We start from the raw sequence: 57,671 nt of genomic DNA, 5'->3' as shown, positions 1-57,671 counted from the left end.
AGTTCCTTGCGCTGGGCTTCCAGCCGGCCGCGGTAATGGGCGACCATGAAGGTGATCAGCAGGATCACTGCCAGGATCAGCTGCGGCACCAGGGTCTCCAGGTACGGATAGATACCGAAGATCTGGATCACGTCGTTTTCCGGAATGCCGGGCACGCGGAGCGTCAGGTCAAACAGGTTGCCTTCCGCCAGTTCCTTGATGCCGCTTCCCAGGAAGCTGACGCACATCACAGCCATGAGGATGCTGGTGGCGGTGAAGAACACCTTGATCGGCAGTTTGATGGAAAGCTTTGTAATGGCCAGGTAGACAAACACCAGGATTACCACGCCCGCGCCGAAGCCGGCCCAGACCATGCCCGCGTTTCCTTCTTGCAGCATCGGCTGGTAGAACAGCACCACCTCGGCGCCTTCACGGAACACGGACAGGAACGCGGTAAACGCCAGGGTAAAGGCGGAGCGCTTTTCCACGCCCGAGCGCACCTTGCTGTCGATATAACCTGTCCAGGCTGCCGCTTCCGCCTTGGAGATCATCCAGTTGGAAACGTAGAACAGGACGCATACCGCAATCAGGGCTGTGATACCCTCGATCAGTTCCTGCGCCATACCGGCGCCGGCCACCGCCTGTTTCACAAAGTAGAGCACCGCCGCCGCGGCAAAGCTTGCCAGGATACCGGCAAGTGCGCCGATGTAGACGTTCTTCAGGCTCCTGCCGTTACCGCTCTTCACCAGGTAGGCGATGATCGCGGCGATAACCAGGATCGCTTCCAGGCCTTCCCGCACGATGATGCCGAAAGCCCCCAGGAAGGTCAGCCACTGCGGACTGCTCTGATCCGCTTCAACCGTCTCCGCGGCGATTTCCTCAGCTGCGGGTTCCGCGGCTCCTTTTTCGGCGGCTGCCAGTTCGTCCAGCGTCTTCGCCTTCTTCAGCAGCACCTGTTTGGTTTTGTCGCTGGTCGTGCGGTATTTGTTCTTCTGGTATTTTTCTTCTCCGGAGCTCACCAGGTTCCGCAGTTCCGTGAACTGCTTTTCCGTCTCCCGGCGGTCCTTCACGCCCAGCTCTGTATAAATTTTGTGGGACAGGCCGGATTCTTCATATACGCTGTAGTAAGCGGTGTTCAGGTTGTCATCCGCCGCTTCAAAATCCTTGTCCAGGTAAGCCAGGTAAGCCGTATCCAGCAGTTCCTTTGTCAGGCTTGCGGCTTCATACCAGCTGGCGTATTTCGCGGCGGCGTTCGGGTCGGGGGAATACTCCGGATAGGGATCCGCGGAAACCAGCTCTCCGTTCTTGTAGAACTTGTTTTCGCTCTGGACGCCGCCCTGCTGCGCGGCCAGCTTGTTGCCGTCTTCCCGGATCATGGCCTTCAGCTTAAACAGGGCGGTGCGGACGGAAACGATGGTTTCCTGGTCCGAGTTTTCCTTCTTGACTGCCGCCTTGCAGGCGGAGAACTGCATCTCCACGGCGTTTTTACGCACGCCGGAAATGTAGCTCATGGTCTGGCGTTCAAAGCCGGTGGTTTCATATACGCGGAAGTAGGCGTCGTTCACGTTGTTGTACGCCGTTCCCGTATCCCCGGCCAGGTAATCCTCAAAAGCCGTATCCAGGTATTTATCGATTTCATCTGATGCGTCAGCCCAGCGCGTGCTGGCTCCCTCGCCTACGGCGGGAATCACCTGCGCCGCCAGGAACAGCATCAGCACCAGCCATAGCACCGGCCGAAGAACCCTCTTCATGCTGCCGTCCTCTTTCTTTTTCAATATTGCTGTTAGTTTCTCCTAATCAGCGACAGTATATTAGCATAATCTAATAATCTTTGCTTGCCTGATATTGACCTTTTAGAGATAAATTATTCGATAATGACTTCTGCCAAAAAGTCATTGATTTGTTTGTTAGTCTATGCTAATATATGAAAGCATTAATTTCCAGGGGAGGCATCAACAATGGCCGAAACATCCAGAACAACCGCCGGAAAGCGTCTGGCGCAGCAGGCGGGATACTTTATCCGGGAGCACAGTGAGCAGAAGTTCTCCCTCTCCGGGATTGCTTCGGCGCTCTTTGTAAACGGAAACTATCTGGCCCGGGTCTTCAAGCGCGAAACCGGACACACCCTGCTTTGGTATCACAACGCGATCCGCTGTGAAAAAGCAAAGCAGCTTTTATATGAAACAAACCTTTCCGTGTCCGAGGTGGGCGCGGCCGTCGGCTACGTCTCCTCCGCCCATTTCTCCCATCTGTTCAAGAAAATGACCGGCATTGCCCCCAGCGACTGGCGTGCACCGGATTTGTTCTCAATCAAAGACCCGATTGATTTTACGGGGCTGATGTGATAAAGTTTGGGAAGATAGATTTGTCTAAAATTATCCACCGGAAAGAGGGATTGCAGTGAATATTTACGAATCTGCCGAGGATTATCTGGAGCAAATTCTGGTTCTGCTGGAAGAAAAGGGTTATGCCCGTTCCACTGATATTGCCGAGTCCCTCGGCGTGACCAAGCCTTCCGTCAGCGTCGCTATGAAAAAGCTGCGGGAGAACGGCTACATCTCCATGGAGAAGGGCGGCCTGATTTCCCTGACCGATAAGGGCTATCCCATTGCCCGCCGCACCTATGACCGCCACCTCACCCTGACGAAGTTCTTTGTCTCCCTGGGCGTGGATGAAGTCATCGCCCGGAAGGACGCCTGCAAGATCGAGCACGATATTTCCGAGGAATCCTTTGCCGCTATCCGTGACAGCCTGCAGAAAGCCTGATTTCACAGGAGTCCGTTATGAAACTGCTGGAAAAGATCCGCGGCTTTCTCCGGGATAACGAGCCTGAGGCCCCGCCCGTACCGGAGGCCCCGGTTCCGCTGAAGAAGACCTGCAAGCAATGCGGGAAGACCTTCACCGTCGATCCCGCCTGGGGCTTCGTGCCTACCTTCTGCAAGGACTGCAAGCAGCAGATGGCGAAGGATAAGGAGCTTGCCCAGCGGGAGGGTCCCCGTCACGACATTAAGAGGAAATGCAAAGCCTGCGGAAAGTTCTTCACCTTCCCCAGCGACGTCCTTCATTATCCCACCTATTGTCCCAACTGCCGTAAGCGCCGCCAGACGGCCATGAAAGAAAAATACAGCCGAAAAAAGTAATCCGGAATCGTCAGATTCCGGTTTTTCTTATGCCAAGCACACTTGTTAATTCATTGTCGAAACCTTCAACCATCCGGAACACCGCAGCGTTAAATACAGCATGTCATTCCGAGCGAAGTCGAGGAATCCCTTACTACGTCCGAAGGACGAAATCATTCTGCATTCTGCATTCTGAATTCTGCATTTGGGCTTCGCCCACTGTCTCCCCGCCCGCCCACGTTCGGGAACGCAACCGGGACACCAACATTCTCACATTGTCATTCCGACCAAGGCAGCTTGCTGCCGCGTGGGGAGCGAGCCGAATGTCAGTCCAGTGGACTGTCAGCGAAGCTGAAATGAAGCGGAGTCCTGTCGTGCGCGGTGCGCGAGGCGGGAATTCCGCCCGCGGTGCGCGCGCGAATCCTTGCCGAAACGAGCAATGCGAAGCGCTCCAAGCGAGCAGTGCGACAATTGAGGATGCGGATATCCCTTACTACGTCCGAAGGACGCTCTGCCTTGCCGAGGATACTCATGTGACAGAGGGACAGCCCTACTGTCACGTTCTCATAAAACGATGACAGGTAGGGCTGTCCCTGCTGTCACATCCCCGCACCTCTCCGCAATGCCCCACATTGTCATCCCAGCAAACACCTCCTACCTCCTACTTCCTACCTCCTACCTTTTTTCGCCATGGCGAAAAATCCCCTTGACATTTCTTCGGTACCGAATTATAATACAGTTGATTCGGTACCGAACCTTACCCCTATGAAAGGAGCGATGAATATGTCTAATCGTGACGGCGATGTTATTCTTGCCTGCCTGAAACTGGCCCGCGCTATGCGCCGCATCCCGCCGGAGCGCAGGGAATATCCCTTCCCGCCCGCTGTCGGCCGCCTGCTGGACTGTGCCGCGAAGAACCCCGGTGTTTCTTCCCGGGAGCTGTGTGAATTCCTGGACGTGCGTCCTTCCTCCCTCAGCGAGATGCTGTCCCGTGCGGAAGCGGAAGGGTTCATCACCCGCACCGTAGATGAGGCGGATCGCCGCATCCAGCGGATTGCCCTGTCCGAAAAAGGACAGAAGGCCGTATCCGATATGGAAAACGCCCGCAATCTGGAGGCTCAGAAGATGACCTCCGCCCTGACGGAAGAGGAAAAGGAGCAGTTCTGCGCCCTGTGCGACAAGCTGAGCACCCATATGGAGCGCCTGGCCCTGGATCTGCCGGAAGACCGGCGGATGCCTCCGCCCCCGCCCCCAGGGCACCCGGACTTCAGGCCGGACCGGGATGGACCCCGTCCGCCCTTTCCTCCGGGAGTCAGGATCAAATGCTGACGCTTTGATCCTGAATGATATATTTCCTTTCAGGAAATATGATATATTGAGGGACAAGCCTTCCGCTTGCCCCTCAATGTGATATATCGCCTTCGCGATATGATATATTCGCCTCCGGCGAATGTTATATATACTTTAATCCCATTCCTGCAATACATGGTAAAGCGCCTTGGAATCATCCAAGGCGCTGTTCCTATATCAGAGTAACTTTCACATCCGGCGGATGCCGGATATTTCATATTGATCGAAGATCAATATTTCACAAAGCCGTTTACGGCTTTATTTCACATTTGCCGCAGGCAAATATTTCATTCCTTCTCTTCTTCCTCTTCTTCGACTTCTTCAGCTTCTTCATCTTCCGCTGCCTCCGTCTCTTCCGGCACCTCTGTCACCTGCATCCTGGTCACCCGGAATCCGTCCATCTCGGTCACGGTAAACTGGTGATGATCCAGCACAAAGCTGTCGCCCACCTCAGGCACCTTCTCCAGCATTTCGCTGGCCCAGCCGCCCACGGTGTCTGCGTCGTACTCGTCGTCTTCCACGCCGAACTTCGCCAGCAGCTCTTCCAGCTGCATATTGCCGTCCACGATCAGGGTGCCGTCTTCCTGCTCCACGACTTCCTCGCTGACCTCGTCATGCTCGTCGTAGATCTCGCCGACCAGTTCTTCCAGCACGTCTTCCATGGTCACAATGCCGTCGGTGCCGCCGAATTCATCCAGCAGCACGATCAGGTGCGTCTGGGTCGTCCGGAACAGCTTCAGCAGGTTGCTGATCGACAGGCTGGCCGGGGCGAACACCGGCTCCTTCATGATCTTGGTGATATCCGTGACGCCCTCATGGGTCATCTTGTAGAAGTCCTTCTCATGCAGGATACCGATGATATGGTCCAGGTCCTCATGATAAACCGGAATCCGGGAGAACCAGGTGTCGCGGAACGCGTCTGCGGCTTCGTCGATCGTCGCGTTGTCTTCCAGGGCGGTCACGTCCACCCGGGGCGTCATGATATCCGCGGCGTTCTGGTCGTTAAACTCGATGGCGGAACGGATCAGTTCGCCTTCTTCTTCCTCAATGTCGCCTTCAGTCTGCGCCTCGTCGATCATGGTCATCAGTTCATCTTCGATCTGGCTTTCTTCCTGCTCCGGCTTTACCAGCTTCGCCAGCAGCTTCCGCCACAGGGCAAACAGCCAGTCCAGGGGCTTCAGTACCGTCACCAGGAAGCGGATCACATGGCTGACGGACATGGCGTATTTCTCCGGCTGCTGCTTGGCCAGCGTCTTGGGGCCGACCTCGCCCAGGAACAGCACCAGCACCGTCATCATAATGGAAGCGATGGTCGTAGCCAGGTCTTCCTGACCCGGAAGAATGCGCGTGGTGAACAGCAGGGTGGCGATTGCCGTACCCACGATGTTCACCAGGTTATTGCCTATGAGAACTGTTGTAATCAGAGAGTCATATTTTTCAAGCAGACTGAGCGCTGTCTGTGCTTTTTCTTTCCGGGGGCCGTCTACGGTCTTCAGTTTAACACGGTTACAGGCGGAATAAGCCGTTTCCGTGGCGGAAAAGAACGCTGAAAGCGCGATACACAGGATCAGGGCAAGCCATAGACCCATGATAATGATTCAATCCTTTCAGAAACTCACACTTGTCAAAAATGGCCGTTCCGCTCATGCGAAACAAAGGAATTATACCATGGAAACCCTTTATTTGCAACAAGAGCGGCGGTTGTGCAATCTCCGCGTATATGATATCATTGGGGTTGTATTGGACATCGATCAATAACCGGGAGAGGAAGCGCCTCTCATCCCCTCTGAATCACGCGTCAAAAGGCCGTTCTTCCGCCTGCCCGCTCCTGCGCGGCGCAGCGTGTTAAGATTGTGTAAGGAATGAAAAATAAGCACGTCTATTTTTCTCTTTTTGCGCTATAATCCCGTTTCCTTACCGTATACAATAGGATCAAAGAAATAAACGGAAAGGAGGATTCCGTATGGATCAATTCTCGCTGAATCTCATCATGATCATCGGCTTCGTGCTGGGCTCCGGCCTCATCGTGCTGGAAGCGTTCATTCCCGGCTTCGGAGTGGCGGGCATCTGCGGTGTTGTCCTGGAAGTTGCCGCGCTTTACTGCTGCTGGCAGCTGTTCGGTGTCGGCACAGCATTACTGGCCTTTGTGGCCGTGCTCGTGCTGATCGCCCTGGCCCTCCTCATTTCCTACCGGAGCGCCATGAACGGTCGGCTCAGCAAGAGTCCCCTGGTGCTGAAGGATACGGAAGCACCCACCGGAGAAGCCAAGCCGGATCACTGGATCGGCAGGGAAGGCGTCGCGGTCACTTCACTGCGTCCCGCCGGTCAGATTGAGATTGACGGCACCCGCCTGAACGCGGCCAGCGACGGCGAGTTCATCAAGCGTGGAACCCCGGTTCTGGTCACCGGTGCCGAAGGCGATCACTATACCATCCGCGTGAAAGACTGAAACTGGATTGAATGTAAACATTATTAAGGAGGAATAACACTATGCCCGGTTCAGCAGCTCTTATTATAGCCATCGTTGTTATCGTAATCATTGCCCTGGCTATCTTCCTTCACTTCGTGCCCATGGGCCTGTGGATCTCTGCCCTGGCCAGCGGCGTGCACATCCCGATCAGCGCCCTCGTTGGTATGCGGATCCGCCGGATCGTGCCCCAGCGCCTGGTGTACCCCCTGATCAAGGCCAACAAAGCCGGTCTGGACCTGACCATCAGCCAGCTGGAAACCCACTACCTGGCCGGCGGTAATGTAGACCGCGTCATCAACGCCCTGATCGCCGCCCAGCGCGCCAACATCGAAATGGCTTTTGAAAAGGCCTGCGCCATCGACCTGGCCGGCCGTGACGTTTTCCAGGCTGTGCAGATGAGCGTTACCCCGAAGGTCATTGAGACCCCCGTGGTTGCCGCTATCGCAAAGGACGGTATCGAACTGCGGGCCAAGGCTCGTGTGACCGTGCGCACCAACATTGAACGCCTGGTCGGCGGTGCCGGTGAAGAAACCGTTATCGCCCGTGTCGGCGAAGGTATTGTTACCACCGTCGGCAGCGCCGAAACCCATAAGCAGGTTCTGGAGAATCCTGACCTGATCAGCCGCACCGTGCTGGACAAGGGTCTGGATGCCGGTACCGCCTACGAAATCCTCTCCATCGATATCGCGGACGTGGACGTCGGCCGTAACGTCGGTGCCCAGCTGCAGATGGACCAGGCCGAAGCCGACCGCCGCATCGCCCAGGCGAAGGCGGAAGAGCGCCGCGCAATGGCTGTTGCCCACGAGCAGGAAATGAAGGCTTCCGTGCAGGAGATGCGCGCGAAGGTGGTCGAGGCCGAGGCCGAAGTGCCGCGCGCCATGGCAGCCGCACTGCGTGACGGCAAACTGGGTGTCCTGGATTACTACCAGATGAAGAACACCATTGCCGATACCGAAATGCGTGAATCCATCGCCAAGGCCAGCACTCCCCAGCAGACCGCCGGCGAACAGCCCAAAGGAAAAAAATAATGAACAATTAACCGCTGCGACGGAGAAGATTCTTCAACTCCGCCGCAAGCGGCTCCGTTCAGAATGACATTAAGCACGCAACGAGTTATTCTGAACGTCCAGCATATAGCCATTAATTCTGAATTCTGAATTCTGAATTCTGAATTAAAATGAAAGGAGTATCCTTTCGATGCCATCTTCCATTTTTCTACTTGCATTCATCTACATCATCGTCGCCGGATGCATGAAGCTTGCCAGGCAGGTCAAGGAGCAGGCCGAAAAGAATGCCGGAACCGCAAAGACGGCCCCGCAGAAGCAGCATAAGGCTCCGAAAGCGGAAGCCAAAGCGCCCGCACCTGTCCCGCAGTCTGAAGAAGGTTCCTTCTTCCGCCCGACAGTCATGCAGCCCACCATCACCGTCACTGAGCACGATGATTCGGTTTACCAGGGCAGCATGAGCGCCGATACCGGCGAAGGATTTGATCCCTGCCACGATGAGCAGCTTGCTCCCCTTTCCGCCGCCCAGGCCGCGGAACCCGTCACTGAAGTGGCTGGTCCCGGCCTCCAGCTGAGCTGGACCGGCAGCGACATTGTCAACGGCATCGTGATGAGCGAGATACTTAAACGGAAATAAACGAAAAAGGAGACAGGAAACTGCCTCCTTTTTCAATTCATAATTCACAATTCATAATTCATAATGATTTACTCCGCCGTCCCTCTGTCAACTGCTCTCCCTTACCTCCACTATCTGTAAGCTTTTTATCCATCACGCACCATGCGGGAATGTGACTGCGGGACAGCCCTACCTGTCATCATTCTATAAGAACGTGACAGTTGGGGAACAATCCGAGAGGTGCCCCAGTGGGGGCGAAGAGCCGATGACCGCCAGTGGCGGAAATTTCATCGGATCTGAGGTCATCTGAAAAGGAGCAAGCTCCACAGTGTGGAGTTGCGACTATTGAAGATGCGGATATTCGCCGAAGGCGAAAACGAGGTGGAGTCCTGTCGTGCGCGGTGCGCGAGGCGGGAATTCCGCCCGCGGTGCGCGCGCGAATCCTTACCGAAACAAGCAATGCGACCGCTCCAAGAGAGCAGTGCGACGATTGAGGTTGCGGAACTGTCCCCTCTGTCATATTCCCGCTCTCCATCGCCTCAACCATCCAATGAATCCATTCAAAAGAAACACTTTCCATCCGGAAAGTGTTTCCTCCGCCATTTTTAAGTTATTGAGCAGTCGTCCAAATCTTTGATTTGGGTAACAACTGCCATGTTACAGCCGTCCATTTCTTCAAGCCAGAGGCGCAGAAGAAATGGATTACGGCGATCACAAAGTTTTAAGTTTTAAGTATTAATTAGGAGGAAATACCTCCTCCCTCCTACTTCCTACCTCCTACCTGTCCCTTCATTCCCACTTGCCAGTAGCTACATACTGGTCCGCTCTCTTGTGTGCCGCTTTCACGATGCCTTCATCGAACCCGATCAGCTTCAGCAGATGAATCGCGTTCCGGCTCACTGCCGGCCCCGGCTTCAGCTTGTAGTCAAACAGGATATCATCATCGGAGATCTTCTCCTCAAAGTGCGCCCTGGTGTACCCTTCGCTTGCCATGTCGCACAGTTCCAGGTCGTGGGTGGCGATCAGGCACAGTACCCTCTCCTGGTCCAGGGCATTCAGCACCTCCGCCGAGGCGGCGATCCGCTCAATCGTGTTGGTGCCGCGCAGCACCTCGTCAATCGCGCACAGCACAAACTCACCCTCACTCCTGTCATCCAGGATCCGCTTCAGGGACTTGATTTCAGCAATATAGTAGCTGTCTCCCGACAGCACGTCATCCGTCAGCGCCATGGAAGTATAGATCCGGAACGGGCTGCCCTTGTAGTTCTTGCAGGTGCAGGTGCAGATGGTCTGCGCAAAGAGCGCGTTCAGTATGGACGCCCGCAGGTAGGTGGATTTGCCGGAGGCATTGGAACCGGTAATCAGCATGGACTTGTCCAGCGCCAGCTCATTCGGCACCGCCTGTTTCAGCAGCGGATGCACGATCTCTTCCGCATGGATGAAAGGCTTTTCCGCGTCATAGTCAATTTCCGGCACGCAGTATCCTTCCGTGCTGGCCCTGTAGGAAGCGATGGAGATGGCGGCGTCCAGTCCACCGACCGCTTCATGGATCACCCGGAAGTCGTCGTGATATTTCGCCAGTTTCACCTTTACAATCTCAAAGTAGATCAGGTCCCAGAGCAGGAGCGTCATGAACATCTCCTTCACGCTCCCGGGAACCGGATCTGTCGCGATTCCTCCGCCCCTGATCAGGGATTTCAGCGGTTTCAGGTGCCCGTACGCCTTTTCCAGATACCTGTCCAGCTTTTCATCCTTCATCCTCCTGATCCGTTCCAGCGTCAAAGCCAGGGAAATGCAGTAATTCGCTGTCCGCATCTCCGTCTCGCAGCTTTTCTGGCGAATTCCGTGGAGCGTACCGTTCACCATAAATGCCAGCAGCGGCATCCAGAGCACCGGCTTGCCGATCAGCGCGAAGCACACAATGGAAACCGGCAGGAACAGGGACAGCAGACAGTAGATGATCAGCCAGGAATTGGATCGTTCCTTCGGCTTAAGGATGTTCTTCAGGTAGATGGCCCGGTTCACTCCCAGCCTGGACAGGAGCACCTGCAGCTTCAGCCGTTTCTCCGGCTCCTGCTCCATCATGGTAATCAGCCCGCGCTCATGCTCAAACTCCTCCCGGTTCATGGGACGCCGGAGCATAGTGTACAGGTGCTGTTCCCCCGCGGTGGAACAGCAGGCGTTGATCCGCTTGTATACCGCGTCCATGTTCAGGTCGTTCCAGGTGGTATCGTCCACATAAAACCGTTCCGGCTCTTCTTCCCGCCTGTCGTCACAGGTGGTCCGGATCCAGTTCATGTCTCCGTCAAAGTATGTAGTCACCGGCTCTTTCCCGTAAGCGTCCTTCAGTTTCTTTATCAGCTTTCTTCGAAACAATATCACTTGTACACCTCCAGGCATCCATTTTCTGGCAGTAATTATTCAGGTTAATCATAGTCGGAATTCTGTATACAAAAAAGGCCGTATTCCGCAAAATAGAACGTTTTATTCTGCTTTCTTGTTTCCCTTCCTTCCCCGTGTTACAATGATCCCGTAAATAGCAATAAGTGAGGAATCCGTAATGATCCGTAAGTACACCTTTGGTGCGCCCCTTCCCACGGACGCAGTGATACAGAACCTCCTGGCAGAGAAAGACTCCCTGCCTTACTTTACCGTGCGCTACGGCGAGGACGGCAGCGTGATCCTGTCCCTGCCCCTCCATCCGGAGGAAGTCCTCTTCGGCCTGGGCCAGGCCGTGCGCGGCATTGATAAACGCGGCCACCGCTATGAAAGCTGGAACAGCGATGTGTTCAATCACACGGAAGAGCGCCCCAGCCTCTACGGCAGCCACAACCTGCTGGTCTTCTTCAGCCCGGACCGGCTCCTCGGCCTCTACCTGGACGATCCGGGAAAGATCATCTGGGACCTGGGCTGGGAAAAGCATGACGAGGCGGTCATCACCTCCCTCAGCGGCAACCTGGACGTATACCTCATCGAGGAGGAGTCCCTCACCGGCATTGCCCGCGCCTTCCGTCAGCTCACCGGCCGCAGCTATCTCCCGCCCCGCTGGGCCTTCGGCTATATCCAGAGCCGCTGGGGCTATGCCAGCGAGGAAGAAGTGCGCACCGTGGTCAATGAGCACCGGAAGCGCCATATTCCGCTGGACGGCGTATGCCTGGATATCGACTATATGGTGGACTTCAAAAACTTCACCTGGAAGCCGGACGCCTTCCCGGACCTGAAGCGTTTCCAGGACGAGATGAAGGAAGACCATCTCCGCCTGGTGCCCATCATCGATGCGGGCATCAAAGTGGAGGAAGGATATGCCCCCTATGACACCGGCAAAGCCGGGGATTGCTTCTGCAAAAAGGAAGACGGCAGCGATTTCGTGGCCGCCGTCTGGCCGGGCCGCTGCTGCTTCCCGGATTTCCTGCGGGAGGATGTGCGCCGCTGGTTCGGCGATCTCTACCGTCCCCTGCTGGAGGCCGGCATTGAGGGCTTCTGGAATGATATGAACGAGCCCGCCCTCTTCTATTCCGACGAGGGCGTCGCCGACGCTTTTGCCGCCGCGGACAAAATCCGTGCCGGCGGCGTGGACTATGAAACCACCTGGTGGCTGAAGGACGTCTTCTCTGGCATGGCCAACAGCATGGACGACTACCGCCGGTTCTATCACCTGGTGGACGGCAAGCCCGTCCGTCACGACCTGGTGCACAACCTCTACGGTGCCGGCATGACCCGGGCCACGGCGGAAGGCTTCCGCCGTTTCAGCCCGGACAAGCGCCTGCTTCTCTTCTCCCGCAGCTCCTTCATCGGAGCCCACCGCAACGGCGGTATCTGGCAGGGAGACAACTTCTCCTGGTGGAGCCACCTGAAGATGGCCCTGCAGATGCTTCCCAGCCTGAATCTCTGCGGCTTCCTCTTCACCGGCTGCGACCTGGGTGGCTTCGGCTGCAACGTGACGGAGGACCTGCTGGAACGCTTCCTGCAGCTGGGCGTCTTCACGCCCCTGATGCGGAACCATTCCGCCCTCCATACCCGGGACCAGGAAATCTATCGCTTCAGCATCTGGGAAACCATGCGGGACACCGTTTCCGTTCGCTATGCCCTGCTGCCCTATCTCTACAGTGAGTTCATGAAGGCCGCCCTGCGGGATGAGATGCTCTTCCGTCCCCTGGCCTTTGATTATTCCGCTGACCAGCGCGCCATCCATATCCAGGATCAGCTGATGCTCGGCGAGGACTGCATGATCGCTCCCGTCTACGAGCAGAACGCCGCCGGACGGTACGTTTACCTGCCGGAGGATATGCTGTTCATCCGCTTCCGTTCCGCGCAGGATTATGACCTCCAGCCGCTGGAGAAGGGTGATCACTGGATCGACCTGGCCCTGGGTGAGTTCCCGCTCTTCGTCAAGAAGAACCATGCCGTCCCGCTCTGCCCCGGCGGAGAATCCTCCGAGCTGCTGGATGACACCACCTTCACCCTCCTGGGACAGATCGGGCAGGAAGGCGCCCTGGAGCTTTACCGGGACGACGGCACCACCACTGACCCGGATCTCGAATCCGGCCTGACCCAAATTGCCCTCGTTCCCGACAAATTCCTCTCCAGGATCGTAAATATATAATTCATAATTCATAATTCACAATTATGAGTTGCTCCGCTACGGTATCCTTTTGCATCGAATAAACCTTCACGCCTTTATTGTCATCTCGACCGACTAAAAGGAGTGGAGAGATCTCCCCTCCCGTTCAAATCCGGGAACGCACCCGGAACACTATTGCCTCCACATTGTCATTCTTCGCAGATATAAACCCTCCAGCAACCGGAACACCATCTGTCCTGAGGCCACATTAATTCTGAATTATGAATTCTGAATTCTTCATTGACATCGCATAAAGCGATGACGCAGTCTCCTCCGGAGATGTAAACCTTCCAGCAACCGGAACTCTACATGTCCGGAGGCCATATTAATTATGCATTATGAATTATGAATTCTTCATTGACATCGCATAAAGCGATGACGCAGTCTCCTCCGGAGATGTAAACCTCCCGGTAACCGGAACACTACATATCCGGAGACCATATTAATTATGCATTATGAATTATGAATTATGAATTATTTTAGGGGGGTCAACCATGAAGGCACTGTTTATCGGCGGAACCGGAACCATCAGCATGGCCATTGTCCGCCAGCTGGCTGAAACACCCGGCTGGGACGTCTGGCTTCTCAACCGGGGCAACCGCGCCGCGGACGTACCCGCCGGCGTGAACACCATCACTGCGGATATCAACGATGAGCAGGCCGTGGCGGAAAAGCTCCGGGACCATACCTTTGACACGGTCTGCGAGTTCATCGGCTTCACTCAGGACCAGGTGGAACGGGACTGGCGGCTGTTCCGGGGCAAAACCCGGCAGTATATCTACATCAGCTCCGCCTCCGCTTACCTGAAGCCAGCTGCCAGCTACGTCATCACGGAGGGTACCTCCCTGGCCAATCCCTACTGGGAATACTCCAGGAACAAGATTGCCTGTGAGGACTTCCTCATGAAAAAGCACCGGGAGGAAGGCTTCCCGGTGACCATCGTCCGCCCCAGCCACACCTATGACGAGCGGAGCATTCCCGTGGCAGTCCACGGCAAAAACGGTTCCTGGCAGGTAATCCGCCGGATCATGGAGGGCAAGCCCGTCATCATTCCCGGCGACGGTTCCTCCCTGTGGACCCTTACCTTCAACACAGACTTTGCCCGGGGCTTCATCGGCCTCATGGGCAACCGGCACGCCATCGGCGAGGCCTTCCAGATCACCGGGGATGAAACCCTGACCTGGGACCAGATTCACCAGACCATCGCCGACGCGCTGGGCAAAACGCTGGTGCCCTATCACGTTTCCGCAGATTTCCTCGCGGAAGCAGGAAAGCCTTACGGCTATGATTTCACCGGCGGCCTCATCGGCGACAAATCCGTCTCCGTTGTCTTCGACAACCGGAAGCTGAAGCGGGCGGTCCCCGCCATGCGGACAGACGTCCCCTTCCACATCGGCGTCCGCAAGGCCCTGGATTATATCCTTTCCCATCCGGAGTGCCAGCGTGAAGACCCCGAGTTCGATTCCTGGTGTGACCGTGTGATTGCTGCTTTAGAGGCAGCGAAGCGCGCGATCTAAAGCTGCAGAACGGGGTCAACTCTACACTCTTCACTTTTCACTCATCACTACAGCGCAATGTGACAGCAGGGACAGCCCTACTGTCACGTTCTTTAAAACGATGACAGGTAGGGCTGTCCCTCTGTCACATTCCTTCACTTCTCCACATTCTTTTTCCTTGAACCTTACATTCAAAGAAATCGCACCCGACGGGTGCGATTTCTTCCTTCATTTTTAAGTTTTAAGTTTTCAGTATTCATTATTCATTGGAAGGCATTACGGCTCTACCGTAATGCCTTCTCTAAGCAGTACTCTCAGCGCGCTGATTCCGCCGCCCGTCGATTTTGTTCCCGGTCGCACGGTATAGCTGTAGTTGCCCACAATGCTGACTTCCATTCCTGTCCGTGCTTTCCAGATTGCCGCCACAGCATTGAACAGGATCTGTGCCCACATCTGGTGATAATCAGAGGTCACCAGCGTGATCTTCTCGATGCCCTGCTGCTTCAGGATCAGGAAAACATTCTGCGCGTTCTCCAGCGTGGTCTGCGCCTGCTCATCCGTCAGGATCCTGTCCGCGTCGATATGGCAGTCCCGCGCCAGGTACATCTTCATTTCCCCGGCTTCGGTATGGTTTTCCCAGTTTCTCTGGCCCGTAGCGCCGCCGGTACAGATCACCAGCGATTCCGGGAAGGACCGGGCAGCCGCGGCTGCCGCGTTGCAGCGACCCTTCAGCTCCTCGGTCATCTCTCCGTCCTGCAGCTGGTATCCCAGTACCACAAAGGCATGCTTTCCGCTGAAATCCAGGCCGCTCCGCTCCAGCGGCGTGGCCGTTTCTTCTCCCCTGTAGGCGAATCTGCGGTAATTGCTGTTCTTTACCGATCCGTACCAGTGGTCCACAATCGCGCGGCCCACTTCATACTCCTCCGCGCTCTTCAGGTGGATCATTTCCAGGATATCATCCAGCTCTTTCCGATCCGCCTTGACTTTATCCCTTTCCTCTGTTTCCAGCCGCTCCAGGAGCGTCTCAAACATCGGATAATCTTCTTCTGCCGCCCGCCAGGTTTCACCAGCCGCTGTTCCGCACAGCAGCATCAGAACCAGGGCCACAGCAATGATCACTTTCGCGCTTCTCATACAGATCCGCCCTCTTCCGTTCTTTTCGGTTTTGCTCTGCTCAGGGTTGTGTTACATCTCTATTATATAGATTGGATACAAAAATTACAAGTCATCCTAAAAATGGGAGAAAATAATAAAGGGAATATGTGACAAAGGGACTGGCTTTCTGTTACATACATAACAGTTAACCCGTCCCTTTGTTTATCATAGCGTCTATTTAGTTTTCTGCCGGCCTCACCGTAAATTCCACCGGCATGAACCGCTCACCGGTCTCCCGGTTGTAGGGCCTGATCATATAATGATCGCCAAAGGCGTCCGCGCTTGCCGTGATGGTCACATGGAATACTGCTCCTGCCCACGGACTGTCCAGTTCTCCGGAACCCGACTCCTCCCCGGCTACACCTCCCGGAACCGCCTTCCCTGTTTCTTTCCCCGCATAAACAAACTCAAACCACAAATTGCTCATTTCTTCCCGTTTCGTATATTTGGTTGTTTGATCCGCGTCGTTCTCTTCCATGACATATATTTCATGTTCCCCAAACTGTGCCTTGTACAATTCGGAATTCGTGACCTTCATATCCATCCGGCACACGATATCCAGCGGCGTGACCGTCAGGGTAACCTTCTCGGCCTTCAAGCCCACATCGGAAAAATCCAATTCCCCATCGCATACATATTCCCGGCTTTCCGTCGGATGAACCTTCAGCGGGATTGTGATCATTTCCTCTTCCCCCGCAGGTTCAAAGCTCCGGCCGCTTTCGTTTTCCTTCACAGCCGCTTTCTGGTACCGGATCCACAGTTCCACTTCCCGCTCCCGCTGATCCGCTTCTTCCGTTTCCCCGGTCAGGACAAGTGTCATGGAACCATCCGGGTTCAGTGTCTCGGTAATGGAACCTCCGATGCATACATATGTTCCGGCTTCTTCGTTGTATGCCCGGATTTCGCCGTCAATCATTGCCACAAAGCCCTCATGGCATTTCCGGGCATATTCCGCCACGGTCATTTCCTCTGTGACAGCTTCATTGTAATAGATCTCTGTAACAGAATCATCCGGCACGTTATAAAAATTGATCGGCAGCGCATGCTCCACAGGAGAAACATTGACGGTAACCTCCATGTACTTCCCGTCATAATAGCTTCCCGTTACCGTGCAGACCGCCTGCCTGCCCTCCTCTGTGATATCCTTATTCTCAATATACTGCTCATAGTCAGGCGGCAGCAGGGTTTCCCCGTTCTCCACCCAGTAGTTCCATAAGTCGTTGATACTCCATCCGCCCAGCATGGCAGCCACCGCCCCGGTAATCAGAACACACAGCAGCGTAATCACCAGGATAACGCCTAATGACAGTTTTTTCACAGGTTTTTCTCCTTCCGCTTTCGCCAGGACTTTTGCCGTGAGCCACGGATCGTCCTGCAGTCCGGAAAGGCGCCTGTCCAGGGATTCGGAGAACTCCGTCCTGTTCAGTTCATTACGCATCGTTCTCCCTCCCTTCCAGCATGTCCTTCAGCCTTTCCCTGCCCCGTTTCAGTCTTCCCGAAACAGACGGCTGGGAAATACCCAGTGCTTCCGCGATCTCGTTCACATTCAGTCCCTGGTAGTAATACAGGAGGATCACTTCGCGCAGCCGGATCGGCAGCCGGATCACGGCGCGGGTCAGTTCATCGTCTTTCTCCTCGAACGGCACCGAAGTCTCCGGGAGCATCTCCGGTGTTACCCGGCGGTTAATAAAGCGGGACCAGCCTGAATGGTTCATTTTGTAACAGGTGTTCATCGCGATCTTCATGATCCAGGTTTTCTCGCTGCTTTCACCCCTGAAGGTATCCAGGCCTTTGTAGACCTTCAGGAAAGTTTCCTGTACAGCATCCTCCGCCTGTGACCGGTCACACAGGTAAAGATAGCAGGTCCGAAGAACCGCGGTCTGGTGCTGCTCCACCAGCCGCTCCAGTTCCGAAGCGTGCGTCCCGTTGCTCAAGTACCGTTCACCTCCTGTACCTTTATAGACCCCTCAGAAGCGGAAAATATAGGATCCCTGAAAAAATATTTTTCAGCTTGATGTGACAAAGGGACAGACCTTCTGTCACATAACCCTTCGGGATAATATAACAGCAATCATCTGTCCCTATAGCAGTTGAAGTATTAATTCTGAATTCTGAATTATGAATTATGAATTTTCCTGCGGTTACTCTTTTTCTTTTTTGACAATGAACCCGGTCAGGGTTTTCTTTGCGGCCCGCAGGAGGATCACGAATGTTCCCCACAGGATCAGGCTGCTCCAGAACTGTACTTCCGCCAGCTCCGGCGTCTTCATGGTGATGGGCTGTGCGGATACATTCACCAGCTGCCAGAATCTGGCGACCCAGGGCTCATATTCACCCAGCGTCTCCGGAACCCATTCCGGGAAGATCTGCATCGGTTTCATGGCAACCACAGCCACCCCGAAGCAAACCGCGATCGTCAGCACAATCAGCAGCACAACCGGCAGCATCTGCAGCGCGGCATAAGGAATCAGCTTCTTGGGGTAGCTGTGCTGCCTTTCCACCCTGATCTTTTCCACCTGAACCCGGATAAAGCCTGTCAGGCGGCGGATCCAGCGCTTCATCAGCCAGATGACCACAATCACCAGAACCAGTACCAGCGGCATCAATGCCCGGAATTTTTCCTGGGACAGGTCGATTGCCGTCCCCTTGCCGCATACGCTCTCCGCGTATTTTTTGAACGCGGGGAACAGATCTCCGGATTTTGCCGGTGCGGACAGGATCAGCAGGTCAGCGTCTGTCAACTGATCCAGCGGAACCCAGGCCGCGAAATTTCCTGTTTCACCAAGCTTTTTGCTGTGCGGGGCCACGCCCGCCACTTCCAGCTTTTTCCCGCCGTAGGTCACCAGCTGGTCAATGGGATCCACGTCCCGGAAAAACTTAAACGCGGTTTCTTCATCCAGCACAACAACCTCGAGCGCCTCTTCCGTGTCGATACTGCCAAGGATCCGGCCCTTCACGACATTCGGATAATAGACCTCATTCCAGTGCGGTCCCAGTGAGTACAGGTAAACGCTCTGCGGGTCTACTCCTTCAACCTCCAGGTTCACGCCTGCCTTCACGCCATGCATCGTCAGCTTTGGGAACAATTCACCCATGTTCTCAGCCGCTTTTTTATACAGGTCATACAGGGGTGTGGCGGAAACTTCAGGCTTCTTTTGGGCCGGTTCTGCGGCAATGGATGAATCATCCTCCGTGGTTTCCGCCGGCAGCATGGTTTCCGTACTGCTCACTGAGGACGGAAGGAAGGCATACTGCAGCACATCCGGTACTGTGGTCAGGCCGATCAGGCCCGCGCCCAGCAGGAGGATTCCCACCAGCAGTAAAAATGAAAACCGGAATTTTCGTTCCATTCCTGCTTACTCCTTACCCTCCTTACCGTCGCGCAACATCACATAAGAACCTTCTGCGATTTCCCTGTCCTCCAGATATATGACAGGACTGCCCCATGTCAGCTCGTTGTTATCCGTTGAAACGGTTTTTTCATTTTCACCCAGCACTTTGAGATTGACTTTTCTCACCTTGTAACGGGTATCCCCGAACAGGGACTGTTCCGCATCTCCCACATAAACATAACTATTCTCGCCTTCACCACGCACCGCCGCTTTATTAACCAGCGTGGAGCTGTCCTTCGCACGGACCGTCGCCTTCATTTTGATTTCTTCGTTGTCCCTCACCATGCGGCTGATGCGGCCGGTCAGGTCCTCCGGTATTTTGACGTCCACATACGGAGAGCCTGTTTTTGTCAGGCCGGTAGCAATCACCTTTGTTTCCACACGCATCCATTCATCGATGGGAACGGAAACCACCGCGCCTTTCTGCACGCTCTTTCTTCTATCTGTCAGTTCTGCGCGCAGCACGGGACCTTTGCCTTCTGGGGTAATCAGGAACAGGTCCGTCTCACCGCCGTTGATCAGGGCGTCCTTCTGGATCTTCACTTCAATCACATAGCCGTCATGGGGGGCGCTAAACTCCGCCACCTGCTTCTGCAGCTGACGGATAGCCATCATCTTGTCTTCGATCTCCGCTTTTTCTTTAATCGTTGCATTCTTTTCCTGCAGCGTGGTCCAGACTGAATCCTCTACGGCATACCGGTCCAGGCTTTTCAGTTTCTTCTGCGCGTCGGTCATCGCGTTTTTAGCCGTCAGCCAGTTATTGTACTCCTCCAGGATCGCCTGGGCCGCTTTCTTGTTGCCCGCGTCCTTGGCAGCCTTGGCAGCCTTTTTGACCGTGGTTTCATTCAGGTCGTTTGTATTGGAAAGCCCCAGGTTCGCCATCAGGTCATGCCGGAGCTCCAGCTCCTGGTCTTCCGCTGTCCTGGCGGCAGTGTAGGCATTCATCCAGGCTTCCTCGTTGCGGCTCAGCCTGATCTCTCCGTGCTTCCGGTCCCAGTTGTCCAGCGTATCCCGGGCTTTGTCATATTTTTCCTGCAGTTCAGCCAGTTTTTTATCCCCGTCGGTTACCACCGCGGCCATCAATCTGGCACCTTTTTTGACCTGCTCACCGGGCGTGACATACAGCCGCTGAACCGTCAGGGTCAGGTCGTCCGGAACCCGGATCGTGATTTCCTCTTCTTCCGGGAAAACCACTTTCCCCATCAGCACGGTTGCGGTCTCCAGTTTGCCGTTTTTTACGTCTGCCTTGGTCACTTTCGCTGTGGTCAGTGACCGGAATGTACCGGAAAACAGCACGCACAGTGCAATCACTGCCGCAAGCACGATCATTCCCCGCAGAGCGAATTTTTTGAGTGTCATATCCTAATCAGACCTTTCCGCCTCTCAGGCTAGCCTCTTATTTCATTTCCGTCAGCTGAATCCCGGCCAGGATATCCTCCTGGAAGAACAGGTAAATCAGCAATGCGGGCAGGATATACAGCGCCGCGCCGGCAAACTCATATCCCTTGGTTCCTGCCATCATCTGGTTAAACCGCGTGGACAGCGGCATCAGCGTTACGCTTTTGCTCAGGTACGTCAGCGGCTGTTCCACCAGGTTCCAGCTCTCCGCGAAGGAAAGCGCCGCCGCCGCGCCCAGCACCGGCCGGCAGACCGGCAGTACAATCCACAGGAAGGAGCGGAACGGGCCGGCTCCATCTATGGAAGACGCTTCCAGCAGTTCATCCGGCAGGGAAATCATAAACTGACGGATGAGGAAGATAAAGAACGGAGCAAAAAGCATCGGCAGGATCACAGCCCACACCGTATCCAGCAGTCCCATGAACCGAAGCGTCAGCACATTCGGCACCATCGTCACCTGGAAGGGCAGAAGCATCAGCATCACAATCATGAAAAACAGTGTTTCCCGTCCGCGGAATTTAAACTTGCTCAGTCCGAATGCCATCGCCGGGACCACAAAGGCCTGCCCCAGCAGAATGGCCACCGCATAGACAACGGAATTGGTAAAGAAACGCAGGATCTCCTCATCCTTTACCAGCACCTGCTCATACTGTCCCAGCGAGATTTTATGGGGTGACAGGTGCAGGTCCATCCATGTTTCTTCGGTTCTCTTTCCCCGTGTGTCCATCAGTCCCTGCATTTCCGGTATGGAAGAGAAGGAATACAGGAAGGTCTGTACCATCGGCAGCAGGATAATCACCGCAAACAGCGTCAGCACAATCCTGGCCAGCCAGATCCGGAAGCCTTTTTGATTACTCATTTTCTCAATCGCCTCCGTTCAGCCGTTTCAGCGCTGACCGCTGGCTCAGGAAGAGCACACCGAAGAGCACGAACACGATCACAGCAAAGATATACGCTGCTGTTGTCACGTTCTGATAACTCAGCTGGTTGTACATATTGCTCATGTAGTTCTGGAGCGTGTACAACAGCGGCTCATTCGGATAGGCGCCGGCAATAAAGTAGACTTCCTTAAAGATCCTGAACGCGTTCACGAAGGACAGGATGCCTACCAGGAAGGCGGAAGGCACCGCCAGCGGCAGGGTAATCCTGAAGGTCTGTTTCATAAAGGAAGCGCCTTCCAGCGTCGCGTATTCATACAGCGACTCCGGAATGGACTGCAGCGCGGACATAAAGATAACCACGCAGAAGCCCAGGTTCTTCCACAGGAACAGCAGGATAACCGGAATACGGGCTTCCGGCCCAACAAGCCAGTCAATCCGTTCAACGCCAAACTGTGCCAGCAGGCGGTTCACCGGTCCCCGGAAATCAAACCAGATCAGCCAGATCAGCAGAATGGCCGAGGACGGCATCAGGTAAGGCAGCAGCACGCTGGACCGGAAGAACCCGCCGGCCGGGCGGATCCGGTGCAGTCCTGCTGCCAGCACAAAGGACAGCAGGAACAGCAGCGGTGCGCAGATCAGGGAAAGTTCCATGGTGTTTTTCAGGCCCATCTGGAACATGGTGTTGTTCCAGACAGAGATGTAGTTCTCAAGCCCTACAAACGCGTTCTGGACTTTACCGTCTGTCACGCTGTACCAGATTCCGCCCACAAACGGGATCCCGTAGAAAATCAGCAATCCCGCCAGTCCCGGCAGCAGGAACGGCCATGCCAGTCGAAATTTCTTATACAAAAGGAATCATTTCCCTTCCATCCGGATCATTTGAATCTTCTGGTCATAGAAGCTGAGAATCTTCTCAATATCCATATTATCACCAGTGTACTCCTTCATCAACTGTTCATCTTGTTCACTGACGGTACTCTGGATCTCCTGCATGAAGTCATGATCCAGTACCCTGCACGCAGGGAGGATTTTCTGGTAGCATTCAATCTTTTCCGGGTTGACCTGCCAGGAATAGTCTTCAAGCTGTTCGAGCTGTTCTTCCCACATCTTCACGTTCTCTTCAGCGTAGGTCTTTTCCTCGCCTTCATCGGCTTTCTCATAATCCTTCTTCGCCTGATCCAGCCATTTTTCATAATTCTTCTTCTGTTCCTCGTAATAGGAATAACGAATAGGCTCTGTCTTATCGGCAAAGAAGGTATACTGTGCCATAATTTCCAGGTTTTCCATTGCCAGCGCCAGGAATTCCTTGGCCTCCTTGGCATGCTCGGAGAACGGGTTTACGCACGCGACGTACATCTGCACCGGCAGGATCGGCTCTTCCCCCTCGGCAAAGCTCAGGACCATGGGAGTTCCGCCGCCCGAGTATTGATCTCCCATCGGAGCTGTCGTATACGTGGTGATGAGGGAAGTGTCGTTATACATATAGCCGCTGCCGTTATCCTCTTCCCGCCAGGACTTCAGGCCCAGTGATTTGAGATCCATATTGTATATACGCTCAATCAGCTTTCTCATCTCAGGCGTATTGAAAACAAGTTCTTCTCCCTTGCTTTCCTTCAGCATCTGGTACTGTTGCATTACATCCTGCATAAAATTGCCAGACAGGGAATCCGCCGCATAGGGATCGTCGGTCAGGGAGATCTCCGTTCCTTCAAGCCGCTCCGGCAGCTTTTCAAACCAGTCAAGGAACTGATCCCAGGTCTTCGGCAGTTCTTCTTCGGTGCCGCCAATCTGCTTCCATGCTTTGTAATTGATGCCGAATGTGTTTCCGTTCAGTGCGATCGGAACGGCGATGATCTTTCCGTCCACCTTCAAAGCGTCCTGGATATAGGGATACATCCGGCTTACGTAGTTGGCAATCTCCGCGTTATCGCTCATGTCCGCCAGGTATCCGCGGTTTTTAAGCGCGTTGAAAACAGTTCCATCATACGGCAGCACATAGATATCCGTTCCGCTGTCCTTGTTCATCATATCCTGCAAGGCAGTGGAAGCGCCGCGCCACTCGAACTGCTGGCGGACAATCACGGAAAGGTCGCCCCGCTTTTCGCTCAGGGTAAACACCGTTTCAGCCATGGTCTCGTTATAGCCGGTATTGTCCTCAACGTGCAGCGCAAGCGTGCCGCGAACCGCCGGATCTGTGTTCCGGAGCAGGATGTTGTTTCTGTTCCAGAGCAGAACAAAGCCATCCCCCATCGGTACGATTGAACAGTCTGTCAGCGGGCAGTCATTGACCGCCACCGCATTGGCAGCGTCCGCCAGCGAAGCTTTCCACAGTTCACCGTTCATCACCATGTACAGTGTATCTGTATCCTGCTCATAGCAGAGGCTTATGTTCTGGGTGCCATTATCAAACTCTGCAATGGTTTCTTCGCTTTCATCGGCCATGCTCTTCTTGATGAGCGTTGTCTTTTCAGTGCTCCAGTCATAATTGGCCACGATCACAGAACCTTCCGGTCCGGCCGTAACTGCGTTGACATAGTCCCCTCCATCCAGAGCGGAACAGCTGCCGGTCTTCAGGTCAACCACGATGATTTTGTCACCGTCCATTCCCCAGATCTGTGTGATCAGCAGATCTCCGGCAACGTCAATCTTATTGAAGTAAAGATAATCGCTGCCACCTGCTTCCGACACCAGTTTTTCATGATCCCACTCCGGGAACTCTGTGTCTTCCTTGATGGCTTCACCGTTTTCAAACCGGACATGCTGAAGCTTGATCCCTTCGATTTGTCTCTCTCCGGTTTCATTATCCCAGTTATTTCCCATCGCGATGCCATAGAGTTCGCCGTTCCAGCCAAACCAGCTTTCGATGCTGTAATAGGGTTCAGACGTGAAATTATACATATCCCCGTCCATGAAGTCCTGCGGAATGTCGTCACTGTTCAGGGTTTCATCCAACCAGTCAATGTCGTCCCAGTTCAGCAGTCCTTCCACAGCCGGCTGTCCTTCGGCAGCCGTTTCAGCTTCGGCAGCCGGTGTTTCTTCGGATTCAGCTTCGGCGTCAGCCGCCGGTTCAACTGTTTCCGGTTCAGCAGCTTCCGGCTTTTCCTTTTCTGCCTTTTCGGCAGCCGGTTCAGCGGCTTCCGGCTCGGCAGCTTCAGCGTTCTCACCGGTCACCTGTTCTTCAGCAGCTGCTGCGTCTTCTTCCTCTTCTGCCTTTTCGGCAGCCGGTTCAGCGGCTTCCGGCTCGGCAGCTTCAGCGTTCTCACCGGTCACCTGTTCTTCAGCAGCCGCTGCGTCTTCTTCCTCTCCATCCCAGGGGCCGTGATGGTATTCTTCAATATAGGTCTTCTCAGGTTCAGACTGCATGTCCGCGTATTTCAGCAGGAATATGCCCGAATCATCCGAACTGATGATGCAGAAGCCATCCCCGCTCCGGTAGACGCTCTGGAAGCTTTCACTGTAGTCATAACTAATAGAGGATGTGTGTTTGAGCGTACGGTCTCCCGGCGATGCGAAAGCTGTAGCGCAGGAGGTCACAAGCAGCGTCAGTGCTGCCAGCCACAGGATCAACTTTTTACCGATCTGGTGTTTCATACTATCTTCCTCCCCTTATTTAACAGGCTTCATCCTGTTGTTTTTTGCCGCAGAAATCCTCTCCCAGGTACACGATTGGGTACTGAAATTTGATTTTCAGTTGTTATATCGAATGTTTTTTACAGCAGCCGCCGGATGATGATCAGTAGTTTCTCTCCATCCGGATCATCTGGACCTTCTGGTCCAGCTTGCCCAGCAGTTCCGCGGGATCCATCTTTGCTCCCTCGTTGCTGTAGAACATTTTATAGAAGTCGTTGTACTGCTCTTCATCATTCCCGTCGCCAAACAAGTCGTTGAAGAAGCTGTAACCCTTCACCCGGTACCAGCTGCAGCGCTGCTGGTACTTCCCGATCTGCTCCGCGCTGATGCTCCAGGCTCTCTTTTCCTGATCCTGCATGTACTCTTCCATGCTCTTGAGTTCCTGTTCCAGCGATTCTTTTTCTTCTTCGTCATCGGCTTTTTCAATCTTTTTCTTCAGCTTGCCGATGTACTCTTCATTCCACTGGCGGTCCTTTTCGTAATAAGGATCCCGGACCGGCTCGGTTTTGTCCGTATAGGCGTCATAGCTGTAATACATCTCCAGCTTGTCCATGGCCACAGCCAGGAATTCCATGGCTTCCTGCGGATGCTCGGAGAAGGGATTCACAAACGCCGCGCAGATCCTTACCGGGATCACCGGATCCTCGTCCTCCGCGAAGCTCAGGAACAGCGGCTCATAATAGTTGTCGCCGTTCATCACAGGAGAAGTATAAAGCTGCAGGAGCGGCCGCTTGTATTCTTCATCTTCGTTATACAGGTAGCCGTCTTCCTCATCCATATCCTCTTCGTCCTGATGCTCGGAAATTTCCAGCGCGTCATAATCCATGTTGTTCAGGCGGCTGACAAGATCGATCATCATGGGTGAAGCGAAGGCGTAACTGTTTTCGCCCTTCTTTTCATTCCAGGCTTCATACTGGTTCAGCATGACCTGCAGAATCTGCGCACGGACATACACCCGGTCATCATAGGTTTCGACCAGCGATACGTCCCTGCCGTCCACGCGTTCCGGAATGGTAGCCACCCAGTCAAAGAACTGATTCCAGGTCTTCGGCAGTTCTTCCTCGGTTCCGCCGATTTCCTTCCAGATGTTCATGTCGATGCCGAGGGTTTCTCCGGTGAAGCCAACGGGAATACCGAGGATTTTGCCATTCTGCATCACGGCGTCCCGGACATAGGGATACAGGCGTTCCACGTTCGCCGCGATCTTCTCGTTCCCGCTCAGATCCGTCAGGTATTCACGGTTGCGCAGCGCGCTGTATTCATTCCCGTCATACTGCATCACGTAGATGTCAATGGTTCCGTCCCGGTTCATCATGGCCTGCAGGATATCGTTCTCGCTGTTCCAGTCCTGCTGGCGGATCACGGAGATGTCACCACGGGTGTTATTCATATCATAGATAGCTTCGCCCAGGGCGTCGCTCCAGCCCCAGTCACGGATCCGCAGCCTGATGCTGCCCCGCTGGGCGGGATCGGTGTTCTTCACCTCAACGCTGTTGTAGGACTGGACCAGTACAAAGCCACCCGGCAGCATAAACATCTTTTCACCGGTGCCCTGGCAGTCGTTCACAGACTCGATCCGTTCCGCGTCAAACTGCGGCACTGCCCACAGTTCTCCGTTGCAGACGTAATACAGGGTATCCTTTTCCGGATCATAGCAGGGAGCAACCCGGCCGTCGGTCAGGCCGGACACTTCCATAAGCTGCTCTTCGCTCCGGCTCTCCAGGTCCAGGCGGTTGATATGAACCGTATTGGTAGAGGTGGCGTCGTCCCATTCCGTATGGGTTACCAGCAGGCTGCCTTCCGGTCCCGCGGCGATCTCACCGCCGAAGTCTTCTCCCAGCTCAATCTCGGTGTAGGTTCCATCCTCCATGTCGAGGACTTCCAGCACCTCTGCTCCGTCGCCGTATACAGCCATCACCAGTTTGTTGTCATACTCAAGGATCTTATCGATCCCCTTCATGTACTGGTAATCATCCTGGTCCACGATCAGGCAGGACAGATCCAGCTCCGGCAGGCCGCTTTCCTCCAGGGTCACCTGGCCGTTTTCCAGCTTTGCATGCTGGACAATCGCTTCCGTCTTGCTGCTTTCACCGTCATAAGTATTCCGGTCCAGCAATGCGTACAGTTCGTTTTTATAGCAGAACCAGCGGTTTACATAGGAGTAGCTGTTTTCTTCGCCGCCTTCGTTCTCGTTATATTCCTCATCGTCCGCGTCGTTTTCGGCTTCCGCGTCGTCCTCTTCGTCTTCATCCTCTCCGCCGCCGTTCAGCAGCCGCTCATCCAGCGTGAAGGCTTCCGGTTCCGCGTTTACATCCGCGTACCGCAGGATCTTATGCTCATTGCCTTCCTGGACCATGACGTAAAGGCCGTTTCCGTTCGGGAATACAGACTCAATATAGAAGTAGATTGACTCATCCGTGTTGGACCGATGCACAAGCACCCGGTCTCCGGTGGAGGCAAAAGCCGGCGCGCAGGCCGTAATACACAGGATCAGGGATAAAAACCAAAGGACCAGTTTCTTGCCGTTGGGGTTCATCATGCTTCAGGTTCCTCCGCAGTAGTTGTTTCTTCGGCCGGGGCTGCCTCATTGAGGTAAATCAGCATGCTCATGCCAAGCCGGATCCTTTCATCCGGTTCGAAAGAGGCATAGGCTTTGTAGACTTTCTTGTCTGTGCCTTCCTTCGGGTCTTCATTCATTCTGGAAATGGAAACAATTTTGCCCGTATACAGTTTCTCCGAGGAGCTGTCCCAGCGCAGTTCCATTTCAACCGGCGCGCCCTCTTCCAGGAGGAACAGGTCCTCTTCAGGCACGTCAAACTCGACCTGGAAACTCTTGGTGGGAGCGATCTTCACCAGGGTGTCGCCCTTGGCGGCGGTATCGCCCGGGTTCTTTTCCACGGATTCGATGACGCCCGTCACGGGGCTCTTGACCGTGTTGTCCGGCGCGTAGTAGCCGTCCAGCACGCCTTCCACGGTTTCAAACAGCAGCTCGCCGCGCTCCACGAAGTCGCCGCTCTTCACGTGCAGTCTCAGCACGCTGCCGGCGCCCTTCACCGGTACGGCCGCGGCGCGTTTCACCGTGCCCTTGCCGATGCGCTTTTCCTTGCTGTACTTCTCATCCCGGTAGACGTAGACTTTCTCGTCCAGGTAGAACTCTCCGCCGGTCACCTCAATGGTATATCCGGTTTCGGACAGCTTGGTGACCATGCCGGTGCCTTCATGGGTGCCGTCCTGGGTGCACTTCAGGTAAACCCGCTCGCCCAGGTGGATGAAGTAGTTGTCGTTGGTGTTGAAAGCCTTCTCACTGGTCGCGTCCACCGTGTACTTGCGGGTGGGCTCGATGTACAGGGAGGCTTCATACCGGGCATTGATATCCTCGGTGTTGTCGCCTTCCGCCACATACAGACCGGTCACGGTGCCTTCCACCGGTGCGTAGTTCAGGGTTGTCTTAATGGTTGCCAGCGTGTCGCCTTCCTGAACCGGGTCGCCTTTGTGCAGCGGCACTTCACCCATCCGTCCGCCAAAAGGCGCGGCAACCGGGATTGTTTCTCCTGCAACCACTTTCCCTTCATAGGAAAGCTCTGTCTCTGCCAGCGCGGTTCCTCCCAGCACCAGCACCAGGGCCATCAATATCGCGAATACCTTTTTCATCCCGTCCACTCCTTTCACTTTGTGGCAAACAGTTGGTCATATGGTTCATCCAGCGCGCCCGCCGGGCCGCTGTATACGCCCGTCATAAAGATTCCTGCGTGCTCGTCCGTGGTCAGCTCGTAGGTCTTTCCTTCAACCTGTACCTGCCAGACGGCCGGGGCGTCTCCGCCGATTCCGATTTCGTATTCGAACCGCCGGTTCGCGGTTCCGCGGCTTCTCATCTCGTCATAGCTCCAGCCGGCGAGGAAGCCTTCCGTTTCCATTACGGCAATCTGGTCTCCGCTGCGGAGCACCAGGTGTTCGATGCCGCTCTTGTTCATCTTCCGGAGCACTTCACCGTTCATGCTCCAGACGTTCTGTTTGCCTTCCTCCGGATTGGCCGCCGTCAGGATCAGGGTGTCGATCTGCTCGTTTCCCTCTTCCTTCTGCCAGTCCATTCCGGTAACCGTGAAGCCTTCGCCGGTTTCACTGTCTGCTGCCCGGTTCAGGGCCAGTGCCAGGGTTTCCCTGCCCAGCGTCAGCTGGTTCATCACGTCATCCTGCTTCTTTTCCAGTTCCTTCAGGTCCAGCAGGTCGTAGTCCGGTCCGATGGGTTCCTTGTTCTTGCTGTGGGGAATCCTCGGTCCGCCGGAGCCGCCGCGGAAGCCTCCGCCACCGCCGCCTCCGCCCGGTTCTTCCGGCTCTCCCGTTTCTTCCGGAGGCGGTGTCTCCGTTTCCGGTTCCGGGGGTTTATGGTCCGGCGTCACTTCAGGCGTGGGCGTCGGAGTCGGCGTGGGCGTCGGAGTGGGCGTGGGCGTCGCGGGTGCGGGGGTGTTTCCTTCATCCGTGGGTGCCGGGGTTGGTGTCGGCGTCGGAGTCGGCGTCGGTGTCGGGGTGACCGCGGCGTCCACGCCTTCAAAGGCGTCCGCCGCCACGGTGCAGCCTTCCGGAATGAATTGCAGATTCAGCTTTTTACAGTTCAGGAAGGCCTTGCTTCCGATTTCCTTCAGCTTTGTCTCGTCATTCAGCACCACCAGCTTCAGCTTTTTACAGTCCGCAAAAGCGTTCGCGCTGATGACTTCCACGGAGTCCGGCAGAACCACGCTCTGTATCTTCTCGTTTCCTTTAAAGGCGTTGGGGCCGATGACCCGCACGCCGTCCGGAACTTTTACGCTGAATGCCTCGCTGTTGCATTTGATCAGCACGCCGTCCTTGATCTCGAATTCCGGCTCATGGACGGGAATCGGCTCACCGATTTCTCCCGCCGGCTCAAGATCCGTAGGCGTTGCCGCGTCCTCCGCCAGCACGGCGCTTCCGGCCAGCAGCATCAGGATGATGAGCATCACCCCGACACACAGCATGCATATGCGTTTACTCATAAACAACTTCCCTCCGTAAAATGCATACCCATTATATATAGACGTTTTAGACCACAGTTTATGACAGATTTTCCGGACGTTTGCATTGTTTTTTCTTTGTATTTTGCATTCCGTGTTCCGTACATCTGTCGGCCTGCGCCTATATATATCCAGCTTTCTCAAATCCTTCTCTTAACCTTTAAATTGTACCATGCCCGTCATTTACCGTCAATGAATTGCACTGTTGTACAGTCATCTTTACGTCCTGTTCCCGTTTTGCGTAATTATTGTTTTACGATAATCATAATATCACTGAATTATCGTTTGTCAATAATTTTTACAAAACTTTCACGCAAAACGAACGGGACAACCCGTTTCACAAGCTGTCCCCTTCCGGGAACGAAGGTGACGATCTGCCCTCGTTCCAGTACCAGAATACCAAACCAACCTTACTTTCACGTGACTTTCACCTTACGTTTTCGTAAGAAAAGGGAACGATGGGGACGGTTCTTTTCGTTCCCTTTTTCCCATTCATCGAAATAAAAGAACAGAGGGAACGATAAGAACCGTCCCCTCCGTTCCCCACATCCTGCGTCAGCAGGATATTTCACATCGGTCGCAGACAGATATTTCACATTGAGCCTTTAGGCTCAATACTTCACATTTGACGAAGTCAAATATTTCATTTTCAAGTTAGGAATTACCTCCTACTTCCTCCCTCCTACCTCCTACCTCCTACTTCCTACCTGATTTCAGTTCCTTTCCATCCTGATCATCCGTACCTTCTGGTCCAGCATGCCCAGCAGTTCTTCCGGACTCATGCTGGCGCTTTCCTTGCTGTAGAACAGCTTCTCGTAGTCGTCTTCCTCTTCCTCTTCATTGCTGCTATTGCCAAACAGCTCATTGATGAAGCTGTATCCTCTGACCTTAAAGTAATTCTGCCACTTCTGGTAGCGTTCCATCTGTTCCGGACTGATCAGCCAACTGTAGCGTTCATTGAGCTCTATGCTTTCTTCCGTGTCCTTGATTCTTTCTTCCAGGGACGCCCGCTCATCCTCTTCTGCTTCGCTCAGCTGTTTTTTCAACGCGTCAAGCGTCTCCTGGTAATTCTTTATATCGCCTTCATAATAGGGGCTGCGTTTGGGTTCCGTTTTATCGGTAAAAGCCGCGGATGCCGCATAGGCATCAATGCTTTCCGCCACGCAGGCCAGGAATTCCATCGCTTCCTGGGGATGCTCGGTAAAAGGATTCATGAACGCAATGCAGATCCGGACCGGCAGAACCGGTTCTTCATCCTCCGAGAAGCTCAGGGCCAGCGGAACGTAATCCGCGTCGCCGTTCACAACAGAGGAAGTATAGGTATCCAGCAGCGGATCACGGTCATAACCGTCATAGAGGTATTCCTCATCTTCCTCTTCTTCCTCGTCCCGTGCCTCCGCAATCTGCAGAGCGTCATAATCCAGGTTGTTCAGTCGCCGGACCAGTTCGCACAGTTCAGGGTTAGCAAAGGCATAGTCGGTTTCTCCCTTTTTCTCCATCCGGATCTCATACTGGTTCAGCAGCAGCTCCAGGATGTCCGCCCGGAAGCAAACCCGGTCAGACATCGGTGCCACGAAAACCTCCGTACCTTCCAGCCGTTCCGGCAGCGTCTCCAGCCAGTCAAAGAACTGGTTCCAGGTCTTCGGCAGTTCCTCCTCGGTTCCGCCGATTCCTTTCCACATATCCATATGGATGCCGAGCGTCTCTCCGCCAAAGCTCACCGGAACGCCGATGATCTTCCCATTCTGTTTCACCGCCTCCTGCAGGTAAGGATACAGGCGGTTGGTGCTCGCCGCAATCTTCTCATTGGAGCTCAGGTCCGGCAGGTAATCCCGGCTGCGCATCGCGCTGAACTCATTGCTGTCGTACTCAAGCAGATACACATCCGTGCTGCTGTCCCGGTTCAGCATCTCCTGCAGGATTTCCGATTTCCTTCTCCAGTCCGACTTCAGGACCACGGAGATGTCCCCCCGTGTATCGTTCATCGTATAAACCGCTTCGTTAGTTGCCGAACTCCAGGAGTTATCCGTAACCCGCAGCGTAACGCTGCCGCGCTGGGCCGGGTCGGTATTCTTGGCCATGACTGTATCGGAAGTCCATATCACCACATAACCGTTCGGCAGCAGGAACATACCGTAGCCGTTGTCCGGGCAGTCATTCACAGCTTCCGTCCGCGTCATGTCAAACTGGGGCACCGCCCACAGTTCGCCGTCTTTGAAGTAATACAGGGTATCCTTTTCCGTGCTGTAGGTCGGGCTGATCCGGGGGAAACTCATACCGGTAAACATGGTAAGCTCCGTTTCACTCTGGTCTGCCAGATCCAGGCGGTTGACCTTGATCGTTATGTTTGAATCATCATCCCATTCATACCGGGTAATCAGAACGCTTCCCTCCGGCCCGGGAGTGATCTCGTTGAAGTCGTCACCCAGTTCCATTTCCGTGCAGGTCCCGTCCTGCAGATCGATCAGCAGCAGTTCCCTCCCGGCATCTCCATATGCGGTCAGGATCAGCTTATCTTTCATAGTGAATAATTTGTCGATGCCCTTCATGTATGCATAATCATCGTCTTCCACGATCAGGCTGGACAAATCCAGCTCCGGCAGGTCGCTTTCCTCCAGGATCACCTGTCCGTTTTCCAGTTTCGCATGCTGGACCAGCAGCTCTGTTTTGCTTTCATCCCCGCTCATCGTAACAGACTCGGACAGCGCATAGAGCTCTTCGCCCCGGACAAACCATTCGCTGACAAAAGTATTGGTCGTGACGTCCTCTTCGTCTTCCGCCACGTCCAGGTTCTTGCTTTCCAGCTCAAACTTTTCCGGTTCCCCATGGATGTCCGCATAGCGTTCAATCGTCGTTACATGGTCTTCGCGGACAATCATATATAGGCCGTTCCCGCAGGGCAGCACACTCTCCACATCCTTCAGCCCATATCCATCTACAGTGGATTGATGCATCAGAATCCGATCCCCCGTTGACGCAAACGCCGGCACACACGCCGTCACGCACAGAATCACGGCCATCAGCCCCAGGATAAACCTTTTGCCAGTCAGTCTCCTCATTCCATTTTCCCCCCCACAGAGTATAATCTGATAATAACCTGCCTATCCAACGAAAACAGACATAGAAACATTCCCAAATGAATGTTTCTATGTGGAATATGATTCACTACTTTTTCCACAACACAGAAGCGGCAAGAGTGTGACTGTGGGGGAGCGAGGGAAGCGGTAGCCCAGTGGGCTATTCTGCGAAGCAGAAAGCGACCCGAACGAGTCATCCGAAACAAGCAGTGCGACCGTTTCAAGGGAGCAATGCGCTGATTGAGGATGCGGATCTGTCACTGTTTTCGGAGAAAATGTGACTGTGGGTCTGTCCCCCTGTCACGGCTCTTGCCGCTATACCCTGCGGCCACAGCCGCACCATTTTTAAGTTTTAAGTCTTAAGTTTTCAGTATTCATTTGGAGGTAGAACCTCCTACCTCCTACTTCCAACCTCCAACCTCTTCTTAGTTCCTTTCCACCCTCATCATCCATACCTTCTGGTCCAGCATTCCCAGCAGTTCTTCCGGACTCATCTTTGCGTTTTCCATATTACGGAATATTTCCTCAAATTCCTCGTATCTCTCCTCATCATTATCTGCTGTAAACAAATCATTGAAAAAAGTATATCCCTGGACCTTATACAAGTTCTGCCACTTTTGATAACGATCAATCATCCGTGAGTTGATTTGCCATAAATTTTGTTCATCCTCTTGCCGGTTTTTCTCCAGGTTTTCAATCGTCTTCTCTATCTCTTCCCTTTCTTCTCCTTTGGCCTTATCTCTGTTAATGATCATTTCTTCAATTATGTCGCTATATATTTTCATGATTTCCTCATAATCAGGATCACGAAGCGGCTCTGTCATATCGGCATAAGCAGTATACGCATCATAAAAATCCAGGTTGTCCGTAGCCAATGCCAGGAACTCAATTGCCTCTTCCTGATGGCTGGAGAAGGGATTTAAAAACGCAACGTGCATTTCCACCGGCAACACCGCTTCCTCTTCTTCCATCAGTCTTAGTGCCATCGGAGTAAACTCGTTCTGGCCGGCCATCAATGTGGATGTTCCAATCTGCAGAAGCGGGGCTTTCATTGCTTCCGGATTTTCATAAGTATCATCTTCTTCCCAATGCCAATGGTCTGAAACACGTAGCGCATCAAAATCTACATCGTTCAATTGCTGTACAAGATCACACATTATAGGATTGGCAAATGCATAATCCTTTTCACCTTTGCGTTCCATCAGCACCTCATACTGATTCATCAACATATGCAGGATTTCTCCACGGAAATATGCCCGGTCAGTCCCTCCAATAAACGAGGCATCCTTGCCTTCTAGCCGTTTAGGCAGCGTCTTAATCCAGTCAAAGAACTGGTTCCAGGTCTTCGGCAGCTCTTCTTCTGTTCCGCCAATCTGTTTCCACAGTTCCTTGTTAATCCCTATCGTTCTTCCGCTGAAATACACAGGAACTCCTATGATTTTTCCATTCTGCTTCATTGCGTCCTGTAGATAGGGATACATACGGTTTGTATTTGCAACGATCTTTTCATTCCCACTTAGATCCGGCAGATAATCCCGGCTACGCAGCGTACTGAATTCGTTGCTGTCATAATGAAGCATATAGATATCGATACTTGCGTCCTGCGTCAGCATAGCCTGCAGGATGTCCATCTTCACCTCATCGATGTCCTGCAATACCACAGAAACGTCACCGCGTACATTGTTCATATCATAGACGGTTTCGGACATTACGTTTGTGCCCCAGCCATCATTCCGGATCCTCAGGGTAACGTTGCCACGTTGCGCAGGATCGGTATTCTTAATCATGACCGAATCGGTAGTTTTCATCAGGATAAAGCCGCCCGGCAGCATATATGCTGCTTCACCTGCACGGGAGCAACTGTTCACAGTCTCCATCCGAGTTGAATCAAACCGCGGCATCGCACACAATTCTCCGTTGCGGACAAAATACAGCGTGTCTTTCTCCGGGTCATAGCAGGGCATAATCATCCCGTCCACACATCCGGGGATTTCCGCAAGCTGTTTTTCATTCCGTCCGTCCATATCAATGCTGCTGATCCGGATCGTTGCGGTATTATCGCTTCCGTTCCATTCAGCCTTTGTCATCAGCAGGGTTCCTTCCGGTCCCGGCACGATTTCACCGCATTCATCCGGTTCTATTTCTGTGCAGTATCCGTCCCGGAGGCTGATCGCTTCCAGCGTTTCAATCCATTCTTCGCCCTGGATGATCACCAGTTTGTCGTCCGCCACGAACAGATTCATGATATTCTGCACATACTGATTGTCGTCTTCTCCTTTGACCAGGCTGGTCAGGTCCAGCTCGGGCAGATCTGCGTTTTCAAGGATAACCTGATCCCCCTCCAACCTGGCCTTCCGGACAAGAAATTCTGTATAGCCGGAATCTTCACTGAATTGCGATTTCTCAATGATTGCATAGATACCATCATTCCATCCAAACCAGTTATTCACATACATGGCAGACATATCCTGTTCTGCTTCTTCTGAAAGAGCACTGTCTTTCCATATAAATGTTTCAGGTTCCGCGCTGATATCCGCATATCTCAGAATATCCTGCCCTTTTCCCTTCTGCATAACGATAATGAACCCATCTCCATACGGGAACAGGTTCAGGATCTTTTCGTCATCATTTCCATTCTGTTCAGAACTGTAAAACAGCACCCGGTCCCCGGTGGACGCGAATGCCGGCGCACATGCCGTCACGCACAGAATCAGCGCCATGAGCCCCAGGATAAACCTTTTGCCGCTCAGGTTCCTCATTTTCAATTCCTCCGCAGAGTTTTTTCTGCCTATCCAACGAAAACAGACATAGAAACCTTCCCTGTCGTCCGGACTCACTTAAATACTGAAAAACAGCTTCATTGCAGAAGCTGTTTTATCCACCATTTTTAAGTTTTCAGTTTTCAGTTTTAAGTATTAATTAATTTAGAACGCTTGTACCCTTTTCCCATCCACAATACTGTACGTCTCCCTGAACTTCCCCGTCCCTGTTCCCTGCCCTTCAATCTGCCAGCAGGGGAACGCCCTGGCGTCCAGCGCGTTGCTGTCCATCAGGTTATAGTCATACGCGATGTTGATCTTGCTGATCTCATAGGATTCGCCGCTCTTCCCGCAATGGGAAGCGGAGAACACCCGAAGGGCGTCCGTCCAGCACACGCCGGCCGGCAGCTCATAATCATCGTTGATGTGGTCGATCACCTTGTCCAGTTCCAGCAGTGCCGTTTCCTTTTCCGTCAGGGCAATCCTGACCTGCGGGGTTCCCAGGGATTTGATTCCGTTCAGCTCCTGCCGGAAGGCCAGGTACCATACGCCGATCTCTTCCGGGAAAGCGTCAAAGCATACCGGCTCTTTCTCTTTATAGAACTGCTTCATCCCATCAGTCATATTGGAGATGGAATCGGAAGGCAGGGCGACGGCCTGGTCCAGCACCAGGTTATCAATATGCAGCGTTTTGAAAATCGTCTCGCAACGGGCTATCGCGTTCTCCAGCGGGTACGGGGCATTCGCCTGTTTCGCCGGAGCGATGTTCGCGTTGTCCATGTAGTTCAGCAGCTGCCGATAGCACTCAAAATCCTTGTTCCCGTACTCCAGCGTGGTATTGCAGGGGATCGTAAGCACCGCGTCGTCCGCAAACCGGAAGCGGTTCACTTCCCGTCCGTCCGGGGTCGGCAGTTCCTCTGTCGCAGTCACCTTGGCATAGTTGAAGTATTCCGGGGTATAGGCCTGCATATTCCGGAAAGTGATGGTATAGGAGGACAGTTCCTCATACCGGTCATCGATCACAATCTCATCCGCGGTCCGGATATTCTCCGGGATCGGCGTCGGCAGGCTCTCCTCTGCCCTGGCCGCGTAACCGCCGGGCAGCAGAAAAAGGACAGCCGCAAGGGCGGCAAGCCCCCTGAATCGGATACGGCAAAAGCTTCTCTTCTTCTGACACATAGCCGTTTTCCCTCCGGAATAAACTGGTTACAACACTTACATGTATGGATATTGCAATTGTAACCATGTGTCAAAAGCCCGTCAAGTGACCATGTCTCTTTCAGCCCTTTTGAATATAGTACTTTGTCTGTATTTTGGTTCATCTCTACGTCATCCGACTTGTATTATTAATTACATTCAATTTCATCGGAAATCGTTTACGAGTTACTTGAGCGCCATCTACGCAAGCTCACTTTTACCCATGTAACTGTTTTTCAATCAAAAATCGCTTTCGATAATTCGAAAGTGATTTGTCCACCATTTTTCAGTTTTAAGTATTAATTAACCGCCCGCAGGCGCGGGAAAGGAAAAGGATGAAATCCTTCCTTTCCCTTCCTTGAGAAATGTCATCCTGGGGTTCGAAGCGCCCGGAGAAAGAGCCAGTGGCTCTTTCTCAGCGGAGAACGGGGCGAACCGTCTGCAACCGCCAGTGGCGGATGCTTTGCAGGCGGTGAGGTCAACTGAAACGAGCGATCTGTCTGGGAGACAGTCGCGACGATTGAAGTTGCGGGTATCAGCCCCGGGGTAGCGAAGCGGAGGGGTACGGAGTGAAACGAAGGGAGCGCAGCCGAAGGATCTAGTTTTAAGTTTTAAGTAAAAGAAAACCTCCTCCCTCCTACTTCCTACCTCCTACCTTATAAACGAAAGCGACAGGCTTTCCTGTCGCTTTCGTTTAAATCTCCACGCTCACCCTGAACGTATGTTCATCCGGATAATCAATCACCAGTTTCCCTTTATGCTTTTCCACGATCCTTTTCACTGCCGCCAGACCAATTCCGGAGCCGCCGCTCTTCTGGGTGCGGGCGCTGTCGCCCCGCACAAACCGCTGGGTCAGTTTTTCCGGTTTCTCCGTCGGCAGGCTGGTCACGGAATTTGCCAGCACAATCCGGTTCTTTTTCTTCTCCGGTTTCACCTCCAGGCGGATGGTTCCGCCTTCCGGCGTATACTGCACCGCGTTATCCATCAGCAGGCAGAACATCCTCCGGATCAGGTTCTCGGAGCCCTGCACCGGCGGTGTTTCCTCCAGCGCGGTTTCCCCGGTGATACCCTTCTGCTTCAGCGACGGCTGGTATTCGTGCCAGATCTCCTCTGTCATTGCCGTCAGCTCGATATTGTCCAGCGCCTGTTCGTTCTGTTCCTCGTCCAGCCGGGCCATCATGATCAGGTCCTGCACCAGGTGCTCCATCCGGTCCACCTGGGCCCGGATGTTATCGCTCCACTTGTTCTTGCCTTCCCGCAGCTCCAGCACGTCCAGGTTCGCCCGGGCGATGGCCACCGGTGTCTTCAGGTCGTGCCCCGCGTCGGTGATAAACTGCCGCTGCTGCTCCGTGTTGCGCACGAAGATTTCCGCCATCCGGCCAGAGACCGGGAACAGCACGATGATCAGCAGCAGGAAGATCCCGATGCCCACCATGCCCGCGTTCTTCAGCATGTCAAAGAGCATGTGCAGCTGGATGGAATTATCCACCAGGATAATCGTTCCGGATCCGTCCTCATTCCGCCGGATGCCGAATTTATAGGATCCGACCTTGCCCTTCTCGACGTTCTTCTTCACGGCGTCCATCACGTACTCCTGTACGCTGATGTCCGCGTCCTCCGCGATGCCGCGCCTGTTGATCTGGTCCAGTTCCCCTTCCGGGGTAAAGGTAATCTCATAAAAGCCCGAGGGCATGTTCCGTCTTCCGGGGTTGTAGCCGAACATGGCCGGCGGCGCGTCCTGCATAAACCGGCGTCCACCTTCGCCTTCGTTTTCCTCCCGGGGCTCCAGCCTGGAGTCGATAAAGGAATCCGTGCTTCTTTCCATCGCCTGGTAGCTGATAAACCAGATCGCTCCCACGGTCAGCACCAGGATGATCAGGAAGGACAGCATGGCGCTGAGCATGATCCGGCTGCGGTAATATCTTTTCATTCAATGACCTCCAGCGCGTATCCCACGCCGCGCTTCGACCGGATTTCCGCCCGGGATCCCAGGGACTCCAGCTTCTTCCGCAGTCCGGAGATGTGCACCCACACCGTGCCGTATTCCACGTCCGCGTCCATGCCCCAGACCCGGTCCAGCAGCGTATCCGCAGAGAAATAGATATGCGGGTTCCGGATGAAGAGCTCAATCAGGTGGTATTCCCTGTGGCTCAGGGACACGGTCTTGTCCCCGCAGCGGATGGCATAGCCGTTCTTGTCCAGCGCCAGGTCTTCAAAGGTAACCTGTTCTCCCTGGTAGCTCTGTCCTCCGCGCCGGGTCAGCGCGTCCACCCGCACCCGCAGTTCCTCCATGGCAAAGGGCTTGGTCAGGTAGTCATCGCTTCCGCTTTCAAACCCCTGCACCTTGTCCCGGATTTCGCCCTTGGCGGTCAAAAGCAGCACCGGCGTGACGTCGCCTTCTCCCCGCAGGGTGCGCAGCACCGTCAGCCCGTCCATGCCCGGCATCATGATATCCAGGATCAGGACGTCATAAGCGCCCATCCGCGCCCGTTCCAGCGCGTCGATTCCATTGTTCGCCCAGTCCACCTCATAGTGGTGATATTCAAGATAATCAACAACCGCCTCGGCCATAGCCTCCTCGTCTTCCGCCAGCAGAAGCCGCATCCGCATCGCCTCCCTTTTCCCCATTATATCAAAGCCATTATGCATTTCCAACCTTAAGCCTGCCTTAAGCAGCCTTAAGGCACGCTTACACTCTTCACTCTACACTTTTCACTCAACACTTGCGGCGGGAACAGTGACAGAAGGGACAGACTTTCAGTCACATTTTCTTCGAAAACAGTGACAGACAGTCAGTCCCCCTTGTCACATTCCCGTTTCTGCTTAGCGATGCCTCCACTTCCTATTTCCTACTTTCTACCTCCTACCTCCTACCTGCCGCGCAGCGGCACACCTCCTACCTCATCTTGACAGCTCTGCTGTCAAGATGTACAATCCCCTCATCAAAGGGACAAAGGCGTCCTTCAGTTTATGCTGAAGGACGTCTTTCTCTTTTTTCGGAGGTTCCTGCCTTATGCATGAGGAATGCGGCGTATTCGGCATCTGGTCTCCCGTCAAGCGTGCTGTCCCCCGGGATGTGTACCTCGGGCTCTACGCCCTGCAGCACCGGGGACAGGAAAGCTGCGGCATCGCGGTTTCCTGTGACGGCGTCTTCCATCACCTGAAGGGCGACGGCCTGGTGGGTGAGGTCTTCGACCGTGCCGGCCTGGACCGCCTGGGCGAGGGCAATATCGCCGTGGGCCACGTCCGCTATTCCACTACCGGCGGAAAGAACCACAACAACATCCAGCCCATTGTCATCAGCCATATGAAGGGCAACATGGCCCTTGCTCATAACGGCAACCTGGTCAATGCCCGTTCTCTCCGCTCCCAGCATGAGCTCTGCGGCGGCATCTTCCACGGAACCGCCGATACCGAAACCATTGTCTATACCATCGTCTCCGAGCGCCTGAAGGTCACCGCCACGGCGGAAGCCGTCTACCGCACCATGCAGCAGCTTCAGGGTGCCTATTCCTGTACCCTCATGACGGCCACCAAGCTCATCGCCTTCCGGGATCCCAACGGTTTCCGTCCCCTCTGCTACGGCAAGACCGCGGACGGTGCCTGGGTGGTCTCCTCCGAATCCTGCGCCCTGGACGCTGTCGGGGCGAAGCTCATCCGGGATATCGATCCCGGGGAGATCATCGTCTTCGGCAAGGAAGGCGTGACTTCCGACCGCCGTCTCTGCGGGCAGCAGCGCTCCCTCTGCGTTTTTGAGTATATCTATTTTGCCCGGCCCGATTCCATCATCGAGGGCGTGCCGGTTCATCAGTCCCGGCTCCGCGCCGGCCATTTCCTGGCTAAGGAAAATCCGGTGGCCGCGGACGTGGTCATCGGCGTGCCGGACTCCGGCATCGACGCCGCCCTGGGGTATGCGCAGGAAAGCGGCATTCCCTACGGCGTGGGCTTCCTGAAGAACAAGTACATCGGCCGCAGCTTCATTGCCCCCAGCCAGGACATGCGGGAAACCGCCGTCCGCATCAAGCTGAACGTCATCGCGGAAACCGTCCGCGGCAAGCGGGTGGTCCTCATTGACGACTCCATTGTCCGCGGCACCACCAGCGAGCGCATCGTCCGCCTCCTGCGGGAAGCCGGAGCAAAGGAAGTCCATATGCGCATCTCTTCCCCGCCCTTCCGCTATCCCTGTTTCTTCGGCACGGACGTGGATTCACAGGAAAACCTGATCGCCTGCCGCCTGAACAATGTGGACGAGATTGCCAAAGAGATCGGTGCTGATTCCCTGGCCTACCTCTCCGTGGACGCCGCCCACCGCCTCGCCGGGGATACCGGCTGCACCTTCTGCGACGGCTGTTTCACCGGCCAGTATCCCATTGACATTCCCGAGGAGCAGGGCAAAAGCAAATTCGAGCAGCCTATCCAAGAGGAATAACAAAAGAAGGCATACGCCTTCTTTTTTATTTCTCTTGCACTCTACACTCTTCACTCTTCACTGATGTGACAGCAGGGACAGGCTTACTGTCATCATTCCAAAGGAACGTGACAGTTGGTCTGTCCCTCTGTCACATCCTCACTTCAAAAACTTCTCCGCCGCGCGGATCAGTTTTTTCCTCGCTTCTTTCGCGTTTTTCGTCCACCGCATAGTGTCAAACCCGTGGATGTTTCCGTGGAAGATGTCCACGTGGGCATCGATGCCGGCGGCCTTCAGGTTTTCCACGTAGGTGATTGTTTCATCCCGGAAGGGTTCCCCGTCTTCCACAAAGGTATAGCAGGGCGGAAGATTCGCGTAGTTCGTCTCCCGTGAAGGCGAGGCATAGGGCGGCACGTCGTCCGTGCCGTACAGCTCCCGCAGGTAGGTGTGCCATCCCCAGTGGTTCCGGCGCGTTCCCCAGCCGTGGGAATGGCTGTGCCGGGAAGACTCCGTGTCATTACAGTCCAGCATGGGGTAAAGCGGAATCTGGAAGGAGATCGGGACGTTTCCCTTATCCCGGGCATAGATGCAGACCGCCGCGGCCAGGCCGCCGCCGGCGCTTTCCCCGCCGACCACGATCCGGTTCTTGTCCACACCCAGCTCCTCCGCGTTGTTGTACAGATATTCAAGTGCCGCCCAGCAGTCCTCCAGCGCCGCCGGATAAGGATGCTTCATTGCCCGCCGGTAGTCCGGGGAAATCAGCACCGCGCCGTAGTGTTTCGCCAGCAGGCTGCCCGCCGTCACAAAAACCATGGCCGGCACGCCCGTCACGTATCCGCCGCCGTGGATCCACAGAATCCCCGGCACCGGCTTCTCCTGCTTTTCCGGCCGCAGGATGAGTATCTTCATCCTGCCTCCCGGGGTCTCAATCCTGCGTACGGTCCGTTTCAGTTTCATGTCCGGCCTCCATTGTCCTCAGTTGCCTGATTATACCATTAATTGGGAGAAAAGCATATGGCTGGGATTGAGAAGTTCCGATCATTCATTCAAAGGATGACGGAGTCATCCCTCCGCCATTTTTAAGTTTTCAGTTTTAAGTTTTAAGTATTAATTAAAAGAGAACCTCCTACCTCCTACCTCCTACCTCCTCCCTGTTAATCCTCTTGTTCTCCGTCTGTACTTTCCGTATGGATTGCTTGACAGTCCTTATGTACGGAAATTATAATACCGCAAAAGCGATGATCAAGGCGAGTAGCCGGATCATGGCGGTGTCCAGAGAGCCCCGTGTATGCTGAAAGCGGGGAGACCGCCGGTCGGTGAAATTCCCCTTGTAGCTTCCCGTTGAAACCAGTATGGCAAGTAGGCGGTGACGGAATGCGGCCGTTATCTTCCGCAGGATGGATGTTAGTCCGTCCCTGAGGCCGCAATGGCGCGGCGAACCAAGGTGGTACCACGATGAGTAATCGTCCTTCGGAAGGGTCCGGAGGATTTTTTATTTCCCGCTTTTCCCTCCCCCAAGGGGAGAAAAGATACACGATCCCGATTTGATTTTTAAGGAGGGTTCCCCATGAAAAAGGTTGTTTCCCTGCTGCTTGCCCTGTCCCTGATCCTTGGCGTATGCGCCTTCGCGTCCGCTGACGACAAGACCTATAACGTCGGTATTCTTCAGCTGATCCAGCATCCCGCGCTGGACGCCGCTACCCAGGGCTTTAAGGACGCCCTGACTGAAAAGCTGGGCGACAAGGTTTCCTTTGATGAAGGCAACGCTTCCGGCGACGCCAACAACTGTGCCCAGATCGCCGGCCAGCTGGTTTCCAAGCAGGTGGACCTGATCATGGCCAACGCCACTCCCGCCATGCTCGCCTGCGCCACCGCCACCGCGGACATCCCGGTGCTGGCCACCTCCATCACCAACTATGAATCCGCCATGGAAATTGAGCTCACCGAAGACGGTGCCACCGGCCTGAACGTCTCCGGCACCAGCGACCTGGCTCCCCTGGACGGCCAGGCTGCCATGATCCAGGAGCTGTTCCCGGAAGCCAAGACCGTGGGTCTGCTCTACTGCAACGCCGAGCCCAACTCCATCTTCCAGATCAAGACCATCGAGGGCTACCTGACCGCCATGGGCCTGGAGTGCAAGCGCTACGGCTTCAATGACTCCAACGACCTGGCCTCCGTCGCCCAGACCGCGACCGAGTGCGACGTCATCTACATCCCCACCGATAACACCGCCGCCGGCAATACCGAAGCCATTGCCAACGTGGTGATCCCCGCCAAGACCCCGGTTGTCGCCGGTGAGGAAGGCATCTGCGCCGGCTGCGGCGTCGCCACCCTGACCATCTCCTACTATGACATCGGCTACAAGACCGGTGAAATGGCCTATGACATCCTGGTGAACGGCGCTGACATCGCGGCCATGCCCATTGCCTATGCGCCCCAGTTCACCAAGAAGTACAATGCCGCCAACGCCGCCGAGCTTGGTGTCACCATCCCCGAAGGCTATCTGCCGATCGAGTAATCCCTGCGCAAGGATTCATCCGCAGCGCAGCAGCGGCAAGAGTGTGACTGCTGGGGACTGAACCACTGTCACTGTTTTCGAAGAAAATGTGACTGTGGGTCTGTCCCCCTGTCACTGCTCTTGCCGTAGGCTATCAACAACTCCACCCCTTCTTCAACCCGAGGAAGGGGTTCGAGTGTTCTTTTCCCTCTGTCATATTCCGCCCAGCGTGAACGCCGCGCTGTCCCTATTGCGTTCCCGAACGTGGACGGGCCGGGAGATTTCTCGACTCCCTTCGGTCGCTCGAAATGACAACGTAGGCGTTGCGGTTTACTCATACTTTATGTATCCGCAAAAAAATAATTCTGAATTATGAATTATGAATTATGAATTCTGATTTACCGGAGGTTTCCCTTGAACATTGCACAGCTACTTAACCAGCTTCCCGGCGCCGTGGCCCAGGGTCTCATCTGGGGCATCATGGCCATCGGGGTCTACATCACCTTCCGCATCCTGGATATCGCGGACCTGACGGTGGACGGCTCTTTCGCCACCGGCGGTGCCGTCGCGGCCATCCTGATCACCAGCGGCGTCAATCCCTGGCTGGCCACCCTCATCGCCCTTGTGGTGGGTATGCTGGCCGGTGCGGTCACCGGCGTCTTCCATACCTCCATGGGCATCCCGGCCATCCTCGCCGGTATCCTGACCCAGCTTGCCCTCTATTCCGTCAACCTGCGGATCCAGGGCATCGGTACGGATCTCGGCTCCCGGGCCAACGTGCCTATGAGCATCAACAAGTATAAGAACATGCTGGTGTCCCTGCGCAACGTCGGCCACATGGCGCTGGATAATCCCATCTGGCTGATGCTCCTTCTGACCCTCGTGCTCATCGCCATCATGTACTGGTTCTTCGGCACGGAATACGGCTGCAGCCTCCGGGCCGTGGGTTCCAACCAGCAGATGGCCCGGGCCCAGGGGATCAACACCAACACCGGCAAGCTCGTTGGCCTGATGATCAGCAACGGCCTGGTCGCCTTCTCCGGCGCCCTCATGGCCCAGTACCAGGGCTTCGCGGATGTGTCCATGGGCCGGGGCGCCATCGTCATCGGCCTGGCGGCCGTCATCATCGGCGAGGTGATCTTCGGCAAGCTCTTTAGGAACTTCGCCCTGAAGCTCCTGGCCGTTTCCCTGGGCGCCATCATCTATTACCTGGTCATCCAGGTGGTGCTGTGGCTGGGCCTGAACACCGACGACCTGAAGCTGCTCACCGCGCTGGTCGTGGCCGTCTTCCTGGCCATGCCCTACTGGAAAGACCGCATTCTCACCCGGAAGCTGAAGGGAGGGAAACACCATGGCTGATGAAATGCTCGTGCTCAAAGACCTGCGGAAAACCTTCAACCCCGGCACCGTCATGCGCAAGATGGCGCTGGCTGGTGTGGACCTGACCCTGAACAAGGGCGATTTCATTACGGTCATCGGCGGCAACGGTGCCGGCAAGAGCACCATGCTCAACGCCATCGCCGGTACCTTCCAGATTGATAACGGCACCATCACCCTCGGCGGACGGGATATCACCCACCTGCCGGAGCACAAGCGGGCCGCCCTCCTGGGCCGCGTCTTCCAGGATCCCATGACCGGCACCGCCGCCTCCATGAACATTGAGGAAAACCTGGCCCTTGCCTACCGCCGGGGACAGCGCCGCGGCCTGGGCTGGGGCATCTCCGCAAAGGAGCGGATCCTGTATAAGGAAAAGCTGGCCACCCTGGATCTGGGCCTGGAGACCCGTATGTCCAGCAAGGTGGGCCTCCTGTCCGGCGGACAGCGCCAGGCCCTGACCCTGCTCATGGCCACCCTCCAGAAGCCGGAGCTCCTGCTCCTGGACGAGCACACCGCCGCCCTGGACCCCAAGACCGCGGAGAAGGTCCTGCGCCTCACCCGCCACCTGATCGAGGAAAACAACCTCACCGCCCTCATGGTCACCCATAACATGAAGGACGCCCTGGCCCTCGGCAACCGCACCATCATGATGCACGAAGGCAAGGTCATCCTGGACCTGAACGCGGAAGAGAAACAGCACATGACCGTCGAGGATCTCCTCGCCCAATTCGAAAAAGCTTCCGGCCGTGAGCTGGTTAATGACAGAATGCTGCTGACCTAAAGTCAGCAGCAACTCTACACTCTACACTCTTCACTTTTCACTCTTCACTCATCACTCAACACTGATGTGACAGCGGGGACAGTTCCCTACTGTCACATCTCTTCACTCCTACTTCCTACCTCCTACCTGCCGCGAAGCGGCATTCCCTCCTACCTGCCGCGAAGCGGCATTCCCTCCTACCTGCCGCGAAGCGGCATACCCTCCTACTTCAAACGAATGAGGTGTTCCACCGAATGAGTGCCCCCATGGAATTTGTCCGCAAAATGCCCCTTCCCCAGGAGATCAAGCGGGATTACCCTGCCGATATCACCATTCAGGAAATCAAGGAGAACCGCGACCGGGAAATCTCCGATGTCCTGACCGGCAAGGATTCCCGTATGCTGCTCCTCATCGGCCCCTGCTCCGCGGACCGGGAAGACGCTGTCCTGGAATATATGTCCCGCCTCACGGAAGTGAACCATGAGGTCTGCGAAAAGCTCCTCATTGTTCCCCGGGTTTATACCAATAAGCCCCGCACCAAAGGCGTGGGCTACAAGGGCATGCTCCACCAGCCGGATCCGGAAAAGAAAGAAGATATGCTGGCCGGCATCATCGCCATCCGCCAGCTCCATATGCGGGTCATCCGGGAAACCGGCTTCACCTGTGCGGAAGAAATGCTCTATCCCGCCAACTTCAGCTATCTCTCCGACCTGTTAGGCTATGTGGCCGTCGGCGCCCGCTCCGTGGAAAACCAGGAGCACCGCCTGGTGGCCAGCGGCCTGGGCATCGCCGTGGGCATGAAGAACCCCACCGCCGGGGATATCACCGTGATGATGAACTCCATTGCCGCGGCCCAGAGCCCCCAGGAATTCATCTACCGGAACTGGGAAGTCAGCACCACAGGCAATCCCCTGGCCCACGCCATCCTGCGGGGCTATGTGGACAGTTTCGGCCGTTCCCATCCCAATTACCATTATGAGAACCTCCGGAACCTGCTGCAGCTCTACCGGCAGTCCGACCTGGAAAACCCTGCCGTCATTGTGGATACCAACCACAACAACTCCGGCAAGGAATACCTGGAGCAGATCCGCATCTGCAAGGACGTCATGCACAGCCGCTCCCTCAACCCGGAAATCTCCACCCTGGTCAAAGGCCTCATGGTGGAATCCTACCTGGAGGACGGCGCCCAGAAGGTGGGCGGCGGCGTCTACGGCCAGTCCATCACCGACCCCTGCCTGGGCTGGGAAAAGAGCCGCGAGCTCATCTTCCGCCTGGCGGAGCTGGTGTAAAACCCATACAGAAATCAAAAGCAACCGTCACCGGTTGCTTTTTTCATACTTCAAGCTAGCAAGCGGCAGGAGCGTGACCGCGGGGGAGCGAGGGAAGCGGTGCCACAGTGTGGCATTTGCCGAAGGCAAAAGCGACCCGAACGAGTCATCCGAAACAAGCAGTGCGACCGCTCCAAGGGAGCAATGCGCTGATTGAGGATGCGGATCTGTCATCATTCTCGAAGAAAATGTGACTGAGTGTCTGTCCCCCTGTAATGCTCCTGCCGCCACATACCCCGCCGCAGCGATAATGTCATCTCGACCAAGCCCGCCTGCGGGCGCGTGGAGAGATCTCCCCCGCCACGCGGATCATTTTTAAGTTTTAAGTTTTAAGTCTTAAGTATTAATTTTAGGTATTTATTCCTCCCTCCCCGTAACATTATCCCTCCATATTCCTCCCCTGTCGTTCTGTATTCGCTCATCCGGACACGCTACAATAAACGCGTACCAGATAAAAGCTGCAAACAAGGGAGGTAATCCTCATGAAAGATCTGGCCATGTTCTTCAAGTATGCAATGGTATTCCTCGTCGCCTGGGGCTATCCGATTCTGCTGATTATCCTGGCACGCACTAACCCCCAACTGTTTCCGTCTGTGCTGATCAGCTCACTCCTGACCGCCCTTTATTACATCCGGAGTCACAGCAAGAAAGCGTAACGACAGTTTTCTTCCTGCGGCCTCAGCCGCACCTCCTACCTGCCGCTATGCGGCATACCATCCTCCCTTTCGAAAATTCTCCAGAATTTTCGAATTGTACTGCCATTGTATTTTTCCCCCCGTATAAAAAGATGTCGGTCGTGAAACACGCAACCGACACCAATCATCTCCCACACGGCCGAAGTAATGCGATATGCTGCAGGCCGTGGGAAATGTTCATATAGAGCCGCCAGGCACAGACACCGATCCAGTACAAGGCCGAAGAAACGCAATGAGCTGCAGGCCAGGAAATCCGTGGATCGGTCCCCACCGAAATCAAGCAACCAACCGGTTGCTTTTTTCATTCTTCCTTTTCGCCAAAGATCTCTTTCGTAATGTCTTCCCACCCCTTTATGTCCGGCTCCTGACGCATCCGGATCATCCAGCGCAGCCAGTCCGCCGCTTCCCATTTATTCATTTTCCTTCTGTACATCCGCATACCTTCCGGCCTGTCAATCCGAATCTCACCATTCAGAAACCTTCCGTCCCGGCACAGCTGGAAAAACACCAGCCCCTGCTGTGTATCAGGACGATTTTTCGCGTTCTGGAATTCAAATATCACAAACTCATCCGGCTTATCCTCCAAAGCACGGATCAGCTTTATAAACAGCGCTTCCTGTTTTTCCGTCGGTTCCGTATCTATAAGGTTTATCTCGCAACCCATTCCCATACCAGTCACCCGCTTTCCCGGCTGCAGCCTTAGCCACATCATTTTTCAGTTTTAAGTCTTAAGTTTTCAGTATTAATTGGCCGCTTTGCGGCATCTATTCCCTCCTACTTCCTAACTCCTACCTCAGTCATCGTCTTCATCATCCCATATGACCATTTCCTCCATAAACTCCCCGTCATCTTCCTTAGTTCCTGTAAACTTAGTCCCGCAATTTGGACAAACCATATAATCTTTCCAGAATCGTGCCTTGCACACAGGGCACTTATACTCATCATCCTTCATATAATGGGGAATATACACTCGCTCAGCGGTTGACGGGACGGAAGCAGATTTATTCTTCCCCTTGCTTTTCTCTGAATCTGTACCCTGTTTCTTTCCCTTTCCGCCCAAGAGCAGCACAAAAAGAACGATCGCGATGAGAATCCAGAGATCTCGTGACATTTAACTCACCCCTAAGCAGCAATGCCATTAGCAGAACCAGCCTTTAGTCCCACATGATAATATCTTCGATCCATAACCGTTCTTTGCACCTGGGACAGGTAACTACTGTACTCCCATCATTCTCATCACGAGCATTATTATCCATCAGTTCATTATCTGTGATAGGTTTCATCGGTTTTCCGCATTTTTCACACAGATTCCCGTAATCATAAAACTGATAAGTCCCTTCATCCTCCAGTTCCATCGGAGAAACATAATCTTCCTCCTCAAAAGGCATCGCCACGCTCCATCTTCCATGTTCCTTGCGTGGCATTTCCGGATTCCGGATATACATGGACAGATCCATTCCACATGTTAATTTGCCGCATTCCTCACACTGCAGAAATACAGTCTCCGCCTTCAATGCCCCATCCGGATGCTCCTCAAGGAACCTTTGAATCCTTTTGCCAAGCTTTCCTTCCCTAGCCGCCCTCATCGTTTCCTGATAGGCCTTTGGGAAAAAGAAACCAACCCCCAGGTTCCCGCTGATCTTATATCCACATTTCTTGCAGCCCAATGTATAACCCGTACCCATACAAAAAGTCCTCCATAGGTTCAGGCAGTATATGCAATTATCTTTCACTCACAACATGCATATTATACCATCTACCAGACGGACCCGTCCACGGCAGAAAAAAGAACAAGAAATTCTATTGTTTCTCCATTTGGCAACATAGTTTTGTTACAAAACCGTAGAAACTACTATTTCTATCCAATGCTATATCAAATGTATATAGTGTGCAATGTTCGACTTTATACACTTCATTGATAACAATTCTCAATACGCAAAACAAAATGGTTTCAGCTTTTGATTGCTGAAACCACCTTGTCAAGTTCTGCAATGCGTTACCTATATGACAATCAGGTAGCGCCCTCAAAAACTATTTTATTGCGTAGGAGGTACAGTGTAAGTGAATGTTTTTCTCTCGCCACACGCGCATTTCTTGACAACAATACGTTTGCCATTTTTTGTAGTAGATGATACAACATTTGTAAACGAATGACCTATTTTTACACTCCTATCCACCAGATAATTGTCCCATCCCTCATGACCGCATTGACATCTTTTTAACACATTATACATTCTGTAATGATATTGGGAATCAATTCTTGATGCACCGACATAATCTCTTCTTACTTCTGTATTATGTACATGATATTCATCCTTAGACCAATCTCGATATGGTTCGGCACATACATTCCAATCACCGCACGCACATCTCTCAATGTGATAATAGTGTTGTCTGTGGAAGGTTTCATTACCATAGTTTTCTGCGTAATAGGGCACACTATCTTGAGATGGTGCATAATGATGATATCCATCTTCATGTACCGGACACTTCGATGATACTGCCAACGCCATCGGAACAATAACGGTCAAACATAGCATCAATGCAAGCATAACACCCAGTTTTTTCATAATTTACCCTCCTGTAATATTTTATTGTCATCGACGACATGAAAATTGTATTATAAGTACGCATTATTTGCAATACGTTACATGCTATTTTTTACAACATTGCAATGTAACACAGCTTATCTATGAAATACAACTTGCCAAGCCTGCCGCAATTTACAGCTCATTGTCTTTTTCCACACAATTCTGTTGTTTTCTTTTTCCTACCCATGAAATAAGGCAAAGGAACAATATGCATATATGGATACCAAAGAAAGAGTCCTGGTGCTTCTTCAATACCTGAGGAACAATACGGATGAGGACACCGCAGTCAGCGCCGCCAACATCCGGCAGATGTTCAGGGATAAAGGTGAAAGCGTCTCCCTTCCTACCCTCCGCGACGATGTTGCCAGCCTGCAGAAAGCCGGCTGCGATATCGACATCAGCGAAGAAAAAGGGATCGGCATTTTCTATAAATACCTGAGCCGGGAATGGTCCATGCCGGAACTCCAGGTATTGGTGGACGCCGTATCTGCCGCCCAATTCATCCCACAGGCCAGGAGCAAGGAACTGATCCGGAAGCTGTCCACCATGGCGGGGCCTTCCCATACCAAAGATCTGGTTCCCCAGATCATGGTTTCGGAACATGTGAAAGCCAAAAACAAAAATATGATCTATTCCGTCCAGGCCATCCGGAAAGCCATTGACCGGGACAGAAAAATCACCTTCCGATACCTTCAGTACAACACAGATAAAAAACAGGTGCCGAAACATCTCGGCATCCTGGAAGAACAATATGTTGTTTCCCCTTACGCCACCGTCTGGAACGATGACCGTTATTACCTGGTCGGCTATTCAGACAAACGCAGACAAGTCACGGTATTCCGGATCGACCGGATGGAAGTTCCGAAGCAACTTACGAAAAAGCGTGTCCCTCCGCCCGAAGACTTTGATGTCCGGGACTACACCGACAAAGTTTTCCGCATGTACGGCGGTCCGGAGGAAAAAGTCACTCTCCGTTGCAAACTGGATATCCTTGATCAGGTCATAGACCGCTTCGGTGATCAGATAGAACTCAAGAACATCACCAGAAACCATTTCGTCATCGACGTCCCAGTCGGTCTCAGCACCACCTTCTACGCCTGGGTCTTCCAGTTCGTAGGTCAGATGAACATCCTCTCCCCCGAACACGTCCGGGAAGCCTATGCCGGATATCTGGAAGAAGCCCTGGATGATGTATTAGGAGAATGATACATATTGTCTCATCACAACGATATCTTTAGTTTTTGTTCCATATGATGTTCTTTTATCCATTTCCAAATCTCATCATTGAGTTCTGAAACAGTGGCCTCATTATTTGAAACACGCTGTAAAAAGGCCATCACATTATCAGATCCACTTACACTATTCGTAATATTCGAAGCATATTTCAAAGCTTTTGCATATTGTATAACTGCATCTTTTGTTGTTGGCATTATTGATGCATTTAGACGAAGTGTTGACACTATATTCGAAACATCGTCCGCTTTATCCGAAAACTTGCCAAGTTGCATCAGCAAACTAATGCTAGAATTCGCTCTATCTTCTACTGCACAACGCCATTTATCATTCTCTGTTTTTTTATATTCTGACACAAACGTCTTTAATTTTTGACCACTATCACCGACATCTTCACGTTCCTCAACATCATCCCTCAACTGAATAAGACGGCTCTTGAGTTCTTGTTTTTTATCTGTAGATAGTCCTGCTTCTTGAAACAATATTTCTGAAGTAGCAACACTAATCTCTATTTGGCTAATAAGTTCTTGTATTGCTTTATTCACAATATCCAAAGACTGTACATACTGTTTTGATCCATATATGCTTTCCTGTCTGCTTTTATACTTTGCCAGAGTTTTTTTTGTTTCATTTATTTTCTCTAAGAACATCTTATTTCACCTCCTCATTCAGCCGCTTAACTAGTTCATCAATAAGATCAATTGTCTTATCAGCCTCTTCTGCTGTTGGATCATCTACAACTGAAGCTCTCAGAAGTGCTTCGTATTTTGTTTTTTGTTGATCCGCAAACATCTGTAATTTGTCGAATGCCTTTTGTGCTCTTCGAAGATAGATTTCAATTGGATCAGAAGAAAAGAACATTAACAAGCTTGAATACTGACCGTCTGCACACACAACCTCACCATTCTTCATAATAGCTGCAATCGTATCAGCGCTATTCTTTACCCATCTGATTTCGTTTTCCAACTCCCGATCGAAACTAATACCATACAATCCATTGCAATCTTTCAAAAATGAGAGTGCTTCTTCTGCTATATCCCTCCATGATTCGCCATCTTTGGGACGATCAACATATTCTTTCATCGTTTCAGATATTGCAAAAAAGCTTTCCTTCTCCAACTCCAAAACAGTCTTTACCTTTGGCATGTATTCTTGCAGGAGCGCAAACGGCGTTTCAATTTTACTGTTCCTGTCATCATATTTCTTTCCTTCAAGACGCGATGAAAAATCCCAATGATTAGCAGCCATTGTATTAAATGCGCTATCCGCCACAGTTCTCCAAACCAGCACATTGTCAGAACTCGTCTGAGCTTCACCGGTCACAGCTTTAATGACACGAGTCAGTATTTCCTTGTTTCCATCAAACCTGGCAGTCTCAGCCTTATTTTTCCAGGAAGCGCTCAATTTACCCCACTCACCAGAACGACTTCCATCCCTATCCTTTTCGAGCAGCGACACATTCTTCCTGTACAGTTTACCTCTAAGTTGTACTTCCGTTCGATCAAAACCGCCCATTACACCCAAATACATATATTCCGCAGCCATGGATGCCATCAGCAATTCCTGCAAACCACCAATCCGTTCTTTATCAATAATCTTGCTGACAATAACCTTTTTGTTTTTCTCCAGCCAAACAGCTATCTTTAATTGATATAACGCACTCTCTTCAAATTCCCAATTTTTCAGATATCTTCTGTATGCCAGACCTCTCAACACGTTAGCCGTCTCATCAGACCTATCCATAGCTAACAGTGCCGTCTTTCTGGAAGGATTCTTTTCCTTCTGACCTTCAATATAAATGCTCTTGTTATCCTTCAGATACAGTTCTTTGAAAAAAGTCGGCACTCCTTCCATTGGCCACACAACCGCTTCTTTCAGAAAATCTGCAATATCTTTTCTCCTGTTTTCAGAATACAATAATGTCCTTTTATCATCATGGAGCCACTGATCAATATCATTCAGCTCATTCTGCAACTGCTTTGGTAATTCTTTTATTACTGGAGGCACTATGACTTCTTCCCCAGAATCACCACCTCCTTGACTGACTTCAAGGCCTTCCAAACTACCCGGTTTAAAGAATGGATATTTCATAGAAAGGATGAAATCCACAGGCAAACCAGCCAGTTTTGTTCCCTTTTCATCCCGAGTCATGGTCCCATCGCCCCAGAAGCACAGTAATGCCCTGAAAGCCTCTTTGGCATCTTTATCTGCAGCTTTTGTCATCTCATTGAAATCAGATGAATAGGCTTCCGTCGTAAATCTGTAACTTTCAGAGCCAATAGCTTCAGACGAAACCGACGGAAATAATTCCTCATTTAACCGATTTCGAAGATAAGCTTTCGTTTGTTCCCTAACTACAGCCTTTAAAAAGTTACGCGGTGTCCTTTGCGGCTCATCAATACGCAAAAACAACTGCCAAAGAGATCTTTTTGTAAAGGGGAACAATGTAAAATACTCTTGGCCCACCTTCACCTTGTCCCATTTATAAGATGGCTCTTCAATTCTATAAGGAATTGCCTCCGGATCGGCGCCTCCCTGCATCCACTCCTGAATTTCTTCCCGTGTCATAAAAAACGCATTCAAATACCGAGCCGTTATAGAGCATAATGCATCCTGAGAATCAAATGTTTTTTTACCAATTAACACTTGATGGGTAACACGATCTTTGAAATTGTCCTTAAAATTCTCATCATAATATGCATTAGTTATGCCAATAACTGAAGTAACACGGCACATATCAGTATATTCGCCAGTATGCTCCGTAGACAGGACAGTAATCAGTTCCGAATCAATTCCGGTAAACATAGTCATGTCTTCTATAAATACAGTCAGATTTTTCCCTTGTTTTTTCAGATCCTTGCGTAGATCAGTCATAATCTGCCGGATATTACCTACACCGATCTGCGAAATACGCTGAATGACCATTTTCGAATAACGGTTTAATAGATTCGCTAGTTTATCACATTCCTGATTCCTGTTTTTATTCAATTTGCTGAGCGCAACGCTAATATTTGTTACCGACATATAAGGCATCATCTTCATCATGAAGCCCTTATCTCGTGCAAATTTAAAATCCTCTGGCAGGAAACGAGGAGAGGCTGTCAACACATCATGCTGTGGTCTAGTTAAATATTCATAATAACGTAAGACAGGACCCTGTTCTGCCATCAATTCTTCTCGAACAGGTGCGCTACGGAAAAACTCTACAAAACTGCTTAAATCAAGTTTGCTGAAAATGCTATTACCACCACTCTTGCCCTCTGCCTCTAATTCAGAAATGAAAGAGTCAAGTATTGTATCCATCATCTGTTGTTTCTGCAACGTAACCGCTTTTTGAACAAACGATTCCATCTGCATTTTCAACTGAAGATCAGTAACAACTCCCTGTTTCAAAAGCTGCTCAACAGCTCCACGCAACGTATTGTCTATACGTCGAATGGAAACAACCATTTCATCATCACGATTTAGGCGCTTCAATTCATTGCTCATCCTGGCTTGAAGCCAGCGAATCAGATGAGACTTGCCAGTACCATTATTCCCTTTAACAATTATAAAACGATGTTGATTTTCCTCATTCCAGACGATGGTTTTATAAACATCTTCCTCACTCATCGCCTTAGCTTTATCATCATCATGTCCCGTCCTTGTGACCTCAAGATTTTCAAACGGCATATGCGTGATCAGAAAATCACCCTGATCCGCCGCCATGACATTGATCTGATATACTTCATCAATATGTTTACTAACACGCTTGTAATCAATATTACCCATCTGATCACCTCATTATCTGTACATAACTGACAGCATTCTGACCACTGGTTTTTACAAGCTGCCACTGTGACGCATCCGGTGTAAAAACAATCTTCAAAACACCCAATTCATCCAGAGTTCTCAGGCCATTGGAAACACCCAATCCGACCTGCTTACCCTGAATGCTGTCTCTCGTCTCCGGTGCTTCATGCTGAAGCCATGTAATGAATTCACTAAATGGAATCTGCTGTTTTTTCGGCCATTTCTGCTGTGAAAATAAAACATCCGCAATCCTTTGTTGCCAATTCGGAATCAATACATTCCCAAAAAGATAACCGCAGCCCAGAAATGGAGCCCATAGCCGCCAGCCTTTAATAACATTATCATGGATTGAAATGCCATTCGCACCCAAATAGGCTACAACATCATTAATACTTTCAAGCTTCCGCATATCTTCTGCATGTGCGCAGAAAAAAGCTGTCACCCTAAAGAACAGACTATCCTCCCATTGAAACACTATTCTTGCTGCATATCTGCGAAAGTCATCCTTTGTTCTGATTTTCCCGAGCTCTTCTGAAACAGAAATCAAACCATCCGCTTCATTCACCAGATCCAGTTCCTTGGCCACACTTAGTGTATCATTGAATATCCCCTTATTCTCACCATACACTTCCGGCATAGCCATAGCTTTATACAGATCATCCCGCTTAACTGGTTTGTCCAGCTTCTGCAGATAGGTCGCGAGCTGCCAGACCCTCTCCGGCGATGGTTCGGGAACTATTGTAGAATTACTTGGCGTAAACACATTCATCATCCTCCTTCACAGACACACAAAAGCAAATCACATTAATTCATTTTCTCTAATGATATGGCACATCTGAAATTGATCCAAGGTCCGGCCACTTGCCTCATAAACCGTATCAGTTTTCATATGGAACACAACAGCAAGCCCCTGATCAATCAGTTTTAACCCGTACGCCAGTAAACGTTGGTTTTCCCAGGAATTACTTCCCAAAGTTACCAGAACTGCCTGCCCCAAAAGCGATGGATGATGTACCAGCACCTCTTCTGCTTCTTCCCTTGTCAAAACCAAGCCCGGAAAATCAACTGCCTTTTCCCTCAATTCCTTACTATCATACTGCACCCAGGTGGAAACCCCTGCTTTGTTCATGCACAAGGCAACCGATATTTCATTTACGGTGTTTTCCCTTGTTTCCTGCGAAACCATAAGGCAATTTACATCATGCCAGATCTTATAAGGCAAATCCGTTATTCCCTGTGACACATAATACGGAATAAAACTATGCAACCTGAAACGGCTGGAAATAAAATGCTCATCCAAATGCTGTGCGCAACCTCCGCAATCCATCTCGGCCAATGTATATATTTTTGAAAAGCTTTCTGCGAAACAGTGTTCTTTTCTTTCATCCACCATATCAATGAACACCTTGAACTCCCTGTCGGAAGCATCATACTCCGTATCACGATCAGTTTCCACCTGACGGCTCATGGCATCAGGATCTTCCAGCAAACGTAAATCTCTTAGCCGAACCTTAATGTTATAATCACCAGTTTCCGGTAAATAATGCAAATCAACAAAATCCAAATAACCATGACGAACCATAAAAAGAATAGTATGCAGATTCCAGTCACGATTGCGATTTCCACTGTTTTCTCTTTCTTCTTTTGTGAAGTATTTCGGTACCATTCTTGTATTGACTTCGATCACATCCGCTTCACGCCGGGCATACGGATCTCGTGCCATTTCCAGCCAGCGTTTCATCAGCTTTTCCCCAGTCATAATCTTTCGATGTGTAATATTGACCTGCTGATGATGATCAATGGACGGACAATAACATAA

At 52.8% G+C, this 57,671-nt stretch carries 43 protein-coding genes (2 of these 43 running past the window's edge); 16 read left to right on the top strand and 27 right to left on the bottom strand.

All coding sequences use genetic code 11. From position 1 onward, the window contains the following. Positions 1-1,730: the 5' portion of an FTR1 family iron permease gene (locus tag JRC49_11145; protein ID QTE70354.1), read on the bottom strand. The gene continues 16 nt to the left of window position 1, outside the view; the window shows 1,730 of its 1,746 coding nt (coding positions 1-1,730); its start codon is at positions 1,728-1,730; its stop codon lies beyond the left edge, outside the window. 207 nt (positions 1,731-1,937) lie between these two features. Between JRC49_11145 and JRC49_11140 the strand changes: the two genes are divergently transcribed. The 4 genes from JRC49_11140 (at position 1,938) to JRC49_11125 (ending at position 4,427) form a co-directional block, all read left to right on the top strand. Continuing rightward, a complete protein-coding gene (locus tag JRC49_11140; protein QTE70353.1) occupies positions 1,938-2,324 on the top strand; it encodes a helix-turn-helix transcriptional regulator in 387 nt (128 codons plus the stop codon). A gap of 55 nt (positions 2,325-2,379) precedes the next feature. Beyond that, positions 2,380-2,745, top strand: a complete 366-nt coding sequence (locus JRC49_11135) for a metal-dependent transcriptional regulator (protein ID QTE70352.1) — start codon at positions 2,380-2,382, stop codon at positions 2,743-2,745. Between the two features lie 17 nt (positions 2,746-2,762). Then, positions 2,763-3,119 carry a hypothetical protein gene (locus JRC49_11130; protein QTE70351.1) on the top strand — a complete coding sequence of 119 codons (357 nt, stop codon included), beginning with the start codon at positions 2,763-2,765 and terminating at the stop codon, positions 3,117-3,119. Between the two features lie 762 nt (positions 3,120-3,881). After that, complete coding sequence (locus JRC49_11125; GenBank protein ID QTE70350.1) at positions 3,882-4,427, top strand: winged helix-turn-helix transcriptional regulator; 546 nt, start codon at positions 3,882-3,884, stop codon at positions 4,425-4,427. A gap of 308 nt (positions 4,428-4,735) precedes the next feature. Here JRC49_11125 and JRC49_11120 read toward each other — a convergent pair whose 3' ends face one another. Then, positions 4,736-6,037: an HlyC/CorC family transporter gene (locus JRC49_11120; protein QTE70349.1), complete on the bottom strand. Its 1,302-nt coding sequence runs from the start codon at positions 6,035-6,037 to the stop codon at positions 4,736-4,738. A 374-nt stretch (positions 6,038-6,411) separates the two neighbouring features. Here JRC49_11120 and JRC49_11115 point away from each other — a divergent pair, with 374 nt between their 5' ends. The 3 genes from JRC49_11115 to JRC49_11105 all read left to right on the top strand — a co-directional run bounded on the left by JRC49_11115 (position 6,412) and on the right by JRC49_11105 (position 8,559). Continuing rightward, on the top strand, positions 6,412-6,897 hold the full coding sequence (locus tag JRC49_11115; GenBank protein ID QTE70348.1) for a hypothetical protein: 486 nt from the start codon (positions 6,412-6,414) through the stop codon (positions 6,895-6,897). Between the two features lie 41 nt (positions 6,898-6,938). Then, on the top strand, positions 6,939-7,946 hold the full coding sequence (floA, locus tag JRC49_11110) for a flotillin-like protein FloA (GenBank protein QTE70347.1): 1,008 nt from the start codon (positions 6,939-6,941) through the stop codon (positions 7,944-7,946). 169 nt (positions 7,947-8,115) lie between these two features. Further along, a complete protein-coding gene (locus JRC49_11105) occupies positions 8,116-8,559 on the top strand; it encodes a hypothetical protein (GenBank protein ID QTE70346.1) in 444 nt (147 codons plus the stop codon). 768 nt (positions 8,560-9,327) lie between these two features. Here the strand turns inward: JRC49_11105 and JRC49_11100 are convergent. Continuing rightward, entirely contained in the window at positions 9,328-10,920 is a 1,593-nt protein-coding gene (locus JRC49_11100) for a hypothetical protein (protein ID QTE70345.1), read from the bottom strand. A gap of 178 nt (positions 10,921-11,098) precedes the next feature. On the opposite strand from JRC49_11100, the gene JRC49_11095 reads away from it, so the two are divergent. Next, positions 11,099-13,141, top strand: coding sequence for an alpha-glucosidase (locus JRC49_11095; protein QTE70344.1), 2,043 nt, complete (start codon positions 11,099-11,101; stop codon positions 13,139-13,141). Between the two features lie 512 nt (positions 13,142-13,653). Then, positions 13,654-14,676, top strand: a complete 1,023-nt coding sequence (locus JRC49_11090) for an SDR family oxidoreductase (protein QTE70343.1) — start codon at positions 13,654-13,656, stop codon at positions 14,674-14,676. Positions 14,677-14,931: 255 nt separating this feature from the next. Here JRC49_11090 and JRC49_11085 read toward each other — a convergent pair whose 3' ends face one another. From JRC49_11085 to JRC49_11010, 16 genes are all read right to left on the bottom strand, one after another. Next, complete coding sequence (locus tag JRC49_11085; protein ID QTE70342.1) at positions 14,932-15,789, bottom strand: YdcF family protein; 858 nt, start codon at positions 15,787-15,789, stop codon at positions 14,932-14,934. 199 nt (positions 15,790-15,988) lie between these two features. Then, on the bottom strand, positions 15,989-17,248 hold the full coding sequence (locus JRC49_11080; protein QTE70341.1) for a hypothetical protein: 1,260 nt from the start codon (positions 17,246-17,248) through the stop codon (positions 15,989-15,991). Continuing rightward, a complete protein-coding gene (locus tag JRC49_11075) occupies positions 17,241-17,744 on the bottom strand; it encodes a sigma-70 family RNA polymerase sigma factor (protein ID QTE70340.1) in 504 nt (167 codons plus the stop codon). The genes JRC49_11080 and JRC49_11075 overlap by 8 nt, the downstream gene beginning before the upstream one ends. Before the next feature lie 207 nt (positions 17,745-17,951). After that, the gene (locus JRC49_11070; protein QTE70339.1) at positions 17,952-19,160 is read right to left on the bottom strand and encodes an ABC transporter permease; all 1,209 of its coding nucleotides are present in this window, start codon (positions 19,158-19,160) and stop codon (positions 17,952-17,954) included. A gap of 6 nt (positions 19,161-19,166) precedes the next feature. Beyond that, positions 19,167-20,561, bottom strand: a complete 1,395-nt coding sequence (locus JRC49_11065; GenBank protein QTE70338.1) for an efflux RND transporter periplasmic adaptor subunit — start codon at positions 20,559-20,561, stop codon at positions 19,167-19,169. A gap of 37 nt (positions 20,562-20,598) precedes the next feature. Further along, positions 20,599-21,459, bottom strand: coding sequence for a carbohydrate ABC transporter permease (locus JRC49_11060; GenBank protein QTE70337.1), 861 nt, complete (start codon positions 21,457-21,459; stop codon positions 20,599-20,601). 4 nt (positions 21,460-21,463) lie between these two features. Next, entirely contained in the window at positions 21,464-22,330 is an 867-nt protein-coding gene (locus JRC49_11055) for a sugar ABC transporter permease (protein ID QTE70336.1), read from the bottom strand. Positions 22,331-22,336: 6 nt separating this feature from the next. Then, positions 22,337-25,072, bottom strand: a complete 2,736-nt coding sequence (locus JRC49_11050; GenBank protein ID QTE70335.1) for a carbohydrate ABC transporter substrate-binding protein — start codon at positions 25,070-25,072, stop codon at positions 22,337-22,339. Between the two features lie 142 nt (positions 25,073-25,214). Continuing rightward, on the bottom strand, positions 25,215-27,650 hold the full coding sequence (locus tag JRC49_11045) for an extracellular solute-binding protein (protein QTE70334.1): 2,436 nt from the start codon (positions 27,648-27,650) through the stop codon (positions 25,215-25,217). Continuing rightward, a complete protein-coding gene (locus tag JRC49_11040) occupies positions 27,647-28,762 on the bottom strand; it encodes an HlyD family efflux transporter periplasmic adaptor subunit (GenBank protein ID QTE70333.1) in 1,116 nt (371 codons plus the stop codon). The genes JRC49_11045 and JRC49_11040 overlap by 4 nt, the downstream gene beginning before the upstream one ends. Positions 28,763-28,776: 14 nt before the next feature. Then, positions 28,777-30,120, bottom strand: coding sequence for a leucine-rich repeat domain-containing protein (locus JRC49_11035; GenBank protein ID QTE70332.1), 1,344 nt, complete (start codon positions 30,118-30,120; stop codon positions 28,777-28,779). A gap of 731 nt (positions 30,121-30,851) precedes the next feature. Beyond that, complete coding sequence (locus JRC49_11030) at positions 30,852-33,197, bottom strand: extracellular solute-binding protein (protein ID QTE70331.1); 2,346 nt, start codon at positions 33,195-33,197, stop codon at positions 30,852-30,854. 443 nt (positions 33,198-33,640) lie between these two features. Next, the gene (locus tag JRC49_11025) at positions 33,641-35,974 is read right to left on the bottom strand and encodes a carbohydrate ABC transporter substrate-binding protein (GenBank protein ID QTE70330.1); all 2,334 of its coding nucleotides are present in this window, start codon (positions 35,972-35,974) and stop codon (positions 33,641-33,643) included. A gap of 165 nt (positions 35,975-36,139) precedes the next feature. After that, on the bottom strand, positions 36,140-37,153 hold the full coding sequence (locus tag JRC49_11020; protein ID QTE70329.1) for a hypothetical protein: 1,014 nt from the start codon (positions 37,151-37,153) through the stop codon (positions 36,140-36,142). Between the two features lie 712 nt (positions 37,154-37,865). Further along, entirely contained in the window at positions 37,866-39,101 is a 1,236-nt protein-coding gene (locus JRC49_11015) for a HAMP domain-containing histidine kinase (GenBank protein QTE70328.1), read from the bottom strand. Next, positions 39,098-39,799 carry a response regulator transcription factor gene (locus tag JRC49_11010; GenBank protein ID QTE70327.1) on the bottom strand — a complete coding sequence of 234 codons (702 nt, stop codon included), beginning with the start codon at positions 39,797-39,799 and terminating at the stop codon, positions 39,098-39,100. The genes JRC49_11015 and JRC49_11010 overlap by 4 nt, the downstream gene beginning before the upstream one ends. A 385-nt stretch (positions 39,800-40,184) precedes the next feature. On the opposite strand from JRC49_11010, the gene JRC49_11005 reads away from it, so the two are divergent. Next, positions 40,185-41,600 (top strand): amidophosphoribosyltransferase, encoded by a 1,416-nt coding sequence (locus JRC49_11005; protein QTE70326.1) that lies wholly within the window; start codon positions 40,185-40,187, stop codon positions 41,598-41,600. A 138-nt stretch (positions 41,601-41,738) separates the two neighbouring features. Here JRC49_11005 and JRC49_11000 read toward each other — a convergent pair whose 3' ends face one another. Continuing rightward, positions 41,739-42,536, bottom strand: coding sequence for an alpha/beta hydrolase (locus JRC49_11000; protein ID QTE70325.1), 798 nt, complete (start codon positions 42,534-42,536; stop codon positions 41,739-41,741). A 610-nt stretch (positions 42,537-43,146) separates the two neighbouring features. Between JRC49_11000 and JRC49_10995 the strand changes: the two genes are divergently transcribed. The 5 genes from JRC49_10995 (at position 43,147) to JRC49_10975 (ending at position 48,197) form a co-directional block, all read left to right on the top strand. Further along, positions 43,147-44,097: an ABC transporter substrate-binding protein gene (locus JRC49_10995; protein ID QTE70324.1), complete on the top strand. Its 951-nt coding sequence runs from the start codon at positions 43,147-43,149 to the stop codon at positions 44,095-44,097. 393 nt (positions 44,098-44,490) lie between these two features. Beyond that, positions 44,491-45,435 (top strand): ABC transporter permease, encoded by a 945-nt coding sequence (locus JRC49_10990; GenBank protein ID QTE70323.1) that lies wholly within the window; start codon positions 44,491-44,493, stop codon positions 45,433-45,435. 4 nt (positions 45,436-45,439) lie between these two features. After that, entirely contained in the window at positions 45,440-46,234 is a 795-nt protein-coding gene (locus JRC49_10985) for an ABC transporter ATP-binding protein (GenBank protein QTE72866.1), read from the top strand. Positions 46,235-46,467: 233 nt separating this feature from the next. Then, positions 46,468-47,502, top strand: coding sequence for a 3-deoxy-7-phosphoheptulonate synthase (locus JRC49_10980; GenBank protein QTE70322.1), 1,035 nt, complete (start codon positions 46,468-46,470; stop codon positions 47,500-47,502). A gap of 521 nt (positions 47,503-48,023) precedes the next feature. Next, positions 48,024-48,197, top strand: coding sequence for a hypothetical protein (locus tag JRC49_10975; GenBank protein QTE70321.1), 174 nt, complete (start codon positions 48,024-48,026; stop codon positions 48,195-48,197). A gap of 340 nt (positions 48,198-48,537) precedes the next feature. Here the strand turns inward: JRC49_10975 and JRC49_10970 are convergent, their stop codons facing one another. The 3 genes from JRC49_10970 to JRC49_10960 form a co-directional block, all read right to left on the bottom strand. Then, complete coding sequence (locus tag JRC49_10970; protein ID QTE70320.1) at positions 48,538-48,900, bottom strand: hypothetical protein; 363 nt, start codon at positions 48,898-48,900, stop codon at positions 48,538-48,540. Positions 48,901-49,390: 490 nt separating this feature from the next. Then, complete coding sequence (locus JRC49_10965; GenBank protein QTE70319.1) at positions 49,391-49,921, bottom strand: hypothetical protein; 531 nt, start codon at positions 49,919-49,921, stop codon at positions 49,391-49,393. Positions 49,922-50,272: 351 nt separating this feature from the next. Beyond that, entirely contained in the window at positions 50,273-50,806 is a 534-nt protein-coding gene (locus JRC49_10960) for a hypothetical protein (GenBank protein ID QTE70318.1), read from the bottom strand. A gap of 237 nt (positions 50,807-51,043) precedes the next feature. Here JRC49_10960 and JRC49_10955 point away from each other — a divergent pair, with 237 nt between their 5' ends. Next, a complete protein-coding gene (locus tag JRC49_10955; protein ID QTE70317.1) occupies positions 51,044-52,033 on the top strand; it encodes a WYL domain-containing protein in 990 nt (329 codons plus the stop codon). A 14-nt stretch (positions 52,034-52,047) separates the two neighbouring features. Here JRC49_10955 and JRC49_10950 read toward each other — a convergent pair whose 3' ends face one another. The 4 genes in view from JRC49_10950 to JRC49_10935 are tightly spaced (at most 36 nt apart) and all read right to left on the bottom strand, a layout consistent with a single transcriptional unit that may run on beyond the window. Further along, positions 52,048-52,710: a hypothetical protein gene (locus tag JRC49_10950; GenBank protein QTE70316.1), complete on the bottom strand. Its 663-nt coding sequence runs from the start codon at positions 52,708-52,710 to the stop codon at positions 52,048-52,050. 1 nt (position 52,711) lies between these two features. Continuing rightward, positions 52,712-55,831 (bottom strand): hypothetical protein, encoded by a 3,120-nt coding sequence (locus JRC49_10945; GenBank protein ID QTE70315.1) that lies wholly within the window; start codon positions 55,829-55,831, stop codon positions 52,712-52,714. 4 nt (positions 55,832-55,835) lie between these two features. After that, positions 55,836-56,615 (bottom strand): hypothetical protein, encoded by a 780-nt coding sequence (locus JRC49_10940; GenBank protein QTE70314.1) that lies wholly within the window; start codon positions 56,613-56,615, stop codon positions 55,836-55,838. Between the two features lie 36 nt (positions 56,616-56,651). Next, positions 56,652-57,671: the end of an ATP-dependent DNA helicase RecQ gene (locus tag JRC49_10935; GenBank protein QTE70313.1), read on the bottom strand. 1,491 nt of this gene lie beyond the right edge of the window; only the last 1,020 of its 2,511 coding nucleotides appear in the window; its start codon lies beyond the right edge, outside the window; it ends in the stop codon at positions 56,652-56,654.

The sequence above is a fragment of the Clostridiales bacterium FE2011 genome (assembly GCA_017569305.1).
In the GTDB taxonomy this organism is placed as follows: domain Bacteria; phylum Bacillota; class Clostridia; order Christensenellales; family Aristaeellaceae; genus Aristaeella.
This window is presented reverse-complemented; position numbering and strand designations above follow the sequence as displayed.

Bases quoted from the DNA above. Each gene is read 5' to 3' on its own strand.
- JRC49_11140 (QTE70353.1), top strand. From the start codon at position 1,938: ATGGCCGAAACATCCAGAACAACCGCCGGAAAGCGTCTGGCGCAGCAG.
- JRC49_11130 (QTE70351.1), top strand. From the start codon at position 2,763: ATGAAACTGCTGGAAAAGATCCGCGGCTTTCTCCGGGATAACGAGCCT.
- JRC49_11125 (QTE70350.1), top strand. From the start codon at position 3,882: ATGTCTAATCGTGACGGCGATGTTATTCTTGCCTGCCTGAAACTGGCC.
- JRC49_11120 (QTE70349.1), bottom strand. From the start codon at position 6,037: ATGGGTCTATGGCTTGCCCTGATCCTGTGTATCGCGCTTTCAGCGTTC.
- JRC49_11115 (QTE70348.1), top strand. From the start codon at position 6,412: ATGGATCAATTCTCGCTGAATCTCATCATGATCATCGGCTTCGTGCTG.
- floA (QTE70347.1), top strand. From the start codon at position 6,939: ATGCCCGGTTCAGCAGCTCTTATTATAGCCATCGTTGTTATCGTAATC.
- JRC49_11105 (QTE70346.1), top strand. From the start codon at position 8,116: ATGCCATCTTCCATTTTTCTACTTGCATTCATCTACATCATCGTCGCC.
- JRC49_11095 (QTE70344.1), top strand. From the start codon at position 11,099: ATGATCCGTAAGTACACCTTTGGTGCGCCCCTTCCCACGGACGCAGTG.
- JRC49_11090 (QTE70343.1), top strand. From the start codon at position 13,654: ATGAAGGCACTGTTTATCGGCGGAACCGGAACCATCAGCATGGCCATT.
- JRC49_11085 (QTE70342.1), bottom strand. From the start codon at position 15,789: ATGAGAAGCGCGAAAGTGATCATTGCTGTGGCCCTGGTTCTGATGCTG.
- JRC49_11080 (QTE70341.1), bottom strand. From the start codon at position 17,248: ATGCGTAATGAACTGAACAGGACGGAGTTCTCCGAATCCCTGGACAGG.
- JRC49_11070 (QTE70339.1), bottom strand. From the start codon at position 19,160: ATGGAACGAAAATTCCGGTTTTCATTTTTACTGCTGGTGGGAATCCTC.
- JRC49_11065 (QTE70338.1), bottom strand. From the start codon at position 20,561: ATGACACTCAAAAAATTCGCTCTGCGGGGAATGATCGTGCTTGCGGCA.
- JRC49_11060 (QTE70337.1), bottom strand. From the start codon at position 21,459: ATGAGTAATCAAAAAGGCTTCCGGATCTGGCTGGCCAGGATTGTGCTG.
- JRC49_11050 (QTE70335.1), bottom strand. From the start codon at position 25,072: ATGAAACACCAGATCGGTAAAAAGTTGATCCTGTGGCTGGCAGCACTG.
- JRC49_11045 (QTE70334.1), bottom strand. From the start codon at position 27,650: ATGATGAACCCCAACGGCAAGAAACTGGTCCTTTGGTTTTTATCCCTG.
- JRC49_11040 (QTE70333.1), bottom strand. From the start codon at position 28,762: ATGAAAAAGGTATTCGCGATATTGATGGCCCTGGTGCTGGTGCTGGGA.
- JRC49_11035 (QTE70332.1), bottom strand. From the start codon at position 30,120: ATGAGTAAACGCATATGCATGCTGTGTGTCGGGGTGATGCTCATCATC.
- JRC49_11030 (QTE70331.1), bottom strand. From the start codon at position 33,197: ATGAGGAGACTGACTGGCAAAAGGTTTATCCTGGGGCTGATGGCCGTG.
- JRC49_11025 (QTE70330.1), bottom strand. From the start codon at position 35,974: ATGAGGAACCTGAGCGGCAAAAGGTTTATCCTGGGGCTCATGGCGCTG.
- JRC49_11020 (QTE70329.1), bottom strand. From the start codon at position 37,153: ATGTGTCAGAAGAAGAGAAGCTTTTGCCGTATCCGATTCAGGGGGCTT.
- JRC49_11015 (QTE70328.1), bottom strand. From the start codon at position 39,101: ATGAAAAGATATTACCGCAGCCGGATCATGCTCAGCGCCATGCTGTCC.
- JRC49_11010 (QTE70327.1), bottom strand. From the start codon at position 39,799: ATGGGGAAAAGGGAGGCGATGCGGATGCGGCTTCTGCTGGCGGAAGAC.
- JRC49_11005 (QTE70326.1), top strand. From the start codon at position 40,185: ATGCATGAGGAATGCGGCGTATTCGGCATCTGGTCTCCCGTCAAGCGT.
- JRC49_11000 (QTE70325.1), bottom strand. From the start codon at position 42,536: ATGAAACTGAAACGGACCGTACGCAGGATTGAGACCCCGGGAGGCAGG.
- JRC49_10995 (QTE70324.1), top strand. From the start codon at position 43,147: ATGAAAAAGGTTGTTTCCCTGCTGCTTGCCCTGTCCCTGATCCTTGGC.
- JRC49_10985 (QTE72866.1), top strand. From the start codon at position 45,440: ATGCTCGTGCTCAAAGACCTGCGGAAAACCTTCAACCCCGGCACCGTC.
- JRC49_10980 (QTE70322.1), top strand. From the start codon at position 46,468: ATGAGTGCCCCCATGGAATTTGTCCGCAAAATGCCCCTTCCCCAGGAG.
- JRC49_10975 (QTE70321.1), top strand. From the start codon at position 48,024: ATGAAAGATCTGGCCATGTTCTTCAAGTATGCAATGGTATTCCTCGTC.
- JRC49_10970 (QTE70320.1), bottom strand. From the start codon at position 48,900: ATGGGTTGCGAGATAAACCTTATAGATACGGAACCGACGGAAAAACAG.
- JRC49_10965 (QTE70319.1), bottom strand. From the start codon at position 49,921: ATGGGTACGGGTTATACATTGGGCTGCAAGAAATGTGGATATAAGATC.
- JRC49_10960 (QTE70318.1), bottom strand. From the start codon at position 50,806: ATGAAAAAACTGGGTGTTATGCTTGCATTGATGCTATGTTTGACCGTT.
- JRC49_10955 (QTE70317.1), top strand. From the start codon at position 51,044: ATGGATACCAAAGAAAGAGTCCTGGTGCTTCTTCAATACCTGAGGAAC.
- JRC49_10950 (QTE70316.1), bottom strand. From the start codon at position 52,710: ATGTTCTTAGAGAAAATAAATGAAACAAAAAAAACTCTGGCAAAGTAT.
- JRC49_10945 (QTE70315.1), bottom strand. From the start codon at position 55,831: ATGGGTAATATTGATTACAAGCGTGTTAGTAAACATATTGATGAAGTA.